The organism is Streptomyces sp. NPDC013317 (assembly GCF_055563155.1).
In genome coordinates this window covers 112,418-168,224 of record NZ_JBVHDX010000008.1, presented here as the reverse complement: position 1 = coordinate 168,224, position 55,807 = coordinate 112,418, and the positions used below count along the sequence as shown (strand labels likewise).

Annotated in this window: 52 protein-coding genes and 1 tRNA gene (2 of these 53 cut by a window edge); 33 read left to right on the top strand and 20 right to left on the bottom strand. The window is 71.6% G+C overall.

Going from position 1 to position 55,807, the window contains the following annotated elements; all coding sequences use genetic code 11:
* On the bottom strand, positions 1-518 hold the 5' portion of the coding sequence (locus ACZ3IJ_RS21760; RefSeq protein ID WP_467470820.1) for an SLATT domain-containing protein. Its footprint begins 220 nt before the window's first position; only the first 518 of its 738 coding nucleotides appear in the window; its start codon is at positions 516-518; the stop codon falls past the left edge of the window.
* 302 nt (positions 519-820) lie between these two features.
* Here ACZ3IJ_RS21760 and ACZ3IJ_RS21755 point away from each other — a divergent pair, with 302 nt between their 5' ends.
* The 7 genes from ACZ3IJ_RS21755 to ACZ3IJ_RS21725 all read left to right on the top strand — a co-directional run bounded on the left by ACZ3IJ_RS21755 (position 821) and on the right by ACZ3IJ_RS21725 (position 7,294).
* Positions 821-1,156, top strand: coding sequence for a YbaB/EbfC family nucleoid-associated protein (locus ACZ3IJ_RS21755; protein ID WP_352190427.1), 336 nt, complete (start codon positions 821-823; stop codon positions 1,154-1,156).
* Between the two features lie 73 nt (positions 1,157-1,229).
* Positions 1,230-1,829: a recombination mediator RecR gene (gene recR / locus ACZ3IJ_RS21750; RefSeq protein WP_352190380.1), complete on the top strand. Its 600-nt coding sequence runs from the start codon at positions 1,230-1,232 to the stop codon at positions 1,827-1,829.
* A 41-nt stretch (positions 1,830-1,870) separates the two neighbouring features.
* Positions 1,871-2,533, top strand: coding sequence for a DUF5063 domain-containing protein (locus ACZ3IJ_RS21745; protein WP_467470534.1), 663 nt, complete (start codon positions 1,871-1,873; stop codon positions 2,531-2,533).
* Positions 2,534-2,765: 232 nt separating this feature from the next.
* Positions 2,766-4,037: an aspartate kinase gene (locus ACZ3IJ_RS21740; protein WP_352190376.1), complete on the top strand. Its 1,272-nt coding sequence runs from the start codon at positions 2,766-2,768 to the stop codon at positions 4,035-4,037.
* Positions 4,034-5,104, top strand: coding sequence for an aspartate-semialdehyde dehydrogenase (locus tag ACZ3IJ_RS21735; RefSeq protein ID WP_467470531.1), 1,071 nt, complete (start codon positions 4,034-4,036; stop codon positions 5,102-5,104). The genes ACZ3IJ_RS21740 and ACZ3IJ_RS21735 overlap by 4 nt, the downstream gene beginning before the upstream one ends.
* A 280-nt stretch (positions 5,105-5,384) precedes the next feature.
* Entirely contained in the window at positions 5,385-6,116 is a 732-nt protein-coding gene (locus ACZ3IJ_RS21730; RefSeq protein ID WP_467470529.1) for a SigE family RNA polymerase sigma factor, read from the top strand.
* A complete protein-coding gene (locus ACZ3IJ_RS21725) occupies positions 6,113-7,294 on the top strand; it encodes a hypothetical protein (protein WP_467470527.1) in 1,182 nt (393 codons plus the stop codon). The genes ACZ3IJ_RS21730 and ACZ3IJ_RS21725 overlap by 4 nt, the downstream gene beginning before the upstream one ends.
* A 57-nt stretch (positions 7,295-7,351) precedes the next feature.
* Here the strand turns inward: ACZ3IJ_RS21725 and ACZ3IJ_RS21720 are convergent, their stop codons facing one another.
* The 6 genes from ACZ3IJ_RS21720 to ACZ3IJ_RS21695 form a co-directional block, all read right to left on the bottom strand.
* Positions 7,352-8,092, bottom strand: coding sequence for an SURF1 family protein (locus ACZ3IJ_RS21720; protein WP_467470525.1), 741 nt, complete (start codon positions 8,090-8,092; stop codon positions 7,352-7,354).
* A gap of 22 nt (positions 8,093-8,114) precedes the next feature.
* Positions 8,115-9,947 carry a S9 family peptidase gene (locus ACZ3IJ_RS21715; RefSeq protein WP_467470817.1) on the bottom strand — a complete coding sequence of 611 codons (1,833 nt, stop codon included), beginning with the start codon at positions 9,945-9,947 and terminating at the stop codon, positions 8,115-8,117.
* 61 nt (positions 9,948-10,008) lie between these two features.
* Complete coding sequence (locus ACZ3IJ_RS21710) at positions 10,009-10,308, bottom strand: DUF6191 domain-containing protein (protein WP_467470523.1); 300 nt, start codon at positions 10,306-10,308, stop codon at positions 10,009-10,011.
* Between the two features lie 426 nt (positions 10,309-10,734).
* Positions 10,735-11,856 carry a serine/threonine-protein kinase gene (locus ACZ3IJ_RS21705; protein WP_467470522.1) on the bottom strand — a complete coding sequence of 374 codons (1,122 nt, stop codon included), beginning with the start codon at positions 11,854-11,856 and terminating at the stop codon, positions 10,735-10,737.
* Between the two features lie 203 nt (positions 11,857-12,059).
* Positions 12,060-12,133: transfer RNA gene (locus tag ACZ3IJ_RS21700), tRNA-Pro, on the bottom strand.
* Between the two features lie 120 nt (positions 12,134-12,253).
* The gene (locus ACZ3IJ_RS21695; protein WP_467470520.1) at positions 12,254-13,192 is read right to left on the bottom strand and encodes a metallophosphoesterase; all 939 of its coding nucleotides are present in this window, start codon (positions 13,190-13,192) and stop codon (positions 12,254-12,256) included.
* A gap of 74 nt (positions 13,193-13,266) precedes the next feature.
* On the opposite strand from ACZ3IJ_RS21695, the gene ACZ3IJ_RS21690 reads away from it, so the two are divergent.
* Positions 13,267-13,731 (top strand): GatB/YqeY domain-containing protein, encoded by a 465-nt coding sequence (locus ACZ3IJ_RS21690; protein ID WP_467470519.1) that lies wholly within the window; start codon positions 13,267-13,269, stop codon positions 13,729-13,731.
* A 98-nt stretch (positions 13,732-13,829) separates the two neighbouring features.
* On the opposite strand, the gene ACZ3IJ_RS21685 is transcribed toward ACZ3IJ_RS21690, so the two are convergent.
* Entirely contained in the window at positions 13,830-16,058 is a 2,229-nt protein-coding gene (locus ACZ3IJ_RS21685; RefSeq protein ID WP_467470517.1) for a transglycosylase domain-containing protein, read from the bottom strand.
* 526 nt (positions 16,059-16,584) lie between these two features.
* Between ACZ3IJ_RS21685 and ACZ3IJ_RS21680 the strand changes: the two genes are divergently transcribed.
* On the top strand, positions 16,585-16,929 hold the full coding sequence (locus ACZ3IJ_RS21680; RefSeq protein ID WP_026058363.1) for a WhiB family transcriptional regulator: 345 nt from the start codon (positions 16,585-16,587) through the stop codon (positions 16,927-16,929).
* A 66-nt stretch (positions 16,930-16,995) separates the two neighbouring features.
* On the opposite strand, the gene bagB is transcribed toward ACZ3IJ_RS21680, so the two are convergent.
* Both bagB and bagA read right to left on the bottom strand, forming a co-directional pair.
* Complete coding sequence (gene bagB / locus ACZ3IJ_RS21675; protein ID WP_467470514.1) at positions 16,996-18,405, bottom strand: ATPase BagB; 1,410 nt, start codon at positions 18,403-18,405, stop codon at positions 16,996-16,998.
* Positions 18,402-19,364, bottom strand: coding sequence for an ATPase BagA (bagA, locus tag ACZ3IJ_RS21670; protein WP_467470512.1), 963 nt, complete (start codon positions 19,362-19,364; stop codon positions 18,402-18,404). The genes bagB and bagA overlap by 4 nt, the downstream gene beginning before the upstream one ends.
* A 72-nt stretch (positions 19,365-19,436) precedes the next feature.
* On the opposite strand from bagA, the gene ACZ3IJ_RS21665 reads away from it, so the two are divergent.
* The 5 genes from ACZ3IJ_RS21665 to ACZ3IJ_RS21645 all read left to right on the top strand — a co-directional run bounded on the left by ACZ3IJ_RS21665 (position 19,437) and on the right by ACZ3IJ_RS21645 (position 23,004).
* Positions 19,437-19,595 (top strand): DUF4177 domain-containing protein, encoded by a 159-nt coding sequence (locus ACZ3IJ_RS21665; RefSeq protein WP_017947820.1) that lies wholly within the window; start codon positions 19,437-19,439, stop codon positions 19,593-19,595.
* Positions 19,595-20,077 (top strand): RidA family protein, encoded by a 483-nt coding sequence (locus ACZ3IJ_RS21660; RefSeq protein ID WP_467470510.1) that lies wholly within the window; start codon positions 19,595-19,597, stop codon positions 20,075-20,077. The genes ACZ3IJ_RS21665 and ACZ3IJ_RS21660 overlap by 1 nt, the downstream gene beginning before the upstream one ends.
* Positions 20,078-20,162: 85 nt before the next feature.
* Positions 20,163-21,206 carry an NUDIX hydrolase gene (locus ACZ3IJ_RS21655; protein ID WP_467470508.1) on the top strand — a complete coding sequence of 348 codons (1,044 nt, stop codon included), beginning with the start codon at positions 20,163-20,165 and terminating at the stop codon, positions 21,204-21,206.
* On the top strand, positions 21,203-22,033 hold the full coding sequence (locus ACZ3IJ_RS21650; protein ID WP_467470506.1) for an MBL fold metallo-hydrolase: 831 nt from the start codon (positions 21,203-21,205) through the stop codon (positions 22,031-22,033). The genes ACZ3IJ_RS21655 and ACZ3IJ_RS21650 overlap by 4 nt, the downstream gene beginning before the upstream one ends.
* A gap of 86 nt (positions 22,034-22,119) precedes the next feature.
* Positions 22,120-23,004: a prohibitin family protein gene (locus ACZ3IJ_RS21645; RefSeq protein WP_467470504.1), complete on the top strand. Its 885-nt coding sequence runs from the start codon at positions 22,120-22,122 to the stop codon at positions 23,002-23,004.
* 75 nt (positions 23,005-23,079) lie between these two features.
* Here the strand turns inward: ACZ3IJ_RS21645 and ACZ3IJ_RS21640 are convergent, their stop codons facing one another.
* Entirely contained in the window at positions 23,080-23,754 is a 675-nt protein-coding gene (locus tag ACZ3IJ_RS21640; protein WP_015034542.1) for a Crp/Fnr family transcriptional regulator, read from the bottom strand.
* 229 nt (positions 23,755-23,983) lie between these two features.
* Here ACZ3IJ_RS21640 and nth point away from each other — a divergent pair, with 229 nt between their 5' ends.
* Genes nth through ACZ3IJ_RS21625 form a run of 3 tightly spaced genes read left to right on the top strand, consistent with a single transcriptional unit; the run spans position 23,984 to position 27,008 of the window.
* Positions 23,984-24,973 carry an endonuclease III gene (gene nth / locus ACZ3IJ_RS21635; protein WP_467470502.1) on the top strand — a complete coding sequence of 330 codons (990 nt, stop codon included), beginning with the start codon at positions 23,984-23,986 and terminating at the stop codon, positions 24,971-24,973.
* A gap of 60 nt (positions 24,974-25,033) precedes the next feature.
* Positions 25,034-25,750, top strand: a complete 717-nt coding sequence (locus tag ACZ3IJ_RS21630; RefSeq protein WP_467470500.1) for an NUDIX hydrolase — start codon at positions 25,034-25,036, stop codon at positions 25,748-25,750.
* A gap of 58 nt (positions 25,751-25,808) precedes the next feature.
* On the top strand, positions 25,809-27,008 hold the full coding sequence (locus ACZ3IJ_RS21625; protein ID WP_467470499.1) for a MarP family serine protease: 1,200 nt from the start codon (positions 25,809-25,811) through the stop codon (positions 27,006-27,008).
* Positions 27,009-27,132: 124 nt separating this feature from the next.
* Here ACZ3IJ_RS21625 and ACZ3IJ_RS21620 read toward each other — a convergent pair whose 3' ends face one another.
* The 6 genes from ACZ3IJ_RS21620 to ACZ3IJ_RS21595 all read right to left on the bottom strand — a co-directional run bounded on the left by ACZ3IJ_RS21620 (position 27,133) and on the right by ACZ3IJ_RS21595 (position 35,389).
* Positions 27,133-27,321 carry a hypothetical protein gene (locus tag ACZ3IJ_RS21620; protein ID WP_352187683.1) on the bottom strand — a complete coding sequence of 63 codons (189 nt, stop codon included), beginning with the start codon at positions 27,319-27,321 and terminating at the stop codon, positions 27,133-27,135.
* A gap of 99 nt (positions 27,322-27,420) precedes the next feature.
* Positions 27,421-28,365, bottom strand: coding sequence for an alpha/beta fold hydrolase (locus ACZ3IJ_RS21615; RefSeq protein ID WP_391801553.1), 945 nt, complete (start codon positions 28,363-28,365; stop codon positions 27,421-27,423).
* The gene (locus ACZ3IJ_RS21610; protein WP_467470498.1) at positions 28,362-28,859 is read right to left on the bottom strand and encodes a phage holin family protein; all 498 of its coding nucleotides are present in this window, start codon (positions 28,857-28,859) and stop codon (positions 28,362-28,364) included. The genes ACZ3IJ_RS21615 and ACZ3IJ_RS21610 overlap by 4 nt, the downstream gene beginning before the upstream one ends.
* A 37-nt stretch (positions 28,860-28,896) precedes the next feature.
* Positions 28,897-30,300: a Na+/H+ antiporter NhaA gene (gene nhaA / locus ACZ3IJ_RS21605; protein WP_467470496.1), complete on the bottom strand. Its 1,404-nt coding sequence runs from the start codon at positions 30,298-30,300 to the stop codon at positions 28,897-28,899.
* Between the two features lie 314 nt (positions 30,301-30,614).
* Positions 30,615-32,570 carry an acetate--CoA ligase gene (gene acs, locus ACZ3IJ_RS21600; protein ID WP_467470494.1) on the bottom strand — a complete coding sequence of 652 codons (1,956 nt, stop codon included), beginning with the start codon at positions 32,568-32,570 and terminating at the stop codon, positions 30,615-30,617.
* Between the two features lie 194 nt (positions 32,571-32,764).
* On the bottom strand, positions 32,765-35,389 hold the full coding sequence (locus ACZ3IJ_RS21595) for a bifunctional SulP family inorganic anion transporter/carbonic anhydrase (RefSeq protein WP_467470492.1): 2,625 nt from the start codon (positions 35,387-35,389) through the stop codon (positions 32,765-32,767).
* Between the two features lie 300 nt (positions 35,390-35,689).
* Here ACZ3IJ_RS21595 and ACZ3IJ_RS21590 point away from each other — a divergent pair, with 300 nt between their 5' ends.
* Complete coding sequence (locus tag ACZ3IJ_RS21590; protein WP_467470490.1) at positions 35,690-36,985, top strand: polysaccharide deacetylase family protein; 1,296 nt, start codon at positions 35,690-35,692, stop codon at positions 36,983-36,985.
* A 53-nt stretch (positions 36,986-37,038) separates the two neighbouring features.
* On the opposite strand, the gene ACZ3IJ_RS21585 is transcribed toward ACZ3IJ_RS21590, so the two are convergent.
* Complete coding sequence (locus ACZ3IJ_RS21585) at positions 37,039-38,025, bottom strand: ATP-binding protein (protein ID WP_467470488.1); 987 nt, start codon at positions 38,023-38,025, stop codon at positions 37,039-37,041.
* A 102-nt stretch (positions 38,026-38,127) separates the two neighbouring features.
* Here ACZ3IJ_RS21585 and ACZ3IJ_RS21580 point away from each other — a divergent pair, with 102 nt between their 5' ends.
* The gene (locus ACZ3IJ_RS21580) at positions 38,128-38,994 is read left to right on the top strand and encodes a Fic family protein (RefSeq protein ID WP_467470486.1); all 867 of its coding nucleotides are present in this window, start codon (positions 38,128-38,130) and stop codon (positions 38,992-38,994) included.
* Positions 38,995-39,320: 326 nt separating this feature from the next.
* Here the strand turns inward: ACZ3IJ_RS21580 and ACZ3IJ_RS21575 are convergent, their stop codons facing one another.
* A complete protein-coding gene (locus ACZ3IJ_RS21575; protein WP_467470484.1) occupies positions 39,321-40,187 on the bottom strand; it encodes an HAD family hydrolase in 867 nt (288 codons plus the stop codon).
* 480 nt (positions 40,188-40,667) lie between these two features.
* Here ACZ3IJ_RS21575 and ssd point away from each other — a divergent pair, with 480 nt between their 5' ends.
* From ssd to ACZ3IJ_RS21540, 7 genes are all read left to right on the top strand, one after another.
* Positions 40,668-41,849 carry a septum site-determining protein Ssd gene (ssd, locus tag ACZ3IJ_RS21570; protein ID WP_467470482.1) on the top strand — a complete coding sequence of 394 codons (1,182 nt, stop codon included), beginning with the start codon at positions 40,668-40,670 and terminating at the stop codon, positions 41,847-41,849.
* Positions 41,846-43,018, top strand: coding sequence for a TadA family conjugal transfer-associated ATPase (locus ACZ3IJ_RS21565; protein ID WP_467470480.1), 1,173 nt, complete (start codon positions 41,846-41,848; stop codon positions 43,016-43,018). The genes ssd and ACZ3IJ_RS21565 overlap by 4 nt, the downstream gene beginning before the upstream one ends.
* Positions 43,015-43,905 (top strand): type II secretion system F family protein, encoded by an 891-nt coding sequence (locus ACZ3IJ_RS21560; RefSeq protein WP_467470478.1) that lies wholly within the window; start codon positions 43,015-43,017, stop codon positions 43,903-43,905. The genes ACZ3IJ_RS21565 and ACZ3IJ_RS21560 overlap by 4 nt, the downstream gene beginning before the upstream one ends.
* A 5-nt stretch (positions 43,906-43,910) precedes the next feature.
* Positions 43,911-44,693 carry a type II secretion system F family protein gene (locus ACZ3IJ_RS21555; protein WP_467470814.1) on the top strand — a complete coding sequence of 261 codons (783 nt, stop codon included), beginning with the start codon at positions 43,911-43,913 and terminating at the stop codon, positions 44,691-44,693.
* Positions 44,694-44,818: 125 nt separating this feature from the next.
* A complete protein-coding gene (locus tag ACZ3IJ_RS21550) occupies positions 44,819-45,013 on the top strand; it encodes a DUF4244 domain-containing protein (protein WP_467470476.1) in 195 nt (64 codons plus the stop codon).
* Positions 45,000-45,359, top strand: coding sequence for a TadE family type IV pilus minor pilin (locus ACZ3IJ_RS21545; protein ID WP_467470475.1), 360 nt, complete (start codon positions 45,000-45,002; stop codon positions 45,357-45,359). The genes ACZ3IJ_RS21550 and ACZ3IJ_RS21545 overlap by 14 nt, the downstream gene beginning before the upstream one ends.
* Positions 45,356-45,778, top strand: a complete 423-nt coding sequence (locus ACZ3IJ_RS21540) for an Rv3654c family TadE-like protein (RefSeq protein WP_467470473.1) — start codon at positions 45,356-45,358, stop codon at positions 45,776-45,778. Before ACZ3IJ_RS21545 ends, ACZ3IJ_RS21540 begins: the two co-directional genes overlap by 4 nt.
* Here ACZ3IJ_RS21540 and ACZ3IJ_RS21535 read toward each other — a convergent pair.
* Positions 45,720-48,197, bottom strand: a complete 2,478-nt coding sequence (locus ACZ3IJ_RS21535; protein ID WP_467470471.1) for a DEAD/DEAH box helicase — start codon at positions 48,195-48,197, stop codon at positions 45,720-45,722. The two genes, ACZ3IJ_RS21540 and ACZ3IJ_RS21535, sit on opposite strands and share 59 nt — an antisense overlap.
* 79 nt (positions 48,198-48,276) lie before the next feature.
* Here ACZ3IJ_RS21535 and ACZ3IJ_RS21530 point away from each other — a divergent pair, with 79 nt between their 5' ends.
* The 7 genes from ACZ3IJ_RS21530 to topA all read left to right on the top strand — a co-directional run.
* On the top strand, positions 48,277-48,630 hold the full coding sequence (locus tag ACZ3IJ_RS21530; RefSeq protein ID WP_137988538.1) for an STAS domain-containing protein: 354 nt from the start codon (positions 48,277-48,279) through the stop codon (positions 48,628-48,630).
* A 91-nt stretch (positions 48,631-48,721) separates the two neighbouring features.
* Positions 48,722-49,180, top strand: a complete 459-nt coding sequence (locus ACZ3IJ_RS21525) for an ATP-binding protein (RefSeq protein ID WP_391801537.1) — start codon at positions 48,722-48,724, stop codon at positions 49,178-49,180.
* Between the two features lie 220 nt (positions 49,181-49,400).
* Positions 49,401-51,821: a sodium-translocating pyrophosphatase gene (locus ACZ3IJ_RS21520; RefSeq protein ID WP_467470468.1), complete on the top strand. Its 2,421-nt coding sequence runs from the start codon at positions 49,401-49,403 to the stop codon at positions 51,819-51,821.
* 188 nt (positions 51,822-52,009) lie between these two features.
* Positions 52,010-52,654 carry a small secreted protein gene (locus ACZ3IJ_RS21515; protein ID WP_467470465.1) on the top strand — a complete coding sequence of 215 codons (645 nt, stop codon included), beginning with the start codon at positions 52,010-52,012 and terminating at the stop codon, positions 52,652-52,654.
* A gap of 291 nt (positions 52,655-52,945) precedes the next feature.
* Positions 52,946-54,517 (top strand): DUF7059 domain-containing protein, encoded by a 1,572-nt coding sequence (locus ACZ3IJ_RS21510; protein ID WP_467470463.1) that lies wholly within the window; start codon positions 52,946-52,948, stop codon positions 54,515-54,517.
* A 289-nt stretch (positions 54,518-54,806) separates the two neighbouring features.
* Positions 54,807-55,004: a hypothetical protein gene (locus tag ACZ3IJ_RS21505; protein WP_467470461.1), complete on the top strand. Its 198-nt coding sequence runs from the start codon at positions 54,807-54,809 to the stop codon at positions 55,002-55,004.
* 238 nt (positions 55,005-55,242) lie between these two features.
* Positions 55,243-55,807 carry the start of a type I DNA topoisomerase gene (topA, locus tag ACZ3IJ_RS21500; RefSeq protein WP_467470458.1) on the top strand. The gene runs 2,282 nt beyond the window's last position, so the window shows 565 of its 2,847 coding nt (coding positions 1-565); its start codon is at positions 55,243-55,245; the stop codon falls past the right edge of the window.

The window sequence follows — 55,807 nt, the reverse complement described above, 5'->3', positions numbered from 1 at the left end:
AGGCACCGCTCGGCCGCCTCGCTCGCGGTCCCCTCGGTGGGCCCGAGGACCTCCCGTACGCTCTCCGACGCCCAGTCGAACTGCAGGGCCTGCAGCCTGCGCTGCACCGCCTGTGCCGTCGCCACGTCCCGCATCCAGCCCGACGTCAGCCCGAAGTACCGGTCGCACGCCAGGCACGCGGCGCCGAGCAGCAGGGACAGGTACCCCCAGCCCACCGCTCCGTCCGCCGCGCCCGTCAGATCGAGCAGCGGCAGCGCGGCGCCGACGACCACGCCGAGCGCCGTACCGAGGCGCAGCGCCCGGGCGCAGCGGCGCTTCCAGACCCGGTCGGAGAGGTACCACTCCGCCGTGTCGAGCGCTTGGGACTCGACCCAGCGGTACAGCTCGTCCAGACGCTCCGCGGGCTCGCCCCAGTCGCCGAGCGGGAACGGTGTCCCGGTCAGATCGCGGCGCGCGGCCGGCCGCCCGGGCTCTCCCGGTCGTCCCGGTTTCCCGGGCTGCGGCTGCGGCGGCTGCATCTCCGGCTGCTGGCTCACCGGGGCACTCCTCTGTTCAGCTCAGCGCTCGTGTCCTTCTGTGACGTGCGGTGCACGTGGTGCCTGCCCTTCCTACCGCCGAATGGTGGGCTGTGGGCCCGGAATCCCGGGATTTCCGCCCGCAAGAGGGTCTTGATCAGGTAGAGGAGCCCGCAGTTTCTCACTCGAAAGAGTTGTGGCGGCAGGCCGGGCATGGACCACGTAGGCTCGGCCGTACCGAACGTCAGTCGTCACATCAGTCGTCCGGTTGTCATCCGTATACCGTCGAAATGCCAGGAGTGACCGTGATTCCCGGTGGTGGCCAGCCCAACATGCAGCAGCTCCTCCAGCAGGCCCAGAAGATGCAGCAGGATCTCGCGCGCGCTCAGGAGGAGCTCGCCGCGACCGAGGTCGAGGGCCAGGCGGGCGGCGGACTGGTGACGGCGACCGTGACCGGCTCCGGTGAGCTGCGCGGTCTGGTGATCGACCCCAAGGCGGTCGACCCGGAGGACACCGAGACGCTGGCCGACCTCGTCGTGGCCGCGGTCAAGGCCGCCAACGACAACGCCCAGCAGCTCCAGCAGGACAAGCTGGGCCCGCTGACGCAGGGCCTGGGCGGCATGCCGGGCCTGGGCTTCTGAGGCGCTCGGGCTTCTAAGGCGCCCCCGCAGCCACTACCGTAAGAAACAAGCACTTCTGAGAAGGGCGCTCGCGTTGTACGAAGGCGTGGTTCAGGACCTCATCGACGAACTGGGCAGGCTGCCCGGCGTCGGTCCCAAGAGCGCCCAGCGGATCGCGTTCCACGTCCTCCAGGCCGAGCCGACCGACGTACGCCGTCTCGCGCACGCCCTCCTGGAGGTCAAGGAGAAGGTCAGGTTCTGCGCGGTCTGCGGCAACGTGGCGCAGCAGGAGCAGTGCAACATCTGCCGCGATCCGCGGCGGGACCTGTCGGTCATCTGCGTGGTCGAGGAGCCGAAGGACGTCGTGGCGATCGAGCGGACGCGTGAGTTCCGCGGTCGCTACCACGTCCTCGGCGGCGCGATCAGCCCGATCGAGGGCGTCGGCCCGGACGACCTGCGCATCCGTGAGCTGCTCGCTCGGCTCGCGGACGGGACGGTCACCGAGCTGATCCTGGCGACCGACCCGAACCTCGAGGGCGAGGCCACCGCGACGTACCTGGCGCGGATGATCAAGCCCATGGGCCTCAAGGTCACGCGTCTGGCGAGCGGCCTGCCGGTCGGCGGCGATCTGGAGTACGCCGACGAGGTCACGCTGGGGCGTGCCTTCGAGGGGCGGCGACTGCTAGATGTATGACGACAGGGTCTGCGCGTCCGCGCCCGAAGGAGGCACCCGCGATGTCTGATGCCACACTGCACGCGATCACGCAGGACCCGGACGACTTCGCGGTCCAGATCGCCGACTCGATCGAGTCCTTCATCGTGGCGACCACGGAAGTGGCCAAGGGCGACGAGCCCGACAGCGCGGTGCCCTTCCTGCTCCTGGAGATCTCCCAGCTGCTGCTCGCCGGCGGCCGTCTGGGCGCGCACGAGGACATCCTCCCGGACGAGCGGTACGAACCCGACACGGGTCCGGAGCCGGACGTGGACGACCTGCGCGAGCGGTTCGCGACGATGCTCGACCCGGTGGACGTCTTCTCCGAGGTCTTCGACCCGTACGAGCCGCGCAAGGCGCCCGTGCCGGCCCGGATCTCCGACAACCTCGCCGACATCGTCACCGACCTGCGGCACGGACTGGCCCACTACCGTGCGGGGCGCACCAGCGAGGCCCTGTGGTGGTGGCAGTTCTCGTACTTCTCCAACTGGGGGCCGACCGCCTCGGCGACCCTGCGTGCGCTGCAGTCCCTCGTCGCCCATGTCCGGCTCGACCAGCCCCTCGCGGCCCTGGACGGCCTCGACACGGACGAGGACCTGACCGAGGACGACCTCGCCGAGGAGGCGGGGCGCGTCATGGCGGAGGAGATCGCCGGCCCGCTGGGTCTGGGCGCGCTGAAGAAGTAGCGACCACACACCGTGCGGCGGGATGTGAGCCCGCGCACATCTCGGCCCGTCCCCGCGTACCCCCGGTTCTCCCGGGCAGGCAGACCCACCGGGCGGTCCGGTAGGCCCAGGGCGTGATCACTGACTGAGCGGGACATCTCAGGATGCGATATCACGTCGGCGATTCCGGGCCGCTCGTTAAACTGAGCCGACCGCAGTAATGACTGCGGCAGAGACTGACCGAGGAGCGCACGTGGGCCTTGTCGTGCAGAAGTACGGAGGCTCCTCCGTTGCCGATGCCGAGGGCATCAAGCGGGTCGCCAAGCGGATCGTGGACGCCAAGAAGAACGGCCACCAGGTGGTCGTCGTGGTTTCCGCGATGGGCGACACGACGGACGAGTTGATCGATCTCGCCGAGCAGGTATCCCCGATCCCTGCTGGGCGTGAGTTCGACATGCTGCTGACCGCCGGAGAGCGGATCTCCATGGCCCTGCTGGCCATGGCGATCAAAAACCTGGGCCACGAGGCCCAGTCGTTCACGGGCAGCCAGGCCGGTGTCATCACCGACTCGGTCCACAACAAAGCGCGCATCATCGATGTCACGCCGGGCCGGATCCGCACCGCCCTCGACGAGGGCAACATCGCCATCGTCGCCGGCTTCCAGGGTGTGTCCCAGGACAAGAAGGACATCACCACGCTCGGCCGGGGCGGCTCGGACACGACCGCCGTCGCCCTCGCCGCCGCGCTCGACGCCGAGGTCTGTGAGATCTACACCGACGTCGACGGCGTCTTCACCGCCGACCCGCGTGTGGTGAAGAAGGCGAAGAAGATCGACTGGATCTCCTTCGAGGACATGCTGGAGCTCGCCGCCTCCGGCTCCAAGGTGCTGCTGCACCGGTGCGTTGAGTACGCACGCCGTTACAACATCCCGATCCACGTCCGCTCGTCCTTCTCGGGGCTGCAGGGCACCTGGGTCAGCAACGAGCCGCAAGGGGACCGCAAGGTGGAGCAGGCCATCATCTCGGGCGTCGCCCACGACACCTCCGAGGCGAAGATCACCGTCGTCGGCGTGCCGGACAAGCCGGGCGAGGCCGCGGCCATCTTCCGGGCCGTCGCGGACGCCGAGATCAACATCGACATGATCGTGCAGAACGTGTCCGCGGCCTCCACGGGCCTGACGGACATCTCCTTCACGCTTCCCAAGGCCGAGGGCCGCAGGGCCATCGACGCCCTGGAGAAGGCGAAGGGCGCGATCGGCTTCGACTCGCTGCGCTACGACGACCAGATCGGCAAGATCTCCCTGGTCGGCGCCGGTATGAAGACGAACCCCGGCGTCACCGCCGACTTCTTCCGGGCGCTCTCCGACGCGGGCGTGAACATCGAGCTGATCTCCACCTCCGAGATCCGCATCTCGGTCGTCACCCGCGCCGACGACGTCAACGAGGCCGTGCGCGCCGTGCACAGCGCCTTCGGTCTCGACAGCGACTCCGACGAGGCGGTCGTCTACGGAGGCACCGGGCGATGACCCCCAAGCCGACGCTCGCGGTCGTCGGTGCGACCGGAGCCGTCGGTGCGGTCATGCTCCAGATGCTCACGCAGCACGCGGACGTCTGGGGCGAGATCCGACTCGTCGCCTCGCCGCGTTCGGCCGGCCGCAAGCTGGCCGTGCGCGGTGAGGAGACCGAGGTCCTCGCCCTGAGCGAGGAGGTACTCGAGGGGGTCGACCTCGCCCTCTTCCTGGTGCCCGAGGACATCGCGGCGCGCTGGGCGCCCATCGCCGCGGCCAAGGGCGCGGTGGTCGTGGACACCTCCGCGGCCTTCCGGGCCGACCCGGACGTGCCGCTGGTCGTCCCCGAGATCAATCCGCACGCCGTACGGGTACGGCCCCGGGGCATCGTCGCGAGCCCCGGCTGCTCCACGCTGGCGCTGATCGTGGCCGTGGGCGCGCTGCACGCCGAGTTCGGGGTCGTCGAACTGGTGGTCACCGCCCAGCAGGCCGCGAGCGGAGGCGGGCAGGCGGGTGTCGCCGCCCTGCGCGAGCAGCTGTCGATGGTGGCCGGGACCGAGCTGGGCACGCACCCCGGTGACGTACGGCGGGCCGTCGGCGACGACACCGGACCCTTTCCCGGGCCGGTCGCGCTCAACGTGCTGCCCTGGTCGGGGGAGCTGCGGGAGGACGGCTGGTCCTCCGAGGAGGTGCGGCTGCGCGAGGAGACCCGCAAGGTCCTCGACCTCCCCGGGCTGCATGTCGCGGCCACCTGTGTGCGCGTCCCGGTGGTGACCGCGCACTCGGTCTCCGTACACGCGCGTTTCGAGCGGCCGGTGAGCGTCGGGCGGGCGCACGAGATCCTGGCCACCTCGCCCGGTGTGGTGCTCTTCGACGATCCGGCCTCGGGCGACTTCCCCACGCCCGCCGACGTCGTGGGCACGGACCCCGTCTGGGTGGGGCGCGTGCGCAGGTCGATGGACGACGAGCGGACCCTCGAGTTCTTCGTCTGCGGCGACAACCTCCGCAAGGGCGCCGCGCTGAACGCGGTGCAGATCGCGGAGTCGATCATTCGCCCCGAGCGTCCGGAAATCGACCACGGCTGATCGTTCGACTTTGTAGGATCTGTGGACGACCTGTGAGCAAATCGGCGTCAGATGCCCCTTGAACTGGGGTGACGGCATGTCCGACGATGCTTTTCACCCCTTACCGCAACCGGTAGTTGGGTGGGATGCGTCTCTTGGCGCACCCATGTGGTGTGTCGGAAAACGCGCTGTGAAAACGGGGCATTGGGGAAGAGCGGGTACGCATGAGGGTTTTTGGTGCACCGTCAAAAACGGTGGCGTACTCGTACAACCCTGACGGGGGGAAGCGTGTCCAACAGGCGTGGCAGAGGTACTCGACATCGCAGCCGTCGTCCCGCTCCGCGGCACGACAGTGGTCCCCGCGCGAGGGACGCTCACCGTTCCCGCACGCGGCACCGCGGGCTCCGTGGTGCGCCCGCTCAGGCGCCCGCGTCCGGCCGGCGGGATGCCGGTGATCGCCCCCGTGCCCGCAGAGACCCGGACGACCGGCGTGTACGGCATCCCCTCGCCCCGCGAGAGCACTGAAGGCGCTGTGTCCGCGGGCACCTCCGTAGACCATCTGACCGAGACCTACCGGGCGCACTACCGCTCGCTGCTCGGTCTCGCCGCGCTGCTCCTCGACGACACCGCCTCCTGCGAGGACGTGGTCCAGGAGGCGTTCATCCGCGTCCACTCCGCGCGCAAACGGGTGCGGGACCCGGAGAAGACGCTGGCCTACCTGCGCCAGACCGTCGTCAACCTCTCGCGCTCCGCGCTGCGCCGCCGCATCCTCGGCCTCAAGCTGCTGTCGAAGCCGATGCCGGACATGGCCAGCGCGGAGGAGGGCGCGTACGACCAGCTGGAGCGGGACGCGCTCATCAAGGCGATGCGCGGGCTGCAGCGGCGTCAGCGCGAGGTGCTGGTCCTGCGGTACTTCGCGGACATGACGGAGGCCCAGGTGGCCGAGACGCTCGGCATATCCCTGGGTTCGGTGAAGGCGTACGGCTCGCGTGGCATCGCGGCGCTGCGCGTCGCTATGGAGGCGACGGCATGAGCACCGACGACACGAGGCCCGGCGGTACGGGTTCCGGCGAGGCGAACAGCGGCGGTACGAGTGGGCTGCCCGACGGCGACCGCGACGACATGGGACACGGGATTGTGAACGACGGGCCGGACAACGAGCGGGCCGACGGCCACGACGACCTCTTCGGCGGCGACGAACTGGCGCTGAGGCGCCTGCTCCACGGCGCGGTGGCGGACCTGGAGCCCACCGACGGGGCTCTCGACCACCTGCGCCGCGCCGTACCCGCACGGCGTACCCGCAAGCGTCAGGCCGTCGTCGGCTTCGCCGCGGCCGCCGTGCTGCTCGGCACCGCGGTGCCCGCCTTCGTGCACGTCGCCGGCTCCGGTGGCATCACCGCCGACCAGGCCGTCAACGCCGGTCACGGCGAGCAGGCGCAGGGCGGCACGGGCTCCGAGACCGGCGTCGAGACCGGCGGGAACGGCGGCGGCACGCCGACCGGCACCACCCCGCCGAGCCAGGGCGCCGAGGGCGGGACCTCCGAGGACGGCGCGAACGAGAGCGCCGGCAGCGGCTCGAAGTCCCCCTCCGGGTCCTCGCCCGTGTGCGACGCGACGCAGCTGGCCGTCAGCTCGGCGCAGGCGGGCGGCCCGGACGCCGAGGGGAAGGTCTACGGCACGTTCCGCGTGTCCAACGTCTCCGGCAAGGAGTGCGTGGTCAGCGGCGACGGCAGCGTCGGCTTCCAGGCCCTCGGGGCGGCGGACCCGGCCCGGATCTCGGTCGTGGCGCACACCGCCGGGGACGCGGCGAGCGGACTGCCCGACCCCTCGCAGACGTCGTCCACGCTGCTCCTGAAGCCGGACGGCGCGTACGAGGTGAAGTTCGCCTGGGTCCCCGCGGAGACGTGCCCGGCCACCGGTACGCCCCCGGACCCCGAGCCGACCCCGGACCCCGAGCCGAGCCCGACCGTGGACCCGACCCCGAGTCCGACGAAGGACGGCGAAGGCCAGACGTCGGGATCCTCGGGCTCGACCGGCAACGGTGACTCCGTCGACGGCGCGGCCCCGCAGTTCCGCGTGGACGGGACGCCCGCCGACGGCAGCGTCGCGATCAGCCACACCGCCGAGCCCGGCAGCCCCCAGGCGGCCACCACGATCCCCAACGCGTGCGCGGGCACCATCTACCGCACGGGCGTGCTGGACGCGTCGTAGCGCCCCTTCGGGGGCTCGGGCGGCCTGCCTGCCCGTGGCCCCCGGGCACCCGCGTGTCTACAGGCCCAGGGCCGCGTCGCGGTGGGCCTCCGCCTCGCGGCGCAGGAGGCGGAACCACATGAAGACGACGAAGCCCGCGAAGACGAACCACTCGGCGGTGTAGCCGAGGTTCTGGAACGCCTTCAGGTCGAGCGACGTGCCCGCCGCGGCCGCCGCCGGGACCGGGGTCAGCCCGGCGGGGGAGTCCGTGAGCGTGATCCACGCGTCGTAGACCTCGTCGGGGACCAGGTTGACCAGCGACCCCGCGCTGATCATGCCGAGCTGGCCGTCCGGGAGACCGCCCGCCGCGTGGACGCCCCTCGTCCCCGTGTTCTCGGACGCCTGCAGGGCGCCCACCACGGTGACCTGGCCCGACGGCGCGGCAGGTGCCTTCGCGCCGGCCGGCAGCCAGCCCCGTACGACCGGGAGCGACTTGCCCTCGTCCGTCTTCAGCAGGGTCAGGACGTACGCGCCCGCACGGCCCTCCAGCTCACGGCCCGGCACCAGGAACTGCTCCCCGTACCGCCCGCTCGCCTGCGCGTGGCGGCCCGAGGTCTCCTTGTCCACCGGCAGCAGCGCGCTCAGCGGCTCCGTCCTCAGCGTGCCCGGATCCGGTGCCTGCTCCGCCTCCCGGTGGGAGTCGACGCGGTCCTCGAACTTGCCCATCTGCCAGGTGCCCATGAAGAGGCAGAACGGGATCGCCAACAGGACGAAGACGTTGATCCCCCACCAGCGGGGCGTTTTCAGGAACCGGTACACCCCTCCACGGTACGCAGCGGCCTCACCCCTCGACCGGCCGGGTCCCCAGGTGACGCGCGGCGAAGGCGAGCTCCAGACGGACCTGCTTGATCCGCTCCTCCACCACCAGGGAGCCGTGCCCCGCGTCGTACCGGTACACCTCGTGGACGGCGCCCCGGGCGCGCAGCCGGTCCACGTAGTTGTCGATCTGGCGGATCGGGCAGCGCGGGTCGTTGACGCCCGCCGAGATGTACACCGGGGCCGTGACCCGGTCGACGTACGTCAGCGGGGACGAGGCCTCGAACCGGTCCGGCACCTCCTCGGGGGAGCCGCCGAAGAGCGTCCGGTCGAGCGCCTTCAGGGCCTCCATCTCGTCCTCGTACGCCGTCACGTAGTCCGCGACGGGGACGGCGGCGAGCCCGAGCGACCAGGCGTCGGGCTGCGTGCCGAGCCCGAGCAGCGTCAGATATCCGCCCCACGAGCCCCCGGACAGGACGAGCCTGGCGGGGTCGGCGAGCCCCGACGTGACCGCCCACGCGCGGACCGCGGCGACGTCCTCCAGCTCGATCAGACCGACCCGGTGCTTGAGCGCGTCCGTCCACTCCCGGCCGTATCCGGTCGAACCCCGGTAGTTGACCCGGACCACCGCGTAGCCGTGGTCCAGCCAGGCCGCAGGGCCCGAGGCGAAGGCATCGCTGTCGTGCCAGGCCGGCCCGCCGTGCACCTCGAAGATCGTCGGGAACGGGCCGTCGCCCTCCGCCGGCCGCTGGACCAGGGCGTGGATCCGGCCGCCGGGGCCCTCCACCCAGACGTCCTCCACCGGCACCGACCCGGGCGCCCGCAGGCCGGGCGGGTCGAGGACGACCCCGCCGTCCGTCGAGCGCACCTGCGGCGGCTCGGCGGCGGAGGACCACAGGAACTCCACGCTGCCGTCGGGGCGGGTCGTGGCCTCCGACACCGACCCGGCGGGGGTCTCGACCCGCACCAGCGCGCCCGTCGCGATGTCGTACCGCCACAGCTCGCTGCGCGCCTCGAAGCTGTGCACGATCAGCAGCCCGGTGCCGTCCGCGTACCACTCCGCCGAGACGTCTCCCGGCAGCTCGAGCCGGAGATCGGTCTCCCGGCCCGTCGCCACGTCCCACAGCAACGGCTCCCAGCGGCCCCGCCGCTGGTGCCCGACGAGCAGCCGGGTGTCCCCGTCCAACGGGGCGAAGCCGAGGACCGCGAGGCCCAGCTCCTCCGTGCCGCCCTTGGAGTCGTCCAGCTCGGCCACCAGGGAGGCGTCCTCGGCGCGCAGGACCCGCAGGGCCGAGTGCATGGCGTCGCCGTGCTCGGTGTGCTCGATCGCGATCAGCGAACCGTCGTGCGAGAGGTCCCCCACCCCGGCGGACTCCCGGTGCCGGTAGATCTCGACGGGCTCCGCCCCGTCCCGTACGAGATGGATCGTCGAACCCTCCTCGTCCGTGGAGCGGCCGACGACCACCGTGCCCTCACGGCCGATCGCGAGCCCCGCCGGATACGAGGGCGCGAGGCCGGGCACGGCGGGCTCGTCCGGGCCGCCGGCGAAGGGCTGGCGCATCCAGACCCCGAACTCGTCCCCGTCCTTGTCCGAGAACCACCAGATCGACCGGCCGTCCGGCGACAGCGTGCCGTCCGTCGTCCCGTTCGGCCGGTCCGTGACCTGCCGCTGCGCGCCCGTCTCCCGGTCCCAGGCGTACAGCTCGTACGTCCCCGTCGCGTTGGACACGAACAGCGACCGGTCGGGCGCCTCCTCGGCCCACTCGGGAAGGGACACGCGCGCGGCCCTGAACCGCTGCTCCCAGGCGGGGACGTCGGAGGTGCCGGTGATCTCGTTGCTCTCGGTCATGGCCCCCATCATGCTCCGATCCGCCGACAATCCGTTCGCCTCGTCCGCAGCCTGTGGATAACTCCGGGCGCTATCGGCCGCGGACCCCGTCGATCCGGATCACCGCACAGCCGCCCGCCAGATCCACCGTCGAGCGGTGCGGAGGCGCGCCGTCCTCCTCGTCGTCCCGCAGCACGAGGGCGCTCTGCCGCTCCTTGAGCTCGTTCTGCTTGCCCCGCGAGAACGTGGCGTGCAGCTGCTCGAAACCGGTCGACGACACCTGACCCCTGCGTCGGCCGCGCCCGGTCAGCCGCAGGATCTGGTCGGCGAAGGCGACGACGGTCAGCAGGATGACCAGCCCGGGCAGCGTCACGAACACGGCGAACTCCATACCGGCATTGTCCGCGCTCCCCCGCGGAACAGCGGCCCTCGTGCGTCGACGACGTGACCGCGGTCCACAACTCCCTTATCGACCGCTCGCCTCTGACGCCCCGTCGAACCGGTGGTCAGCCTCCGGAGCCGGCCGACGCCGCCCCCGTCCGGGGCGCCCGTCCGGGCGCCGGGCGCCGAGTGTCTTCGACAGCCGGCCGCGGACGACGGCGGTGATCACGGCGCCCGCTACGGCGGCGGCGCCGAGGCCCAGGGCCAGCGCGGACGGGCCGGAGTCGGAGACGACTTCGGGAGGAACGGTTGCGGCCGCCTCGGCGACTGTCCGAAGGGGGTGCATGTCACCAGGGGACCGGACCGCCGGGCACAGGGCCACTCGGCGGACCCCGTTCGGGTCACGGGGCGTCCGTGGAGGCTCCGAGGCCGGGGCCTACGACAGCCAGGCCATCCCGATCAGCATGAAGACGACGAAGGCTATGCCGCCGGCGACGGCGGCGGTCTTCCTGGGGCGTCGCCGGGAGAGGGCCGCGAGCCCGCTCTCACCCCGGCGCGCCTGCCGCCGGGGCGGGGCGGCGGCTGCCCGCGACTGCGTTCGGGGCTGGGGCCGGGGCTGGGGCCGGGACTGCGACCGAGGCTGCGACCTGGTCTGGGACCTGGTCTGCGACCTGGACTGGGACCTCGGCTGGGACCGGGACGGGGCCGCAGCGTGCGGTACGGGCCGGTGCGGGGGCTGCGGGTGCTCGCGCCACGCCCCCGAGGTGAACCAGTCCGAGATCGCCTGGGCCGGAGGTCTCTGCTCCGGCTCCTTCGCCAGCAGCGTGAGCAGGTACGCCTCGAACGCGGCGGGCAGCCCCACCCCGAGCTGCCGGGGTGGCGCGGGCGGGGTGTCGATGTGCTGGTACAGCAGGGAGGTGGCGGTGTCGCCCTGGAACGGGGGCCGTCCGGTGAGGAGTTGGTACAGCACACAGCCGAGCGAGTACACGTCGGACGCGGGCGACGCGGTCCGTCCGAGGGCCCGCTCGGGGGCGAGATAGAGGCCGGTGCCGACGATCTGGCCGGTGGTCGTGAGCGCGGCGGAGGGGTCGTCGACGAACCGGGCGATCCCGAAGTCCGCGAGCTTCACGGTCCCGTCGTCGTCGACCAGCAGGTTCCCGGGCTTGATGTCCCGGTGCACCACGCCCTCCCGGTGCGCGGCGGCGAGCCCGGCGGCGGCATGGGCGGCCACGACGGCCACCCGCTCCGCCGGCAGCACCAGGGGCGGCCCGCCGGGCTCGGAGGCGAGGCTCGATCCCTCGACCAACTCCATGACGAGGAACAGCTTTCCGTCCCACGTACCGAAGTCGAAGACCCCGACGACATGCGGATGGCTCAGCCGTGCGGCGGTCTGCGCCTCCAGCCTGAACCGCTCGGCGGCGGAGGGATCGGTCTCGTGGCCCAGCATCAACTTGACCGCGACGGACCGCCCGAGCACCTCGTCGGTGGCCTGCCACACCTCGCCCATGCCGCCACGGCCGACACACATGTGGAGCCGATATCGGTCCGCGACCAGCACCTGAGACCCAGCCTTTCGACGGTCGACAACCTGAGAGGAAGCACGCGTCGCCGACTCCGCCGTCCGGCACCGATGCGGGTATCAGGGTAGAGCCGCTTGATCCACTTCCCACACGCGCCCCGGCCCCCACAGACGCCCCCGGAAACCACTCAGGGGCCTGACCCGCTCTCGCGGATCAGGCCCCTGACCTGGTGTTTCAGCTGTCGGGGTGGCGGGATTTGAACCCACGACCTCTTCGTCCCGAACGAAGCGCGCTGCCAAGCTGCGCTACACCCCGATGTCACTGCTCTGTTCTTCACGTCGCGGCGACATCGATTACTTTAGCCCACCCGCGCCCTGAGACGAAATCCGGTTTTCGCGGGCCCCCGCCGCAGGTCGGGCGGGGTGCCCGGGGACGTCAGGCGCGGGCGGTCAGCGTCAGCAGGGTCGCCTCCGGGGGGCAGGCGAAGCGGACCGGGGTGAACCGGTTCGTGCCGCAGCCCGCCGAGACGTGCAGGAACGAGGTCCGGCCGTCCACCGTGTGGGTGGAGAGGCCCTTCACCCGGTCCGTGTCCAGGTCGCAGTTGGTCACCAGCGCGCCGTAGAAGGGGACGCACAGCTGGCCGCCGTGCGTGTGGCCTGCCAGGATCAGCCCGTAGTCGTCGGCCGTGAACGCGTCGAGCGTCCGCAGGTACGGGGCGTGCACCACGGCCATCGAGAAGTCCGCCGACAGGTCCGGGCCGCCGGCCACCCGCTCGTACCGGTCCCGCTTGATGTGCGGGTCGTCCAGGCCGGTGAAGGCCAGGTCCAGGCCGGGCAGCTTCAGTCGGCCGCGGGTGTTGGTCAGGTTCACCCAGCCCGCCTCGTCGAAGGCGTCACGCAGCCCTTCCCACGGGTTGTGCACCGCGCCCACCACCGGCTTGTTGCCGTTGAGGCCGTGGCGGCCCTGGGCCTTCTCCAGCAGGTAGCGCGCGGGGTTGCGCAGCCGCGGGCCGTAGTAGTCGTTGGAGCCGAAGACGTACACGCCCGGGAAGTCCATCAGCGGCCCGAGCGCGTCCAGGACCTCCGGGACCGCCTCCGTGTCCGAGAGGTTGTCGCCGGTGTTCACGACGAAGTCCGGGCGGAGACCCGCGAGCGACTGCAGCCACTTCCGCTTCTTGTGCTGCCCGCACACCATGTGGATGTCGGAGACCTGAAGGACCCGCAGGTCCCGCATCCCGCGCGGAAGCACCGGGATGGTCACCCGGCGCAGTCGGAACGAGCGGGCTTCGAAGCCCGCCGCGTAGACGAGTCCGGCCGCGGCCGTCGCCGTGAGGCCTGCCGTGATCTTCAGGGGGATCCCGTAGCGTGCGCGCATCCCCCCATCGTCGCAGACCCGATGGGCGGAAATGCGCGGGCGGTCGGGCCATGGCACCTGACACACTTGGGGACATGACCACGCTCAAGGCCAAGCTTCAGGACGACCTCAACGCCGCCATCAAGGAGCGCGACGAGCTGCGCTCCTCGACGCTGCGCCTCACCCTCACCGCGATCACCAAGGAGGAGGTCTCGGGCACGACCAAGCGCGAGCTCTCCGACGACGAGGTGCAGAAGGTGATCGCCAAGGAGGCGAAGAAGCGCCGCGAGGCCGCCGACGCCTTCGCCCAGGGCGGTCGCGCCGAGTCGGCCGAGCGCGAGAAGGCGGAGGGCGTGATCCTCGACGCGTACCTGCCGAAGCAGCTCGGTGACGACGAGCTGGAGCAGATCGTCGCCGCGGCGGTCGCCGAGGCCGCGGGCGCCGGAGCCGAAGGCCCGCGCGCCATGGGCGCCGTCATGAAGATCGTGAACCCGAAGGTCGCGGGCAGGGCCGAGGGCGGGCGTGTCGCCGCCGTCGTGAAGAAGCTGCTCGCGGGCTGACCGTCCGCCCGGACGGCCGACGACGAACGACCGAGGGCGCCTCCCCCGTGCGGGGAGGCGCCCTCGGTCATGTTCCGCCGGCTGTCCCGGTGGCCGTCCTAGCGGCCGTTGCCACCGCCGCCACCGCGGCCGTTCCCGCCGCCGATCAGGTCCGGCGGAAGGGTGATCTCCGGGAAGTCGGGCTTGTCGCGCCCGGGCTTCTCGTCCTCGTCCGGCCTGGGCTTGTCCCTGCCCTTCTCCTTGTCCTCGGGCTTCTCGCCGCGCGGTACGGAGATGGGGGCGAAGGACGGCGTCTCGGAGGCGTTCAGCGCCCCGGTCATCGCGATCTTCCAGATCGGGCCCGGGAGGCAGCCACCGCAGACCTTGTCGTAGTACTGGCCGCCGATGGTGATGTCGTACATCGACTGCTTCTCGCCGACGTCGTCACCGACCCACACCGCGGTGGACAGGTTCGGGGTGTACCCGACGAACCAGGCGTCCTTGCGGTCGTTCGTCGTACCCGTCTTGCCGGCGTTGTCGCGGTCGCTCAGACCCGCCTTCGTACCGGTGCCGTCCTCGACGACGCCCTTCAGCATCTGGTTGACCGTGTCGGCCGTGCGCTCGCTCATCGCCCGCGAGCACTCGGTCTGAGGCACCTTCAGCTTCTCGCCGTTGGCGGTCCTGATCGACTCGATGGCGATCGGGGTGCAGTAGGTGCCGCGGTTGGCGAAGGTCGCGTAGGCGGCCGCCATGTCGAGCGGGGTGGCCTCGATCGCGCCGAGCGTGATCGAGGGGTTCTCCTTGACCTGCTTGCCCAGCTCCCGCTCGTACCCGACCTTCCTCGCCATCGTGACCGTCTCGCAGAGGCCGGCCATCTGCTCCAGCTTGGCGAAGTACGTGTTGATGGACTTGCCGAGCGCGCTGGTCATGTCCCAGGTGCCGGTCTCGGACTTGAGCTCGTTGCCGACCTTCCACTGGGCGTAGCCCGCGGGCTTGCCGTCGCAGCGCGTGAAGGAGTTCTCCGGCACCTGGATCTCGTAGCCGGTGGAGAAGCTCTGCGCCGGGCTGAGCCCCTTCTCCAGGGCCGCCGCCGCTGTGATCGGCTTGAACGTCGAGCCGACCTGGAAGCCGTAGGTCGTGCCGCCCATCCTGCTGCCGACGGCCAGGTTGAGCGTGGTCTGGTGCTGCTTCTGGTCCAGGCCGTACGGACGCGATTGACCCATCGAGAGGATCTTGCCGCTGCCGGGCTGGACCTGGACGACCGAGGCGGCGACCTTGTCGTCCTCGTTGATCTTCGCGACGGCCGCCTCGTTGGCCGCCTCCTGCGCGCGCGGGTCGAGCGTGGTCCGGATGGTCAGACCGCCCAGGTTCCACAGCTTCTGCCGCTCCTCGACCGTCTTGCCGAAGACCGGGTCGTTGAGGATCGTCTTGCGCACGTAGTCGCAGAAGAAGCCGGCGCCGTCCACGGCGGTGATGCAGCCGTTCTTCGGGGTCTTCACCTTGAGCTTGACCGGCGTGGCCTTGGCCCGGTCCGCCTCCGCCTGGCTGATGTCCTTCACGTCGGCCATCCGCTGCAGCACCACGTTGCGGCGCTTGGTGGCTTCCTGGAGGTCGTTGACCGGGTCGTAGCGGCTCGGCGACTGGACGAGGCCCGCCATCATCGCGGCCTCCTCCACCTTGAGGTCGGCGGCGGGCTTGGAGAAGTAGCGCTGGGACGCCGCCTCGATGCCGTAGGCCTGCTGACCGAAGAAGGTGATGTTGAGGTAGTTCTCGAGGATCTTCTTCTTCCCCAGCTCCTCCTCGACCTGGATCGCGTACTTCAGTTCGCGCACCTTGCGGCCGATGGTCTGCTGGGTGGCCTGGGCGACCTTCTCGGGATCGTCACCGGCCTCCTCGACGAAGACGTTCTTCACGTACTGCTGGGTGAGCGTGGACGCGCCCTGGGACACACCGCCCGACTGGGCGTTGCGGTTGATCGCGCGCAGCACGCCCTTGAGGTCGATCGCCCCGTGCTCGTAGAAGCGCGAGTCCTCGATCGCGACGATCGCCTTCTGCATGTACGGGGAGATCTTCTCCAGCGGCACGACCTTCCGGTCGCGCGAGTACACGGTGGCGAGGGTGCCGCCCTCGGAGTCGAGGATGGTGGTGCGCTGACTGAGCGGTGGTGTCTTCAGGTTGGACGGGATCTCGTCGAACCCCTCGACCGTGCCCTTCGCCGCGAGCCCCAGTGCACCGGCCGCGGGCAGGGCGATGCCCGCCAGCACGGCTCCGGAGAGCACACTGACACCGAGGAACTTGGCGGCCTGCTGGGTCCCGGTCAGACCTCCGCCCGAGCGCTTCTTTGCCATGGGGGGCAGCCTAATCCGTGGGGACCGGCGTTCCGCAGGAGCGGGGGCCTCTCGGAGCGTTCGCGTACCAGACCGTGACATCCGGGCAGCCCGCGGACGACATCCCGGCAGCCCGGGGACCTACGCCTCCATTCGCCGGACACGCGTACAGGCCTTGGCCTAAGCTGCTCCCAACTGTCACAGCGGTGTGGTTCAGCATCAAGCCCGGGCGTGACATCGGCAGGAACTCCCCAGGACCCGAACCTGGGGACGGCATGCCCGATTCCGCCCCGTGCGTCACTCGACGCCCCATGTGGCTCCGTCACAGCCGGGCGAACTGTACCGGTTCGCCGGTTTGGACACGCATGTCCATCGGTCACTCCCCTGGGTGATCTGCCGCGTACGCATAGTCCGTTCGGGCCATTCAAGATTGGGCCCGAAGGGGGTGTTGCGCTGTGCCCACCTTCCGTAACGTCACCAACTGGCAGCGGTGAATATGCCGCTACCGCCGTGGGGGAGCCTCGATTCGGGAGAGGACGGCGCCGGTATGGGCTGGGTAGCTGACTGGAGTGCGCAGGCGGCCTGCCGCACTACCGATCCGGATGAACTTTTCGTGCAGGGAGCGGCGCAGAACAGGGCGAAGGCGGTGTGCACCGGCTGTCCGGTGCGGACCGAGTGCCTGGCCGACGCGCTCGACAACCGCGTGGAGTTCGGCGTGTGGGGCGGCATGACGGAGCGCGAGCGCCGTGCCCTGCTGCGCCGGCGGCCGACCGTCACCTCGTGGCGGCGACTGCTGGAGACCGCGCGCACGGAGTACGAGCGGGGAGCGGGCCTGCTGCCCGTGGCCATGGAGGACGACGCGACGTACGAGGCGTACGCGGCGGTGGGATGACCGGGCGCGGGTGAACCGCCTCCGGTGTGGGTGTTCCGCCGACGGTCAGGCGGCATCCGCCTCCGGTCAGGCCGACGGCATACGGCCGGCCGTGAGCCGGTCTCCGATGGCTCGAAGCCCTGCCAGATCGTGTACGTCACCGGGCAGGGCGGCCACTTCGGCGACAGCCACCTCGGGGTGGAGCGCCGTGAACCGGTCGCGCGTGCGCTGCTCGCGCGCGAGCACCTGCATCCGCTCGGCATGGAGACGGAGCAGGCCGGCGGTCAGCTGCTGGATGTCGCGTGCGTCGTCTGGTGCGTCGTCGTCGGCTGTGGGGGCAGCCTCGGCGTGCGAAGAAGGTGCGGCGGCAGTGCTCGGGGTCGTGCTCGGGCCGACGGTGGTGCTCGTCGTCGTGCTGGTGGTTCCGGCGGCGGTCGTGGTGTCTGACGGCTCGGTGTCTGACGACTCGGGTGTGGTGGCCCGGGAGCCACGCACTCCAGTCTTCCCGGGCCCCTGATCCACAATGCGCCCCTCGTCAAGATTTTCCGCCGCGGCTCGCGCGCGCTCGGCCGAGAGCCGGGCGGCACCACTGCCGTGGACGCGGTTGAGGACGAGCCCGGCCAGCGGCATCCCCTCCGCGGCCAGCCGCTCCACGAAGTACGCCGCCTCCCGCAGCGCGTCCCGCTCCGGCGTCGCGACCACGAGGAACGCCGTGCCCGGGGCCTGGAGCAGCTTGTACGTCGCGTCCGCCCGGGTCCGGAAGCCGCCGAACATGGTGTCCATGGCGGCCACGAAGGTCTGCACGTCCTTCAGGAACTGACCCCCGAGCAGCTTCCCCAGCGTCCCGGTCATCATCGACATGCCGACGTTGAGGAACTTCATCCCCGCCCGGCCGCCCATCTTCGCCGGGGCCATCAACAGCTTGATGAACTTCCCGTCCAGGAAGGACCCGAGCCGCTTCGGCGCGTCGAGGAAGTCGAGCGCCGAACGCGACGGCGGAGTGTCGACCACGATGAGGTCCCACTCGTCCCGGGCCCGCAGCTGCCCGAGCTTCTCCATCGCCATGTACTCCTGCGTACCGGCGAAACCGGCCGAAAGGGACTGGTAGAAGGGGTTCTCCAGAATCGCCCGGGCCCGCTCGGCGTCCGCGTGCGCCTCGACGATCTCGTCGAAGGTCCGCTTCATGTCGAGCATCATGGCGTGCAGCTGCCCGGCGCCGGACCCCTTGATCCCGTCCACCTCGCGCGGCACGTTGTCCAGCGAGTCGATCCCCATCGACTGCGCGAGCCGCCGCGCCGGGTCGATCGTCAGGACGACGACCCTGCGGCCCCGCTCCGCCGCCCGTACGCCGAGCGCCGCCGCCGTCGTCGTCTTGCCGACCCCGCCCGCGCCGCAGCAGACGATGATCCGCGTGCCCAGGTCGTCGATGAGCGGATCCAGGTGCAGGACGGGGACGGAGTCCAGACCGTTCGCCGCTGCGTTCACCGAACCCGTCACACGCCCACCCCTTGCTTCCGCAGGTCCTTCGCCAGCCGGTACAGGCCCGCGATGTCCGCCCCGTCCCCCAGGAACGGCAGCTCGTACGCCGGTACGCCCAGCTCCATGAGCACCGCCCGCTGCTCGCGCTCCAGCTCGACGCGCTGCGCGTGCTCGGCCGCCTGCTCCAGGAGCGGTTCGACCAGCTTCGTCCCTCCGCGGATGCCGGCCGCGGCGAGGGTCCGCGCCACCGCGTCCCGGTGGTCGCCGGAGGCTGCCCGCACCGCCGCCTCGTCGAGGACGTGCGGCCGGACCATGTTCACGATGACGCCGCCCACCGGCAGTTCGGCGGCGCGCAGCTCCGCGATGCCGTCCGCGGTCTCCTGGACCGGCATCTCCTCCAGCAGGGTCACCAGATGCACGGCCGTCTCCGGGGACTTCAGCACCCGCATCACCGCCTGCGCCTGATTGTGTATCGGGCCGATCCGCGCCAGGCCCGCCACTTCGTCGTTCACGTTGAGGAAGCGGGTGATCCGGCCGGTCGGAGGCGCGTCCATGACCACGTGGTCGTAGGTGTAGCCGCCGTGCTTCTCGCGCCGGCGGACCGCCTCGCAGGCCTTGCCCGTCAGCAGCACGTCCCGGACCCCGGGGGCGATCGTCGTCGCGAAGTCGATCGCGCCGAGCTTCTTCAGGGCCCGGCCCGCGCTTCCGAGCTTGTAGAACATCTGGAGGTAGTCGAGCAGGGCGCGCTCGGCGTCGATGGCCAGCGCGAAGACCTCGCCGCCGCCCGGGGCGACGGCGATCTTGCGCTCCTCGTACGGAAGCGCCTCCGTCTCGAAGAGCTGCGCGATGCCCTGTCTGCCTTCGACCTCGACGAGGAGGGTCCGCTTGCCCTCCGTGGCGAGGGCGAGCGCGAGGGCGGCGGCGACCGTCGTCTTACCGGTACCGCCCTTGCCGCTGACGACCTGGAGCCTGCTCACGTCTTCGAGCCTAACCACTGGAGCGGCCGCCTAAGCAGGAGGCTGCCTGTGGCAGCGGATACAGTCGGCTCCATGACCAAGTGGGAATACGCGACCGTGCCCCTTCTCGTGCACGCGACGAAGCAGATTCTGGACACCTGGGGCGAGGACGGGTGGGAGCTCGTCCAGGTCGTCCCCGGGCCGAACAACCCCGAGCAGCTCGTGGCCTACCTGAAGCGGGAGAAGTCCTGATGAGCGGGGCCGCGAAGGGCGCCGTCGAGGCCAAGCTCGCCGAGCTGGGCCTGACCCTGCCGGAGGTCGTGCCGCCGCTGGCCGCCTACCAGCCGGCCGTCCAGTCCGGCGTGTACGTCTACACCTCGGGCCAGCTCCCGATCGTGCAGGGCAAGCTCCTGGCGGCCGGCAAGGTCGGCGCCGAGGTCACCGCCGAGGAGGCCAAGGAGCTCGCCGCCACCTGCGCGCTGAACGCGCTCGCGGCCGTGAAGTCGGTCGCCGGTGACCTGGACCGGATCAAGCGGGTCGTGAAGGTCGTCGGCTTCGTCGCCTCGGCCGCCGACTTCACCGGCCAGCCCGGTGTCGTCAACGGCGCCAGCGAGCTGCTCGGCGCGGTCCTCGGCGACAAGGGCGTGCACGCGCGCAGCGCCGTGGGCGTGGCCGTGCTCCCGCTCGACGCCCCGGTCGAGGTCGAGGTCCAGGTGGAGCTCGTCCAGGACTGACCGTCCGCTCTCACACGGAGCCGGTTCTCCCGTCCCGGGGGAATCGGCTCTCGTGCATCCGGGTAGTTGCGCATACCATCCGGCCATGTCGAATGGTCAGTGGTACCCACGGGAATGGCCCGGCCTCATCCGCGCGCTCGCCGCGGGCGAGCTCACCCCCGCGACTCCCAGGCGGGCGGCCACCGTCCTGTTGCTGCGCGACGGCACGGAGGGGCCGAGCGTCCACATGCTGCGCCGTCGGGCCTCCATGGCCTTCGCGGGCGGCGCGTACGCCTATCCGGGCGGCGGTGTCGATCCACGCGACGAACACCTGGTGCGCTGGGCCGGGCCCTCCCTGGAGACCTGGGCCGAGCGTCTGGGCGTCACGGGTACGGCGGAGGCCCAGGCGATCGTCTGCGCCGCCGTGCGCGAGACGTACGAGGAGGCGGGCGTGCTGCTCGCCGGGGAGACCGCCGACTCCGTGGTCGGGGACACCACGGGCGAGGACTGGGAGAAGGACCGGGAGGCGCTGGTCGCCCGCGAGCTGTCCTTCGCCGACTTCCTCGACCGGCGCGGCCTCGTGCTGCGCTCGGACCTGCTCGGCGCGTGGGCGCGCTGGATCACGCCGGAGTTCGAGCCCCGGCGGTACGACACCTGGTTCTTCGTGGCCGCGCTGCCGGCCGGCCAGCGCACCCGCAACGCCTCGACGGAGGCGGACCGCACGGTCTGGATCCGCCCCGTGGAGGCCGCGTCCGGTTACGACCGGGGCGAGCTGATGATGATGCCGCCGACCATCTCGACCCTGCGCGCGCTCACGCGCTTCGGCTCGGCCGCCGAGGCGCTGGCCGCGGCGGCGGGCCAGGACCTCACTCCCGTACTGGCGCAGGCGCGCCTGGAGGGGGACGAGCTGATCCTGAGCTGGCCGGGCCACGACGAGTTCACCAAGCACATCCCGACGGGTGGGACGGGGGACGCCGCGCCGGGAGCGGCCTCGGAGACTCCGGGCGCGGGGTCGGCTGCGGGGCGGGCCGATGGTCCGGCCGCGGGACACGCTCCCGGTCCGGCCGATGGCCCGGCCGCGGGGCGGGCTGATGGTACGGACGCAGGGCGGGCTGATGGTCCGGACGCGGGACCGGGGGGTGCGCGATGAGCGACGCGGCCGCGCTGCCCGGACAGCCCCGTGGCGGCGTCCTCTCCGGGCCCGCGACCGTCCGCGCCGTCAACGTCCTCGCGCCGAACCCGTCCGCGATGACCCTGGACGGCACCAACACCTGGATCGTCTCCGAGCCGGACTCCGACCTGGCCGTCGTCATCGACCCCGGCCCGCTCGACGACGGCCATCTGACGCATGTCGTCGAGACCGCGGCCCGGCTCGGCAAGCGGGTCGCGCTCACCCTGCTGACACACGGCCACCCGGACCACGCCGAGGGCGCCGCCCGGTTCGCCGAGCTGACCGGCACTCATGTGCGGGCCCTGGACCCGGCGCTGCGGCTGGGCGACGAGGGGCTGGCCGCCGGGGACGTCGTCACGGTCGGCGGTCTGGAGCTGCGGGTCGTACCGACGCCGGGCCACACCTCCGACTCGCTCTCCTTCCATCTCCCCGCCGACCGCGCCGTCCTGACGGGCGACACGATCCTGGGGCGCGGCACGACGATCGTGGCCCATCCCGACGGGCGCCTCGGCGACTACCTGGACTCGCTGCGCCGACTGCGCTCGCTCACGGTCGACGACGGCGTCCACACCGTGCTGCCGGGCCACGGTCCGGTCCTGGAGGACGCCCAGGGGGCGGTGGAGTTCTATCTCGCACACCGGGCAGGCCGGCTCGCGCAGGTCGAGACGGCCGTCGAGAACGGCCATCGGACCCCCTCGGAGGTCGTCGCCCATGTCTACGCGGATGTAGACCGCTCGCTGTGGCCCGCCGCCGAACTCTCCGTACGGGCCCAGCTGCAGTACCTCCGGGAGCACGGACTGATCTGACCCCCACCGTCGAGGGCGCGCGGGATCGTGTCTTACGCTCCGCTTACTTCGCCTACTGAAGACCGTCGCCCTCGGGGGGAACACCCATGTTCGTCATAGCCATCCTGCTGCTCATCGCGGCAGTGGTGCTCTTCTTCGTCGCCCGCTCCAACGATTCCAAGGGGCTGAAGCTCGGTGCGCTCGGCGCCGTCATCGCCGGTGCCTTCTCGCTGGTCGTCAGCATGACGTACGTGGTCAGCGCGTACGAGGTCGGTGTCCCGGTCGCGTTCGGCAAGGTGGGCTCGCCGATGACCTCCGGCATGCACGTCAAGTCGCCGTTCACCGACGTCACGACCTTCTCCACCCGCCCCGTCGACCTCAACCTCTCCGACAAGGACGTGGTCGAGGTCCGCTCCTCGCAGGGCGGCGTGATGGAGGTCGAGGTGACCGTGAAGTGGGCGGTCAAGCCGACCAAGGCGGTCGAGCTGTACCGGCTCGCGGGCAGCGAGGAGTCCATCCAGCAGCGCCTGGTCTACCCGGACAGCCGGGAGATCGTCCGTAACGTCTTCGCCCGCTACACGAGCGAGCAGGGCTACGCGACCGACCGCGAGAAGATCAACGCCGAGATCGGCACGCTCATCAAGGAGCGTCTCGCGCCCCGCGGGATCGACGTCACGGCCGTCAACCTGCGCAACGTGAAGCCCTCGAAGGCCCTGCAGGACCAGATCGACCGCAAGATCCAGCAGCAGCAGGCGACCGAGCGCGCCACCGAGGCGGCCCGCACGGCCAAGGCCGAGGCGGACCGGCGCCGTATCGAGGCCGAGGGCATCGCCCGCGCCAACAGGATCCTCAACGACTCGCTGACCGACAAGGTCCTGATGAACCAGTGCATCGACGCGTACAAGGAGGCCGCGGCGAAGAACCCGGTGTACGCGGTTCCGTGCGGCTCCGGCAGCGGCAACCCGCTGATCGTGGACGGTACGAAGCGGTAGTCGTCACCGTACGTACGAGAGAGGCCGCCCGGTCCATGACCGGGCGGCCTCTCTCGTACGTACGGCCGGGGGCGCCTAGCGCGAACGCTTCGCGAGGCGCTCGACGTCCAGCAGGATCACGGCGCGGGCCTCCAGCCGGAGCCAGCCGCGCTGGGCGAAGTCCGCGAGGGCCTTGTTGACCGTCTCGCGGGAGGCGCCGACCAGCTGGGCCAGCTCCTCCTGCGTGAGGTCGTGGACGACGTGGATGCCTTCCTCGGACTGCACACCGAAGCGGCGCGACAGGTCGAGGAGCGCGCGGGCGACACGGCCCGGCACGTCGGAGAAGACCAGGTCGGACATCTGGTCGTTGGTCTTGCGGAGCCGGCGGGCGACCGCGCGCAGCAGAGCGGTGGCCACCTCGGGGCGGGCGTTCAGCCAGGGCTGGAGGTCGCCGTGGCCGAGGCCGAGGAGCTTGACCTCGGTCAGTGCGGTCGCGGTGGCGGTGCGCGGGCCCGGGTCGAAGAGGGACAGCTCGCCGATCAGCTCGCCGGGGCCGAGGACGGCGAGCATGTTCTCGCGGCCGTCGGGGGACGTGCGGTGGAGCTTCACCTTGCCCTCGGTGACCACGTACAGGCGGTCGCCGGGGTCCCCCTCGTGGAAGAGCGCGTCGCCACGGGCGAGCGTCGCTTCACTCATCGAGGCGCGCAGCTCCGCGGCCTGCTCGTCATCGAGCGCCGCGAAGAGCGGGGCGCGCCGCAGAACGTCGTCCACGAGTTCTCTCCTATGTCGACCTGCTCAGGGGACCTTGATCCCATGATGCCGGACGCACAAAACAGTGCGATCAATCACAACAAGTTTGACGTACCGAACCGCCCGTCCGTACGTCAGGGGCCCGATTGGGTCGTGATCGGCCATGCCCAGGGCGGATGTCGGTGGTGGCGCTTAGGCTGGCCGGGTGTCCAACTCGCCGGTGAGAGCGCAGGCCAAGGGGGCTGGAAGAGTGTCGGCCAAGGGTAATTCCGCTGTGGGCGAACAGGGTGCGCCGAAGCGGACAAATGCCACGAAAGACCCTGTGAAGGCCGTCAAGAAGCCCGCAAAGCGGCCCGCGAAACCGGCCGCGAAACCGGCCGCGAAACCGTCCGCGGCGCAGGCCGCGAAGAGCGGGAAGACCGCTGAGCCGTCCGCGGCCAAGACCGGGAAGACCGCGAAGCCGGAGTCCCGGCTCGCGATGGTCCGCCGTGCCCGGAAGATCAACCGCGAGCTGGCCGAGGTCTTTCCGTACGCCCATCCCGAACTGGACTTCCGGAACCCCTTCGAGCTCCTCGTCGCCACGGTCCTCTCCGCCCAGACGACCGACCTGCGGGTCAACCAGACCACCCCGGCGCTCTTCGCGAAGTACCCGACGCCCGAGGACCTGGCCGCCGCCGTCCCCGAGGAGGTCGAGGAGCTGATCAGGCCCACCGGCTTCTTCCGCGCCAAAACCAAGTCGATCATGGGTCTCGCCGCGGCCCTCAGGGACGACTTCGGCGGCGAGGTCCCAGGCCGTCTCGACGACCTGGTCACACTGCCGGGGGTGGGCCGGAAGACCGCCTTCGTCGTCCTCGGCAACGCCTACGGCGTGCCCGGCATCACCGTCGACACCCACTTCATGCGCCTCGCCCGCCGCTGGAAGTGGACCGAGAGCGACGACCCGGTGAAGATCGAGGCCGAGGTCGCCGAGATCTTCCCGAAGAGCGAGTGGACGATGCTCTCGCACCGCGTGATCTTCCACGGCCGCCGGATCTGCCACGCCCGCAAGCCCGCCTGCGGTGCCTGCCCGATCGCCCCGCTCTGTCCCGCGTACGGCGAGGGCGAGACCGACCCGGAGAAGGCCGCGAAGCTGCTGAAGTACGAGAAGGGCGGCTTCCCGGGCCAGCGGCTCAACCCGCCCCCGGACTACCCGGGCCGCCCGGCCGCCCCCGCTCCCGGTGTGGCCCCGGGGGCCGAATGAGGCAGAGCCCGAGGGAACGAACCCACGCACGGATCGCGTTGTGAATCATCGGGGGTGCCTATGACGCGCACGGAAGAAGAGGCCGCGGAGACGATCCACGGCGTGGGGACCGGCGGCCTGCTCAGACGGGACGGCCTGCCCGACTGGCTCGCACCCGTCGACCGGGCGGCGCGTACGGTCGCGCCCGAGCAGCTCAGCCGATTCCTGCCGCCCGCGAACGGCGCCGGTCGCCAGTCCGCCGTCCTCATTCTCTTCGGCGAGGGCGAGCGCGGCCCCGAGCTGCTCCTCATGGAGCGCTCCGGTTCGCTGCGCTCCCATGCCGGCCAGCCCTCGTTCCCCGGCGGCGCCCTGGACCCGGAGGACGGCGATCCGGCCGACGGCGGCCTGCTGCGCGCCGCCCTGCGCGAGGCCGAGGAGGAGACCGGACTCGATCCCTCCGGCGTCCAGCTCTTCGGCGTCCTGCCCCAGCTCTACATCCCGGTCAGCAGCTTCGTCGTCACCCCCGTCCTCGGCTGGTGGCGCACCCCCAGCCCGGTCGGGGTCGTCGACCCCGCCGAGACCGCCCGGGTCTTCACCGTCCCCGTGGCGGATCTCACGGACCCCGCCAACCGCGCGACCACCGTCCACCCCAGCGGCCACAAGGGCCCCGGGTTCCTCGTCGCATCCGCTCTGGTCTGGGGTTTTACGGCCGGAGTGATCGACCGGCTCCTCCACTACGCCGGCTGGGAGCAGCCGTGGGACCGGTCCAAGCAGGTCCCGCTCGACTGGCGCTCATGACAGGCTGAACCCCCCGGAGCCCGGGGCGACCGAAGACGAATTAGCGAGGCTATTGACGGTGAACGTGCTGGACATCCTGTTGCTGCTCGCCGCCGTGTGGTTCGCGATCATCGGTTACCGCCAGGGCTTCGTGGTCGGCATCCTGTCGGTCATCGGCTTCCTGGGCGGCGGCCTCGTCGCCGTCCTCCTGCTCCCGGTCGTCTGGGATTGGCTGACGAACCACTCCGAGGTCTCCACCACGGCGACGGTCGTCTTCGTGGTCGTCGTGATCGTCTGCGCCTCCGTCGGTCAGGCCTTCACCACCCACCTCGGGAACAAGCTGCGCCGGCACATCACCTGGTCACCGGCGCGCGCCCTGGACGCCACCGGAGGCGCGCTGGTCAACGTGGTCGCGATGCTTCTCGTGGCCTGGCTGCTCGGCTCGGCCCTCGCCGGAACCTCGATGCCCACCCTCGGCAAGGAGGTCCGCAGCTCCAAGGTGCTGCTCGGTGTCGAGCAGGTGATGCCCGATCAGGCATCCACCTGGTTCACGAACTTCACCTCGACGCTGGCGCAGAACGGCTTCCCCCAGGTCTTCAGCCCGTTCGCCAACGAGCCCATCACCGAAGTCAGGCCGCCGGACCCGGCGCTCGCCGGCAGCCCGGTCGCCGCCAGGGCACAGCGTTCGATCGTCAAGGTCGTCGGTACGGCCCCGAGTTGCGGCAAGGTGCTCGAAGGCACCGGCTTCGTCTTCGACGACCGCCGGGTCATGACCAACGCCCATGTCGTCGGCGGCGTCGACGAGCCGACCGTCCAGATCGGCGGCGAGGGCAAGCTGTACGACGCGAAGGTCGTCCTCTACGACTGGCAGCGCGACATCGCCGTGCTGGACGTGCCCGATCTGGACGTCCAGCCGCTGCAGTTCACCGAGGAGGACGCCCGCAGCGGCGACAGCGCGATCGTCGCGGGGTTCCCCGAGAACGGCTCGTACGACGTCCGCTCGGCGCGCGTCCGGGGCCGTATCAGCGCCAACGGCCCTGACATCTACCACCGCGGCGAGGTGCGCAGGGACGTCTACTCGCTGTACGCGACGGTCCGTCAGGGAAACTCCGGCGGCCCGCTGCTCACCGAGGACGGCAAGGTGTCCGGCGTGATCTTCGCCCGCTCGCTCGACGACAGGAACACCGGCTACGCGCTGACCGTCGACGAGATCCGGCAGGACATCGTCCAGGGCCGCGCGGCGACACAGCAGGTCGACAGCCAGGGTTGTGCGCTGTAGGCGGCTGAGCCGCTGTGCGCCGCGGCGGATGGACGTCCATGTCCGGCCCGGGGTGAGATCGACTCCAGGGTGTGATCGATCCCGGAGGGTGATCGGTCCCGTCGTGCGACGGGACCGGGGGCGATCAGTCCCGGGTGTGCCTGAGCCGGGCCGAGACCCAGCGGGCCCGGCGGCGCAGGATGCGCGGAATTCCGATGTCCTGCCCCGGATGCGAGCGACCCTGTTCCTGCGGGCCGCTCCTCTCGTGTGAGCCCGGCCCAGCGGCCGAGCGTCGGTTGCGTGCCGTGTCACCGTAGTCGTGCGTCCAGCCCATACCCCGACGTCTGCCCGGGGCCCAAGGTCGGTAACCGCCCGGGGGCCCGCCAATTGGAGTATGCGCCGGGCACATGGCCGTTCTTGGAACGGCCGTTCGTCACCGGTCCGGCTCGGGGTCCTTCAACCAGTTGATGAGCTCCGTGGAGAACGCCTTCGGGTCCTCCTCGTGGGGGAAGTGCCCCAGGCCGTCGAAGAGCCGCCAGCGGTACGGCGCCTCCACGTACTCGCCCGAACCGGCCGCGCTCCGCGTCCGCATCGCCGGGTCCAGCGAACCGTGCAGGTGCAGTGTCGGTACCCGCACAGGGCGCTTCATACGCCGGTTGAACTGGATGCCGTCGGGCCGCGCCAGGGACCGCACCATCCAGCGGTACGGCTCGATCGAGCAGTGTGCCGTCGACGGGATGCACATCGCCCGCCGGTACACGGCGAGCGCCTCCTCGTCCGCCGGCCCCGGGCCCGACCAGTCCTCGATCAGCCGGCCGACCAGGGCCGCCTCGTCCGCGACGAGTTGACGCTCCGGCAGCCAGGGGCGCTGGAACCCCCATACGAACGATCCGGCGCGCGACTGGGAGAAGTCGGAGAGCATCGCCGAGCGCCAGCGGCGCGGGTGCGGCATCGAGGAGACCGCGAGGCGGCGCACCAGCTTCGGCCGCATGACGGCCGCGGTCCAGGCGAGGTAGCCGCCCAGTCCGTGGCCGACGAGCGCCGCGTCCGGTTCGCCCAGGGAGCGGACGACGCCGGTGATGTCGAGCGCCAGGTTGGCGGGGTCGTAGCCCCGGGGCGTACGGTCGCTGCCGCCCACGCCCCGCAGGTCCATCGCCACGGCCCGGAAGCCGGCGTCGGCGAGAGCAGGCAGCTGGTGGCGCCAGGTCCACCAGAACTGCGGAAAGCCGTGCAGCAGCAGGACGAGCGGCCCGTCGCCCATCTCCGCGATGTGGAAGCGCGCGCCGTTGGCGGCCACATCGCGGTGGGTCCAGGGGCCGTCGATCCGTACGGGGCTGCCGACGGGGCCGCTGCCGTTGCTGCTCTCAGGGACGGTCATGTGGACGAGCGTCCCACAGCGGCGACCTTCTCCTGGACCGTGGCCGGCAGCGCCGCCCTTTCGGGGCGGGGATGCGGCTTGGCGTTCTGCAGGATCGCGGCCGTCTGCTTGGCCGAGTTGATGGACTTCTCCGGCGGCTTGACCTTCTTGAACTTGGCGTAGGCCACCAGCCCGAGCAGCCCCGCGAGCAGCACGTTCGCCGCGAAGGAGAGCAGGAAGCACCAGGCGAGGTTCCAGCCGCCCTCGCCGTTGTGACCGCCGGTCCAGGTGTTGATGCCGTAGGCCAGCGCGAAGCTCAGCATGGGCAGCGAGAAGAGGAGCACCGTCGCGGCGGCCGTGCCGGCCGCACTGCCGATGGCGCCCCGCTTGACGTCCTGGCGGATCTCGGCCTTGGCCAGGGCGATCTCGTCGTGCACCAGCGCGGACATCTCGGCGGTCGCCGAGGCGACCAGCTGACCGAGGCTGCGCTCGGCTCCGTTGACCGGGTCGCTCATCGCTGCTCCCTCTTCTCTTCTACGGTCCGACCTCAGATCATGCCGGACTGTCGCCGTCATCGCTCGATGCCCCCGCCAGTTGGGCGCGCTGGCGGTGCTCGGCGGCCTTCTTCTCGTAGATCTCGGCCATCCTCAGGTGGTACGCCGGATCGTCCTCCTCGTAGATGTCGGGGATGCCGTCCTGGTCCTCGTCGCGCTCCTCGTCCGCCAGCAGCGCCTCGTACTTCCGTACCCGCAACTTGAGGAGGAATGTCGCGAGGACGGCCGCCATCAGCGAGCCGATGAGGACGGCCGCCTTGACCTGGGTGGTCAGCTCGGCGTCGCCCTCGAAGGCGAGCTCGCCGATGAGGAGGGAGACGGTGAAGCCGATGCCGGCGAGGGAGGCGACGGCGAAGACGTCCGGCCAGGCCAGGTCGCTGTTGAGCTCCGCCTTGGTGAAGCGCGCTGCGAGCCAGGTGCCGCCGAAGATGCCGACGGCCTTGCCGACGACGAGGCCGAGGACCACACCGAGGGTGACCGGGTTGGTGAAGACGTCCGCGAAGGACTTCCCGCTGATGTTCACGCCCGCCGAGAACAGCGCGAACAGGGGCACGGCCAGACCGGCGGAGAGCGGCCTGACCAGGTGCTCGATGTGCTCGCCCGGGGACTGTTCCTCGCCCTCCCGCCTGGTGCAGCGCAGCATCAGGCCCATGGCGACACCGGCGATCGTGGCGTGCACGCCGCTGTTGTACATCAGGCCCCAGACGACCAGGGCGAGCGGGACGTAGACGTACCAGCCCCGCACCTCCTTGCGGAGCAGCAGCCAGAAGACGGCGAGGCCGGCGAAGGCGCCGCCGAGGGCGGCGAAGTTCAGGTCGCTGGTGAAGAAGACCGCGATGATCAGGATCGCGAAGAGGTCGTCGACGACGGCGAGCGTGAGCAGGAACGCGCGGAGCGCGGACGGCAGCGAGGTGCCGATGACGGCGAGGACCGCGAGCGCGAAGGCGATGTCCGTGGCGGTGGGCACGGCCCAGCCGTCCATGGAACCGCCGCCGACGAGGTTGGTCAGGGCGTAGACGAGGGCGGGTACGGCCATGCCGCAGAGAGCCGCGACGACGGGGAGCGCGGCGGCCCTGGGGTCGCGCAGCTCGCCCGCGACCAGCTCACGCTTGAGCTCGATGCCCGCGACGAAGAAGAAGATCGCGAGGAGTCCGTCGGCCGCCCAGTGCTGGATCGAGAGGTCCAGGCCGAGTGCCGCGGGACCGATGTGGAAGTCGGACACCGTCTCGTAGCTCGCACTGACGGGGGAGTTCGCCCAGATCAGCGCGGTGACCGCGGCCAGCAGGAGGAGCACGCCACCGACGGTCTCGGCGCGCAGAGCGTCTGCGACGTACCGCCGCTCGGGCCAGGAGAGGCGGCCGAGGAACTTACGGTCGGTGCGGGTGGGTGCGGGCGCGGGCACGGGCGGCGACCTCCGGTCGGTTGGGCAGCACAGAGCACATGCCGACCAGACTTCCCGGCGCACCTAGGTATTTCTGTCGCGTCTCTGACGCGTTCTTTACTTTACCTAACGAGCGAGGGTTGTGTCCGGCGATCTTCACTTTAGGGACAGAACCGCGCTCCGGCCCGTTGTGGAGACCGGCCCCGGGCCCCGCGGGGCGCACAAGCGGCCGCCCGCCCCGGGGAACCCGGGACGGGCGGTGTGCGGCGGGCGGCCTGGGCTGCGGCGCCTGGCGCCCGCGGCGGCCCGGGGCCTGTGGCAGCCCGGGCCGTCGCTCAGTCCTCGCTGGACGCGCTCGGGAGCTTCGTCTGGATGAGGTCCATGACGGAGGAGTCGGTCAGCGTCGTCACGTCGCCGAGCTCCCGGTTCTCCGCCACGTCGCGCAGCAGCCGGCGCATGATCTTGCCGGAACGGGTCTTCGGCAGCTCCGCCACCGGCAGGATCCGCTTCGGCTTGGCGATCGGGCCGAGCGTCGTGCCGACGTGGTTGCGCAGCTCCGTGACGAGCCCCTCGTCCTCGCTGGCCGAACCGCGCAGGATCACGAACGCGACGATCGCCTGGCCGGTCGTCTCGTCGGCGGCGCCGACCACCGCCGCCTCGGCGACGGACGGGTGCGAGACGAGCGCCGACTCGACCTCGGTGGTCGAGATGTTGTGGCCAGAGACGAGCATGACGTCGTCGACCCGGCCGAGCAGCCAGATGTCGCCGTCCTCGTCCTTCTTCGCGCCGTCGCCGGCGAAGTACTTGCCCTCGAAGCGGGACCAGTACGTGTCGAGGAAGCGCTGGTCGTCACCCCAGATGGTGCGCAGCATCGACGGCCACGGCTCGGTGAGGACCAGGTAGCCGCCGCCTCCGTTCGGGACCTCGTTCGCGTCGTCGTCGACGACGGTGGCGGAGATTCCGGGCAGCGGGCGCTGGGCCGAGCCCGGCTTGGTCTCGGTGACGCCCGGCAGCGGGGAGATCATCATCGCGCCGGTCTCGGTCTGCCACCAGGTGTCCACGATCGGGGTCTTCCCGGCGCCGATGTGCTCGCGGTACCAGACCCACGCCTCGGGGTTGATGGGCTCGCCGACCGAGCCGAGCACGCGCAGGCTCGACAGGTCGAACTTCGCGGGGATGTCGTCGCCCCACTTCATGAACGTGCGGATCGCGGTGGGCGCCGTGTAGAGGATCGTGACGCCGTACTTCTGGATGATCTCCCAGAAGCGGCCCTGGTGCGGGGTGTCCGGGGTGCCCTCGTACATGACCTGCGTCGCGCCGTTGGCCAGCGGACCGTACGTGATGTACGAGTGCCCGGTCACCCAGCCGATGTCGGCGGTGCACCAGTAGACGTCGGTCTCCGGCTTGAGGTCGAAGACGGCGTGGTGGGTGTACGCCGCCTGGGTGAGGTAGCCGCCGGAGGTGTGCAGGATGCCCTTGGGCTTACCCGTCGTACCGGAGGTGTAGAGGATGAAGAGCGGGTGCTCGGCCTCGAACGCCTCGGGGGTGTGGTCGGCGGACTGGCGGGCGACGACGTCGTGCCACCAGACGTCCCGGCCCTCGGTCCACGCCACGTCCTGGCCGGTGCGGCGGACGACGAGGACGTTGCCCACCTTGTCGGTGCGGGTGAGGGCCTCGTCCACGGCGGGCTTGAGGGCGCTCGGCTTGCCGCGGCGGTAGCCGCCGTCGGCGGTGATGACGAGCTTGGCGTCGGCGTCCTCGACGCGGGTGGCGATGGCGTCGGCGGAGAAGCCGCCGAAGACCACGGAGTGCGCGGCGCCGATGCGGGCACAGGCCAGCATCGAGACGACGGCCTCGGGGATCATCGGGAGGTAGATCGCGACCCGGTCGCCCTTGGTGACGCCCAGCTCGGTCAGGGCGTTGGCGGCCTTGGAGACCTCGTCCTTGAGCTCGGCGTAGGTGATGGCCCGGCTGTCGCCCGGCTCGCCCTCGAAGTGGATGGCGACCCGGTCGCCGTTGCCCGCCTCGACATGGCGGTCGACGCAGTTGTACGCCACGTTGAGCGTGCCGTCGGCGAACCACTTGGCGAACGGCGGGTTCGACCAGTCGAGGGTCTCCGTCGGCTCGGTGGCCCAGGTGAGCCGCTTCGCCTGCTCGGCCCAGAAGCCAAGCCTGTCCTCCGCGGCCTGCTCGTACGCCTCCGCCGTCACGTTGGCGTGCGCGGCCAGCTCGGCCGGCGGCGCGAACCGCCGCTCTTCCTTCAAGAGGTTGGCCAGGCTTTCGTTGCTCACGACATCTCCCTTTCCCAGGGCGTCCTATGTGCCTATGTGTCCCGCGTCATAGCTCATCAGTCAGATGCCCGGGTGACAAGAGTCTCCAGGAAATTGGTTTAGACCTATGGGGTGGCGGGCGTGCGGTGGCCCCTCCTTCCCGAGCGGTGGGAAGAAGGGGCCACTTGGTCTCACGGACGTGAGGGAGGGAAGGTTCAGGACGCGCGGGCCCGCGTCCGATTCTTGATCATGGTCGCGGCGAGCCGCTCCCCGGCCGCCGCGGTCCGGCTGCCGCCCTCCGCGGGCGCGTCGGCCGACGTGCCGCCCAGAGCGTCGGAGCGCGAACCCGAGCACGAGCCCGAGCCCGAGAGCGCGCCGGAGAGGACGTCGGCGGGTGTGCCCGACAGCGTGCCGGCCGGTGCTCCGGAGAGTACGTCGGCCGGTGTGCCGGACAGAGCGTCGGTGGACGCGCCGGTCCGTGCGCCGGTCGGCCCGTCGCGGCTCTCGGCCGCGTCGACCCGGTCGTCGGCCGACGCGATGGACGGCGGGACCAGGTCGAAGACGTCGTCGTAGCGATGCTGCTCGTCCGGGCCTGCCAGCAGATAAGCCTGCGCCTCGCCGACGTGGAAGTACATCCCGTGGAGCGTCAGCGTGCCCTCGGCGAGCCGTCGGGCCACCGACTCGTACGCCCGTAGGTGCTCCAACTGCTGGACCACGTTGGTCAGGCAGAGCTGCTCGACCGCGTCGGCCGGCAGCCGGCCCGAGATCCGGGCCCAGGCGTGTCGGCGACTGCCCATCCGCTCCAGGCTGGGCCGGCCGTGACGCAGCCAGCGCCGCAGCGGGCTCTGGGGGGCGTCCGGTCCGGGTGTGCTGTTCAGCAGGGCCTGCATCGCACCGCAGCCGGAGTGTCCGCAGACGGTGATCGACTGGACCTGCAGGACCTCCACGGCGTACTCGATCGCCGCGGCCACCGAGTCGTCACCGCTCTCGTCGCCGGGCAGCGGCACGAGATTGCCCACGTTCCGTACGGTGAAGAGGTCGCCCGGCCCGCTGGAGGTGATCATGCTCGTGACCAGTCGGGAGTCGGCGCAGGTGAGGAAGAGCTGCGAGGGGCGCTGGCCCTCGCGGGCGAGGCGGGCGAGCTCGTCCCGTACGAGAGGCGCCGTGTTGCGCTGGAACTTGCCGATGCCGCTCGCCAGTTGGTGCCCGGTCGTCCGCGGGGTCTCGTCGCTGACATGGGGCTCGCCGCAGTGGTGGTTGCGCCAGGGGGTCCAGGGGCGGCAGCAGGCGTGGGAGGCGGAGTCCGGTTCGGTGATCCGGGCGCCGGCGGGACCGGTGATCTCCACCTCGCCGCCGTGCCGGACGCAGCTTGCCTGCCAGTCGCGCAACGTCTCGTACGCTGCGTGGTCCATGAAGGACCCGTCCAACTCGACGACCACATGGGCTCCTGGGGGAAGTTGGTGCAGGGCCCGGCTGAGCCGGGGTACGGCGAGGAAGGTCAGCTGTCCGCGGACGCGCACCAGGTGGCGGCCGTCGCGCTCCTCACGGGTGATGCGGGTCTTGGCGAGGCGGTGCATCGCGACGCCGACGGCCACCGCGATCCCGAGCGCGACGCCCTCCAGGATGCCGACCAGCACGACACCGCTCAGCGTCACCGCGTAGACGAGGATCTCGCGGTGGCGTGTGACGGTGCGGATGTGCGTGATGCTCACCATCTGGATGCCGACCACCATCACGAGCGCGGCCAGCGCGGGCAGCGGGATCAGGTCGAGGACCGGGACGAAGAGCAGCGCGGCCAGCACGATCCACAGCCCGTGGAGCATCGTGGAGTTGCGGCTCACGGCGCCCGCGGAGACGTTGGCGACGCTGCGCACCGCGACACCGGCCACCGGCAGTCCGCCGAGCGCGCCGGAGACGACGTTCGCCGCGCCCTGACCCGCGAGTTCGCGGTCGAGACGTGAGCGGGGCACGCCGTGGCCCCGGTCGGGCCGGGCGGCGATCAGCTTGTCCACGGCGACCGCGGAGAGGAGCGACTGCACGCTGGTCACCAGGGTGATGGTGAGGACGCCCGCCGCGACGCCGAGGACAGGGCCCTCGGGCAGGCCGGGCAGAGCGTGGCTGCTCCACGAGGGCAGGTCGACGCGGGGGACGGCCAGTCCGGCGAGCGTGGCGGCGGCCGTCGCGGTGGCCACGGCGGCCAGGGCGGCTGGGATCCTGCGGAGCAGCGCTCCGGCCTTGCCGGGCAGGCGCGGCCACAGCAGGAGCAGGCCGACGGTGAGGGCGCTGATGACCAGCGCCGCCGGATGGGCGTGGGCCAACTGGGCCGGAAGGCCCAGGACGTTGTCCACGGCGGAGCTCTGGGGGTTGCCGCCGAGCACGATGTGCATCTGCGCGAGTGCGATGGTCACGCCGATGCCGCCGAGCATGCCGTGGACGATCGCGGGGGAGACCGCGAGTGCGGAGCGGGCCACCCGCAGAGCGGCGAGGCCGAGCTGGGCGAGGCCGGCGAGGACGGTGATGGCGCAGGTGGTGCGCCAGCCGTAGAGCTGGATCAGTTCCGCCGTGACCACCGTGAGGCCCGCGGCGGGGCCGCTGACCTGCAGCGGCGACCCGCCGAACCGGCCGGCGACGATCCCGCCGACGGCGGCGGCCACGAGGCCGGCCTGGAGGGGCGCTCCGGTGGCGAGCGCGATGCCGAGGGAGAGCGGCAAGGCGATCAGGAAGACGGCGATCGAGGCGGAGACGTCGGCGCCCGCGATGCGGAAGCGTCGCGCCGGGCCGTCGGGCGGGCTGTGCGGACGCTGGTCGTGGGTGCGGCGGATGGGTGGGCTGAGGGTCATGTGTTCCCGTCTCCTCCGGGGGCGGCGCGGTCGCGGCTCGTGCGGGACGAACTGGGGGTCGCGGGCGCGGCTGGGTCACGGCGTGCAGTGGCGGGATGGCCGAGCGAACATCAACGCTCGGTAAATGGATCGTAATGGAGAGTAAAGACTGCGGCATTATTTTCGGGGCAAACAGGGCAATGTTTCACCGGTTGGGGTGACAGGGGCGGCTCATTCCGCTTGTCGTTTCATCATTCCGGCGTCCGTGGTGCGAGGTTGACGCCGCTCGCAGCCGTACGGAATCCGAGGAGAGGTGGGCGCATGTCAGCCGCCGGGAGAAGGACCACTGTCCGCAGAAGGGCACTCGCCGCCGGTGCCCTCGCCGTCGCCCTGGTCGCCGGGCTCGCAGGGTGCTCGGAGTCCGGGAAGCCGGCCAAGCCCCAGGACGCCGAGGGGGCGAAGAAGCCCGTCGCGGCCCCGCCCAACGCGGTGCGCCTGATCGGCGACGGCTCCACCGCCTTCACCGGCGCCCAGCCCCGCCAGCCCGTCTGGCAGAAGCTGAAGCCGGGTGAGAAGCCCCCGCAGTTCGTGGTGTTCTCCTGGGACGGAGCGGGGGAGGACAGCCAGAAGCTCTTCTCCCACTTCCGCAAGGTGGGCCAGAAGTACGACGCGACGATGACGTACTTCCTCAGCGGCGTGTACCTGCTGCCCGAGGAGAAGCGGAAGCTCTACGACCCGCCGCAGCACAACGCCGGCAGCTCGGAGATCGGCTTCAACGACACCGAGGGCATCCGTGCCACCGTCCGCGAGCTGCGCGGCGCCTGGCAGGAGGGCAACGAGGTCGGCACGCACTTCAACGGCCACTTCTGCGGGCCGGAGAACGGTGTCGGCACGTGGTCGGTCGAGGACTGGAAGAGCGAGATCCGCCAGGCCAAGTCCTTCGTGAAGAACTGGAAGACGAACGCCGGTCTCGCCGCCGAGGAGCCGCTGCCCTTCGACTACGACAAGGAGCTGGTCGGCGCCCGCACGCCGTGCCTGGAGGGTCGCGAGAACTTCGTGAAGGCCGCCTCCGAGCTGGGCTTCCGTTATGACACCAGCGGCGTCAACGACCAGATCTGGCCCGAGAAGGACCACGGTCTGTGGGACCTGTCGATGCACCTGGTGCCGGTGCCCGGCCGCCAGTTCCAGACGCTCTCCATGGACTACAACTTCATGGTCAACCAGTCGGGCGGCAAGACGCAGGGCGACCCGAACATGCACGAGTACTGGGGCAACCAGATGCGTGACGGCCTGGTGCAGTCCTTCAACCGCTCGTACCACGGCAACCGGGCGCCGGTGATCATCGGGAACCACTTCGAGTCCTGGAACGGCGGCACGTACATGCGCGCCGTCGAGGAGACCATCGCCACCGTCTGCGTGCAGAAGGACGTGAAGTGCGTGTCCTTCCGGCAGCTCGCGGACTGGCTGGACGCCCAGGACCCGACGGTGATCGCGAAGATGCGGACCCTGAAGGTCGGCGAGGCCCCGAAGGGCGGCTGGACGACCTTCCTGGCCGCCCCGCAGCCCCTCACGCAGCCCAAGCCGGACGTGAAGCAGCCCGCCGCCGCGCGGGACTGACGGACGGACGCGTCGGGCGGGGTGGTGTCCCGCCGCCCGCCGGGCCGTCGTCGTCAGCTGGGCTGGGGTACCGGCAGGGCCTCGCCGAGGACGAAGCCGGGGTCGATCTGCGCCGCCAGGTCGACCCCGGTCTTGGCGTTGCCCCAGCTCTCCGCGTTCCTCAGGTGGAAGTGGACCATCTGGCGCGTGTACCGGTCCCAGTCGCGGTGCGCGTACGAGTCGTCCGCCGCGTTCTGGAGCGCCTGGAGCGCCATCCGGTTGTCCACCTCGAGCAGTTCGAAGCGGGCCGGACGGCCCTTCTCCATGCCCCGGACCCAGTCCGAATGGCCCACCGTCACGAGCAGGTCGTCGCCCACCTCGTCGGTCAGGAAGTCCATGTCGTCCTGGCCCTGCACCTTGTTGCCGATGACCTTGAGGACGACTCCGAAGTCTCGCGCGTACTCCTTGTACTGGCGGTAGACCGAGACCCCCTTACGGGTGGGCTCGGCGACCAGGAACGTCACGTCGAAGCGGGTGAACATCCCCGAGGCGAAGGAGTCCGAGCCCGCCGTCATGTCGACGACCACGTACTCGTCCGCCCCGTCGACCAGGTGGTTCAGGCACAGCTCCACGGCCCCCACCTTGGAGTGGTAGCAGGCAACCCCGAGGTCCGACTCCGTGAACGGGCCCGTCGCCATCAGCCGGATGTCGCCGTCGTCGAGGCGCACGGTCCGTGCGCACGCCTCGTAGACCGGGTTGTCCTCGCGGACCCGCAGCAGCTGCGAACCCTCCCCGGGCGGGGTCGTCTTGATCATCGAGTCGGCGGAGGCGATCCGCGGGTTCGAGCCGCGCAGATACTCCTTGATCAGCGGCAGGTGCGCGCCCATGGCGGGCAGTCTCGCCGCCTCGATCTCGTCGAGCCCGAGCGCGGTCCCGAGGTGCTGGTTGATGTCGGCGTCCACCGCGAGGACGGGGGCTTCGTTGGCGGCGAGATGGCGGATGAAGAGCGAGGACAGCGTGGTCTTCCCGCTGCCGCCCTTCCCTACGAAAGCGATCTTCATGTTCACGAAGCGTAGCGTCACGATCGCGCCCAGTGGTCGAGGTCCGTGAAGAAGACCACTCCAACGTGGGGTGGGCGCCGTGGGCGCGTAGCCTCGCTACTTATGAGTACGAACGCCTCTGACCCCCTGGCCGCCCTCGGCTCCCTGCCGGGCGTCGCCGACTCGGTGGACTCCGTACGCAAGGCCGTCGACCGGGTCTACGGCCACCGCGTGATGCGGCGCCGCAGCAACGAGATCACCTCCGAGGCCGCCCTGCGCGGGGCGCGCGGCTCGGCCGCCCTCTCCGGCGCCGACTGGGCGCTGGAGGAGGTCCGCCGCCGCACCGACTTCGGCGGCGACGCCGAGGCGCGGACCGTGGGCGCGGCCCTGCGGCTGGGCGCCGAGTCCGGCCAGCTGCTCTCCATCTGGCGCCAGTCGCCGCTGCGGGTGCTCGCCCGGCTGCACCTGGTTGCGGTCGGCGACGCGGCGCTCGCCGCGGCGCGGAGTGAGGCGCGTGGCGAGGCGGGCGAGGCCGGCGACTCGGTCGGCAGGCCCCGGCAGGTCGGCGAGCCGGTCGACGAGCCGCTCATCGAGGCGTCGCTGCCCGATCCGGCGGAGGTCGCGGGACGGCTCGAGGGGCTCTCGGAGCTGGTCATCGCGGGCGGTTCGGCCCCCGCGCTCGTGACGGCCGCCGTGGTGCACGGCGAACTGCTGGCGCTGCGTCCGTTCACCTCGTACAACGGGCTGATCGCCCGGGCCGCCGAGCGGATCGTGCTGATCGGCAGCGGTCTGGACCCCAAGTCGATCTGCCCGGCCGAGGTCGGCCACGCGGAGCAGGGCCGGGCGGCGTACGTCGCCGCCTTCGAGGGTTATCTGTCGGGGACTCCGGACGGCATGGCCGCGTGGATCGCCCACTGCGGCCGGGCCGTGGAGCTGGGTGTGCGCGAGTCGACCGCCGTCTGTGAGGCGCTGCAGCGCGGCGCGGCCTGAGGGAGGGGCGCCCGGGGCGGGCGTGAAGGCCCTGGAACAGGGTTGCGGCGGTACCAGTCCTGGTACCGCCGCTGGCACGTCCGCCGAGTTACCAAGCGTCCTCGATATGTGCCCATCAAGCGGGGAACTTTGCCCATCGCCTGGTGCGGCTGGCCCGTAATCGACGGGTCGACGTCGCGTGGGTGCTCAGTTTCTGTGCATGGTCCGTGGGGCCTTCTTGCTCAACAGGTGATCCTCTCGGATGTCCTAGGTCTCGCGGGCCTGATTCCTTTCTACTCCTGTCGGATGGGAAGCGAAAGTCCTGGCTCCACTTCTTTGCTTTCTCCTCAAATCCGGGCAAAGCGATCGGCAAGAGCCGAGTTGCGCCGACGGTTGGCGTACCAGACCAGTCCGGCGGTCGCGGCCGCCGCGCCCACCGCGGCGGCGGCCAGGAGCGCGGGTCGCGGCGGCATCCGGAACCCGGGCAGTCGCTGCTTGAGGCGGACCGGCTTCTCGAAGAGCAGGATCGGCCAGTCCCGGGCGGTGGCCTCGCGGCGCAGCGCGCGGTCGGGGTTGACCGCGTAGGGGTGGCCGACGGACTCCAGCATCGGCACGTCCGTCGCCGAGTCGCTGTACGCGTAACAGCGTGAGAGGTCGTAGCCCTCCGACTCCGCGAGCTCCCGGACGGCCTCCGCCTTGGTGGGCCCGTAGGCGTAGTACTCCACCTCGCCGGTGAAGCAGCCGTCGTCGCCGACGACCATCCGGGTCCCGACGACCCGGTCGGCACCGAGCATCTCGCCGATCGGCTCCACGACCTCGGCGCCCGACGTCGAGACGATCACGACGTCACGGCCGGCGGCGTGGTGCTCCTCGATGAGGGAGGCGGCCTCGTCGTAGATGATCGGGTCGATCAGCTCGTGCAGGGTCTCGGCGACCAACTCCTTGACCTGCGAGACGTTCCATCCTTTGCAGAGCGCGGAAAGGTATTCGCGCATGCGCTCCATCTGATCGTGGTCGGCACCGCCCACGAGGAACACGAACTGGATGTACGCCGTCCGCAGGACGGCGCGGCGGTTGATCAGTCCGCCTTGGTAGAAGGACTTGCTGAAGGTCAGGGTCGAGGACTTCGCAATGACCGTCTTGTCCAGGTCAAAGAAGGCGGCTGTGCGCGGCATCGAGTGGTTTTCCACGAGCCGAGCATAGGTGCCCGCCATTCGGCGTACGCTGGGGCGTGTGGGTTTGCCTGAGAAGGCTCTCGGGTACACCATGGAAGTCACGGATCGTTCGCGACCGTGCTAACCCGGTCCGGCTCCTCCCCCCCCGAGTCGGCCGGAGAGACGACCCCCGCTCTCCCCCCCGGCGGGGGTCGTCGCATGTCCGGACGCGTTTTCGTCCCTCGGACCCTCATGTCTCCCCCTCTCGTCGGCCGTTCGGCCGCGACGGCGGGCTGCCCTCGTTTCGTCACTCAGAGTAGCTGGCGGGATGCTCTCCGGGTATCGCTGGTATGGGGCACGGGGATATTCACAACGGCCGAGTTATCCACAGTTTTCGAGCAAGATCCACGAGATTTCCGGGATGGCGCCACGGTGATTCCCACCGCGAACTCCGCGGATGGAAGGAATCGGTGATCTCGGCCGCGCGACCGGCGTGGACGGGGATCGCCCGGACAGGGGGCGTGCGCTGTGGCGGGAACCATGACATTCGGAACGGCGAGGGCTTCGCGGGCGGCGCGGACCGCCCGCTCCTCCCCGGCGGGAGACGAGCGGGGAGGAGCCGGAAGCGGAGCGGTCCGCGCGAGCGGGCCGCTGATCGTGACCGAGGACCTCGCGCTCCTCGACGACCTGCTGCGGCTCTGCGCCGCCGCGGGGGCGGAGCCCGAGGTGCACCACACCGTCCCGGAGCACCGCGCGAGCTGGGCCGAGGCACCGCTCGTCCTGGTCGGCTACGACGCCGCCGCCCGCTGCCGGGGTGCGGCGCGCAGGCCGGGGGTGATCCTCGTCGGGCGGGATCACGGCGGGCTCACCGATCCCCTCGCCGGCCCCGATCCGGACGTGTGGCGGCGCGCCGTCGACATCGGCGCCGACTGCGTCCTGCGGCTGCCCGACGCCGAGAGCTGGCTCGTCGACCGGATCGCCGACGCCGCCGAAGGCGCGGGACGGCAGGCGCTGACCGTCGGCGTCATCGGCGGCCGCGGCGGCGCCGGAGCGTCGACCCTGGCCTGTGCTCTCGCCCTGGCAGGAGCCAGGATCGGACGGCGCACGCTGCTCGTGGACGGCGACCCGCTCGGCGGCGGGCTCGACGTCCTGCTCGGCGGGGAGCGCGCCGAAGGCAGGCGGTGGCCCGACTTCGTCGCCTCCAAGGGGCGGGTCGGAGGCGGCGCCCTGGAGGAGTCACTGCCGTCTGTACGCGGGCTGCGCGTGCTGAGCTGGGACCGGGGGGACTCGGTCCTCGTGCCGGCCGAGGCCATGCGCTCCGTGCTCGCGGCGGCGCGCAGGCGAGGGGGCATCGTCGTCGTGGACCTGCCCCGCCGGGTCGACGCGGCGGTGAGCGAGGCCCTGGCCCAGCTGGATCTGGGACTCCTCGTCGTGCCCGGCGAACTGCGGGCCGTCGCGGCCGCCCAGCGGGTCGCCACGCTCGCGGGCGCGGTGCTGCGCGACCTGCGGGCCGTGGTGCGCGGGCCTTACGCGCCGGGTCTCGACGACCGATGGATCGCGGACGCCCTCGGCCTGCCGCTCGCCGGAGAACTCCCGCACGATCCCGAGGTGGCGGCCGCGCTCGACAGCGGGGCGCCGCCGGGCGGCGAGGCGCGCGGACCGCTCGGCCGGTTCTGCGCCTCGTTCTGGGAGCGGGCCCTGGCCACGGAGGGTGCCTCGTGACCACGGCCGGGACGACCGCCGGCGGCGCGGCCCTCCTGGAGGCGGTACGGCAGCGGCTCGCCGAAAGCGGGGCTGAGCCCACGCCCGCGCGGGTCGCGGCGGCACTGCGGGCCCAGGGGCGGCTGCTGGGCGACACGGAAGTACTGGGCGCGGCCGAGGCGCTGCGGTGCGAACTGATCGGCAGCGGCCCGCTGGAGCCGCTGCTCGCCGACCCCGCCGTCACCGATGTGCTGGTCTCGGCCCCCGACCGGGTCTGGGTCGACCGAGGTTCCGGTCTCGAACTGACCCCGGTCCGCTTCGCGGACGCTCCGGCCGTGCGCCGGCTGGCGCAGCGGCTCGCCGCGGTCGCCGGCCGCCGTCTGGACGACGCCCGGCCCTGGGTGGACGCCCGCCTCCCGGACGGGACCCGGATGCACGCAGTCCTGCCCCCGGTCGCGGTCGGGTCGACCTGCCTGTCGCTGCGGGTCGTGCGTCCGCGGGCTTTCTCCGTGGGCGAGTTGACCGAGGCGGGCACCGTCCCGCCGGGCGGGGAGCGGATCCTGCGCGCCCTGATCGAGGCCCGGGTCTCGTATCTGATCTCCGGTGGCACGGGCTCCGGAAAGACGACGCTCCTGTCCACGCTGCTCGGTCTCGTCGGTGAGCGCGAGCGGATCGTCCTCGCCGAGGACTCGGCCGAGCTGCGGCCCGACCATCCGCACGTGGTGCGCCTGGAGGCCCGGCCGGCGAACCAGGAGGGTGCGGGTCTGGTCACCTTGCGGGACCTGGTCCGTCAGGCCCTGCGGATGCGGCCCGACCGGCTGGTGGTCGGCGAGGTGCGGGGCGGGGAGGCCGTCGATCTCCTGGCGGCCCTCAACACGGGTCACGAAGGGGGCTCGGGAACGGTCCATGCCAACACGGCCGCGGACGTCCCGGCCCGCCTCGAAGCCCTCGGGACGGCTGCCGGGCTCGACCGGGCCGCGCTGCACAGCCAGTTGGGGGCCGGTCTCTCGGCCGTACTGCATCTCTCCAGGGATCGGACCGGCCGCAGGCGGATCGCCGAGATCCACGTCCTGGAGCGGAACCGGGAGGGGTTGGTGGCGACCGTGCCCGCGCTGCGCTGGGGGGCGGCGGGGTTCGAGCGCGAGCGCGGCTGGGAGCGGCTGCGGTCGCTGATCGGGGGCGTGTCATGAGGGGCGGACAGTGGGCGCTGGCCCAGGGGGCGTCGGTGCTCTGCGCGGGGGCCGCGGTCTGGCGGGTGGCCGAGCGGGAGCGCGGCCTTCGCCGTGCGCGGCTGGTTCTCGCGGGAGTCGGCGCGCTGGGTCGCGCGGGGGTTCCGGGACGGGCGGGTCCGTCGTGGCGGGCGGTCTGCGAGCGCTGGTCGGGTGTCGTCCGGGGGCGGCGGGCCTGGCTCTGCCTGCCGGTGGCGGCGGTGCTCGCCGTCCTCGCGCAGTCGCCGCTGCCGCTGGTGGCGGGGGCGCTCGCGGTGCCCCTGACGGGGCGGCGACTGCGGGCGAGAGCTCTTCGCAGGGAGCGGGAGGCGCGGTCGGACGCGGTGGTGGCCCTCTGCGGCGCGGTCGCGGCCGAGTTGAGAGCCGGCCGACAGCCCGCGCGGGCACTGCTCTTCGGGATCGGAGCGACGCAGGCGCTCGGGCCGGAGGAGGAGGCCGAGGTGGTCGCCGCCGCCCGGTTCGGCGGAGATGTGGCGCAGGCGCTGCGGAGCGCGGCGCGACAGGACGGCGCAGACGGGCTGGCCGGTCTCGCGGCTTGCTGGCAGGTCGCGGTCGACGGCGGAGCGGGCCTGGCCGCGGGCCTCGACCGGCTGGAGGCGGCGCTGCGGGAGCACCGCGACCAGCGGGAGCGGCTGCGGGCCCAACTGGCGGGAGCCTGGGCGACGGTGGCCGTCCTGGCGGTGTTGCCCGCGGTGGGGATCGTGCTCGGTACGGCGCTGGGCGCCCGTCCGCTGTACGTGCTGTTCCACACGCCGGTGGGGCTCGGGTGTCTGGCCGTCGGCACGGCGCTGGAGGCGGCGGGGCTGTGGTGGGCCGCGCACATCGTCCGGGGAGGGGAGCGGGAGTGACCGGAGTGACCGGTCTCCCGGGGGAGTTCGTCCACAGGCTGGGGGTGGCGGTCGCGGCGGTCGCCCTCGCCGCCTGGGCGGTCCGGACCGTTACCGACCGGCGGCATGAGCGGCGGGCCCGGAAGCGGCTCCTGGATCTGGTGGGCACCCGGGCGACACGCGAGGGGCGGCGGGGGCACGGCGTTCCCGCCCGGCTCCGGACATGGGCCGTGCCTCTTGCGGCGGCTGCCGGAGGCTGGGCGCTGATCGGAGGGCCTGCCGGAGTCCTCGCGGGCATCCTGGCGGGCTGGGGCGCCTGGCGGTGGACCACGCGGCGGGCTTCGGCGGGCGCGGCCGGGGACGAGGACGAGGTGGCACGCCAACTGCCTCTCGCGGCGGATCTGCTGGCGGCCTGCGCGTCCGCCGGTGCCGGGCCCGGTGAGGCCGCCGAGGCGGTCGGGCGGTCGTTGGGCGGACCGGTCGGCGATCAGCTGGCCCGGACGGCTGCCGAGCTGCGCCTGGGCGGCGAACCGGCGGACGTGTGGCGGAGGTTCGGCGCGATACCGGGCGCGGAGGGGCTGGCCCGCTGTCTTGAGCGGGCGGGTTCCTCCGGGGCGCCCGCCGCCGAGGCCGTCACCAGGCACGCGGCCGACCTGCGGGCGGACCGCGCCAGGAAGGCGTCGGCCCGCGCGCAGCGGGCCCAGGTGCTGATCACAGCCCCGGTAGGGCTCTGCTTCCTGCCCGCCTTCCTGGCGGTGGGAGTGGCCCCGGTGGTGATCGGCCTGGCGACCGGGCTGCTGCGCACCTGACCGACGAGCGAGGACGCGGACGAACACGAACCGCGAACGCACACGAACCACGAACGCACACGAACCGCGAACGCACACGCACGAACGAATCAGAACGAACACGGCGACGACGCATGGGGGTTGGCATGAAAACGATGAGCGCGTGGTGGCGGGCCCGACGGGCGGCCCGGAGCGATGCGGGGATGACCACGTCGGAGTACGCGATGGGCACCATCGCGGCGGCTGGTTTCGCGACCGTGCTGTACAAGATCGTGACCAGCGGATCGGTCTCCGGTGCGCTGGAGTCCGTGATCGGCAAGGCGCTCGATGCGCCGTTCTGACGACCGGGGCGCCGTGACCGTGGAGGCCGCGATGGCCCTCCCCACCCTGGTGGTGTTCACCATGGCCCTGGTCTGGGCGCTCGGCGCCGCGGCGGCGCAGATCCAGTGCGTGGACGCGGCGCGGGCCGGCGCGCGGGCGGTGGCGAGAGCGGAGCCGGTGTCCGGCGCCGAGGCCGCCGCCAGGGCCGCCGCGCCCGAGGGGGCCAGCGTTTCCGTCACCCGGTCGGGCGAGCTGTGGCGGGTGAATGTGGAGGCGCCGGCCCCCGGGCCCGGCGGGATGGGGCTCACGCTGCGCGCAGGGGCGGCGGCGCTCGCCGAGGACACGGCGGGGGTGACGCCGCCGTGAGCCGGGCGAGGGCAGGCCGACAGGCGGCCTCGGCGCGGGACGAGCGGGGGGTGGGCGCCGCGCGGGACGACCGGGGGATGGCGACGGTCTGGACGGCCTTCGCGGCCTGCGTCCTGTGCGTGGTGTTCGGGGCCGTCCTGGCGCTGGGACAGGCCGTGGCGGCCCGGCACCGGGCGGGAGGGGCCGCGGACCTGGCGGCGCTCGCCGCCGCCGACCGGGCCCTGTGGGGGGAGGAGGCCGCGTGCGCGGCGGCGGTCCGGGTGGCCGGGGCACAGGGCGCCTCGGTGGTGCGCTGCTCGGTGCGGGGCGACGTCGCGGACGTGACGGCGGCGGTGCGCCTCGGGCCCTACGCACCGGCGGTCAGGGCGCGGGCGGGGCCGGCTCAGGCGCTGCCGGGGCTTCCCGCAGCAGTTCCGTGAGCAGGCGTACGGCGCCGCGCTTGTGAAGCGGGTCGTTGCCGTTGCCGCACTTGGGGGACTGGATGCAGGACGGGCAGCCCGCCTCGCACTCGCAGGAGGCGATCGCCTCGCGGGTCGCCGTCAACCAGGCGCGGGCGGTGTGGAAGGCCCGCTCGGCGAAGCCCGCGCCACCCGGATGGCCGTCGTAGACGAAGACGGTGGGCAGCAGGGTGTCCGGATGGAGCGGTACGGACACGCCGCCGATGTCCCAGCGGTCGCAGGTGGCGAAGAGCGGCAGCATGCCGATGGAGGCGTGTTCGGCGGCGTGCAGGGCCCCGCCGAGGATCTCCGGGTTGATCCGGGCGGCGTCCAGCTGGTCCTCGGTGACCGTCCACCACACGGCCCGGGTGCGCAGCGTGCGGGGCGGCAGGTCGAGCTTGGTCTCACCGAGCACCTCGCCGCTGATCAGGCGGCGGCGCAGGAACGAGACGACCTGGTTGGTGACCTCGACGGAGCCGTAGCAGAGGCGGCCGGCGCCCCAGGGGATCTCGGTGTCGGTTTCGAGGACGGAGATGGAGGTGGTGTCCCGGGCGGTGGTGGAGTACGGCGGGGCGGCCTCCTCGACCAGGGCCACCGAGTCCTTCAGGTCAAGGGTCTTCACCAGGTAGGTACGGCCCTGGTGGAGGTGGACGGCGCCCTCGTGGACGGCGGTGTGCGAGGCCGCCTCGTCGACCGTGCCGAGGAGGCGGCCGGTGGCGGCCTCCACGATCTGGACGGGGCTTCCGCCCCCGCCCCGGATGTCGGTCAGGTCGGCGGCCCGCTCGCGCCGGGTCCAGTACCAGCCGGTGGAGCGCTTCCGGAGCAGTCCGGCGTCCTCCAGCTGGGGCAACAGGCCGGGGACGGCCGGGCCGAAGAGGGCCAGGTCGGCGTCGGTCAGGGGCAGCTCGGCCGCCGCGGCGCACAGATGGGGGGCGAGGACGTAGGGGTTGTCGGGGTCCAGGACCGTCGACTCGACCGGCTGCCGGAACAGCGCCTCGGGGTGGTGGACGAGGAAGGTGTCCAGCGGGTCGTCGCGGGCGACCAGGATCGCCAGGGCGCCCTCGCCCGAACGTCCGGCGCGGCCCGCCTGCTGCCACAGGGAGGCTCGGGTGCCCGGGTACCCGGCGATCACCACGGCGTCCAGTCCGGAGACGTCCACGCCCAGCTCCAGGGCCGTGGTGGCGGCAAGGCCGAGGAGCTCGCCCGAGTGCAGGGCTCGCTCCAGGGCCCGGCGTTCCTCGGGCAGGTAGCCGCCCCGGTAGGCGGCGACCCGGCGGGCCAGGGAGCGGTCGACCTCGGCCAGCCGCTCCTGGGCGATGACCGAGATCAGCTCGGCGCCGCGCCGGGAGCGGACGAAGGCGACCGAGCGGACGCCCTGGACGGTCAGGTCCGTCAGCAGGTCGGCGGTCTCGGCGGTGGCCGTGCGGCGCACCGGAGCGCCCTGCTCGCCGTGGAGCTCGGTGAGCGGCGGCTCCCAGAGGGCGAAGACCAGCTCGCCGCGCGGCGAGGCGTCGTCGGAGACCTCCGAGACCGGCAGACCGGTCAGCCGGCCGGCGGCCAGTGCGGGCTCGGCGGAGGTGGCGGAGGCGAGCAGGAAGACGGGGTCCGCGCCGTACCGGGCGCAGACACGCCGAAGCCGTCGCAGCACTTGGGCGACATGCGAGCCGAAGACTCCCCGGTAGGTGTGGCACTCGTCGATCACGACGTAGCGCAGGGAGCGCAGGAAGGAGGACCACCTGGGGTGGGACGGGAGGATGCCCCGGTGCAGCATGTCGGGGTTGGTCAGCACGTAGTTCGCGTACTGGCGGACCCACTCGCGCTCCTCGACCGGCGTGTCGCCGTCGTAGACGGCCGGCCGGATCCGGTTGCCGAGCGGGGCCGCGAGCTCACGGACCGCACGGCGCTGGTCGGCCGCCAGGGCCTTCGTGGGTGCCAGGTACAGCGCGGTGGCCCCCCGGCCGTTCGCGGCCTCGGAGCCGTCCAGGAGCGTGGTCAGGACCGGGGCGAGATAGGCCAGCGACTTGCCCGAGGCGGTGCCCGTGGCGATCACCACGGATTCGCCGTCCAGGGCGCGCTCGGCGGCCTCCGCCTGGTGGGCCCAGGGGTGCTCGATGCCCGCCTCCTGGATCGCTCTGATCACTTCCGTTCGGATGCGATGCGGCCAGACTGCATGCCGGCCCTCCCGGGCGGGCAAGTGCTCCGTATGAGTGATGCGCGCGGCCCGGCTCTCGCCCGAGGAGAGCCGGTCGAGGACCATGCCGGGAGAGGGGCGGTTGCCCGTCTCCCCGGCTGGACGACTGGGGCGGTGATTCTTGGCCATCGGCACCGAGTGTGTCACTGGCGTGACGGACAATGCTCCCAAGCCGTCGTGCATGGCTGCTGGTAAGTGATTGAATGCCATCGCGGCTGGCGATCCGTCCCCCGACTCCGCCGGGGAGACTTGAGGGGCGACCGCTCGATAGCAAGGTGCTGGAGGATCCGTGGACCTGTCCCTGTCGACTCGCAATGTGTCCGGCCCGAGTGGCGACCGTACGGTCGTCGAGGTCGGTGGCGAGATTGATGTGTATACCGCGCCCAAGCTGCGCGAGCAGTTGGTCGAGTTGGTGAACGACGGCAGCTACCACCTGGTTGTCGACATGGAGGGCGTGGACTTCCTCGACTCGACCGGCCTCGGCGTGCTGGTGGGCGGCCTGAAGCGCGTGCGCGCGCACGAGGGCTCGTTGCGCCTGGTCTGCAACCAGGAGCGCATTCTCAAGATCTTCCGGATCACTGGTCTGACCAAGGTGTTCCCCATCCACACCACGGTCGACGAGGCCGTCAACGCCACCGACTGACGTCCGGCCGGCGTCGGAAGATGCAGGGGAGAACCGGGCGGACACGCCCGGTCCTCCGAGTTGCCCGCCCAGATGTTCCTAGGGGGACCGCATGGCCACCGTTGAACTCCGCTTCAGCGCCCAGCCCGAGCACGTCCGCACGGCCCGCCTCGTGGCGGCCGCGGTGGCGCGCCGGGCCGGGGTCGACGAGGCGGTCCTCGACGAGGTCAGACTCGCCGTCGGCGAGGCGTGTTCCCGTGCCGTCGGACTCCACCGGAGCAACGGGGTCACCACTCCCGTGAAGGTGGTGCTGACCGAGGAGGAGAAGACGTTCTCCATCGAGGTCGGCGACGAGGTCCCGGGCGCGGGCGTGGCGGCGGCCGATGCCGCCGGTGTGCCCGGTGCGCGGGACGAGGCTCCCGTCGAGGAGTTCGACGACGCCGACGGCGAGGACGAGATGGGCCTCGCCGTGATCCGCGGGCTCGTGGACGACGTCGAGGTGCGGGCGGGCGAGGAGGGCGGGGTCCTCAGGATGAGCTGGCCGACGACACCGGCGGTCGCGCTCCCCTGACCGAATCCGATCATCCGAGATCATGAGAAGAGGCCCTGCCGAGCAGGGCCTCTTCTCATTTCTCCAGATCATCGATCATGCGTAAATGCTTTGGGCCCATTACCGCTTTCGGTGGGAAGATCAAGGCAATGGGGAATTCCGATTGCGGCGCCCTGTTTTGATCAGGTTCCGCTCCCTACAATCCGTCCACATCTTGAGCTCGCAACGTCAAGGAGGACGAATGGCGGGGCTCTTCAACCCAGAACTGACCGGACACCCCACTTCTCTCGCCGCGGCGGTACTCACGGACGAGAACCGTACGATCGTGATCGTCATCGCGGCCGTCGCGCTCGCGGCCCTGCTCGTCGCCCAGCTGCTGGTACGCCAGGTGCTCGCAGCCGGTGAGGGCACCGACTCGATGAAGAAGATCGCAGCCGCCGTGCAGGAAGGCGCCAACGCCTATCTCGCACGCCAGCTGCGCACCCTCGGGATCTTCGCCGTCGTCGTGTTCTTCCTGTTGTTGTTGCTGCCCGCCGACAACTGGTCGCAGCGCGCCGGCCGCTCCCTGTTCTTCCTGGTCGGTGCGCTTTTCTCGGCGGCGACCGGATACATCGGCATGCGGCTCGCCGTACGAGCGAATGTACGAGTCGCGGCGGCCGCCCGAGAAGCGACCCCGGCGCCGGGAGAACCGGAAAAGGATCTGACGGCCGTCGCCCACAAGGCGATGAAGATCGCTTTCCGTACGGGCGGAGTGGTCGGCATGTTCACCGTGGGCCTCGGCCTGCTCGGTGCCGCCTGCGTCGTCCTCGTCTACGCGGCCGACGCGCCCAAGGTTCTGGAGGGCTTCGGCCTCGGAGCCGCGCTCATCGCCATGTTCATGCGTGTCGGCGGCGGAATCTTCACCAAGGCGGCCGACGTGGGCGCCGACCTCGTCGGCAAGGTCGAGCAGGGCATCCCCGAGGACGACCCGCGCAACGCCGCGACCATCGCCGACAACGTGGGCGACAACGTCGGCGACTGTGCCGGCATGGCCGCCGACCTCTTCGAGTCGTACGCCGTCACGCTCGTCGCCGCGCTCATCCTGGGCAAGGCGGCTTTCGGCGACCTCGGGCTCGCGTTTCCCCTGATCGTCCCGGCGATCGGCGTGGTCACCGCGATGATCGGCATCTTCGCGGTCGCCCCGCGGCGCGCCGACCGCAGCGGAATGTCCGCCATCAACCGCGGCTTCTTCATCTCCGCGGTGATCTCCCTGGTCCTGGTCGCCATCGCCGTCTTCGTCTACCTGCCGTCCTCCTACGCCGACCTCGAGGGCGTGACCGAGCCGGGGATCCACGACCACCCCGGGGACCCGCGGATCCTCGCCCTGGTGGCCGTCGCCATCGGCATCGTCCTGGCCGCACTGATCCAGCAGCTCACCGGCTACTTCACCGAGACGACCCGGCGCCCGGTCAAGGACATCGGCAAGTCCTCCCTCACCGGCCCCGCCACCGTCGTCCTCGCCGGCATCTCCATCGGCCTGGAGTCCGCCGTCTACACCGCCCTGCTCATCGGCCTCTCCGTCTACGGGGCGTTCCTGCTCGGCGGCACGTCGATCATGCTGGCGCTCTTCGCGGTCGCCCTGGCCGGCACCGGACTGCTCACCACCGTCGGTGTCATCGTCGCCATGGACACCTTCGGACCGGTCTCCGACAACGCCCAGGGCATCGCCGAGATGTCCGGGGACGTCCAGGGCGCGGGCGCGCAGGTCCTCACCGACCTCGACGCCGTCGGGAACACCACCAAGGCCATCACGAAGGGCATCGCCATCGCGACCGCCGTCCTGGCGGCCGCGGCGCTCTTCGGCTCGTACCGCGACGCGATCGCCACCGCGGTCGCCGACGTCGGGGCCAAGGCCACCGGGATGACCCTCTCCATGGACATCTCGCAGCCCAACAACCTCTTCGGGATGGTCCTCGGCGCGGCGGTCGTCTTCCTCTTCTCGGGTCTCGCGATCAACGCCGTGTCGCGTTCGGCCGGGGCCGTGGTCTACGAGGTGCGGCGCCAGTTCCGCGAGCACCCCGGGATCATGACCTACACCGAGAAGCCCGAGTACGGGCGCGTGGTCGACATCTGCACCAAGGACGCGCTGCGCGAACTCGCCACGCCCGGGCTGCTCGCCGTCATGGCCCCCATCGCGGTCGGTTTCGCCCTCGGTGTCGGCGCGCTCGGCTCGTACCTCGCCGGCGCCATCGCCACCGGCACGCTGATGGCGGTCTTCCTCGCCAACTCCGGAGGCGCCTGGGACAACGCCAAGAAGCTCGTCGAGGACGGCCATCACGGCGGCAAGGGCAGCGAGGCGCATGCCGCGACCGTCATCGGCGACACCGTCGGCGACCCGTTCAAGGACACCGCGGGTCCGGCCATCAACCCGCTGCTCAAGGTGATGAACCTGGTCGCCCTGCTGATCGCGCCCGCCGTGGTGCAGTTCAGCTACGGCGACGACGCGAGCGGCGGGCTGCGGACGCTGGTCGCGATCCTCGCGATCCTCGTCATCGTCGGCGCCGTCTACGTCTCCAAGCGACGCTCCGTGGTCGTCGGGGACGACACGAGCGACGACACGGGTGACGAAGGCAACGCCGCCCGTCGGACGGCCGCCTCGCCGGACGCGCCGGTGATTTCGTAACACCAGATCAGAGGGCGGGTGGGCAGCGTGTGTTGACGTGCTGCCCACTCGCTGTTCGTGGCGGCGTGAGGCGTGTCTCGCTTGGTGCAATCGGCTTCAATCAGGGACGAATCCGTCGCACGAAAGGTGGATGTAGCCCGTTCGGCGTGTATGTTCCGGGGCCGAGAGTCTTGGAAGGGACCGAACCGGTGAACAAGAAGCTTGCTGTCGCGCTGTCCGGCGCCGCTGTCCTGGTGCTCACGCTGTCCGGCTGCAGCGACGACGGCGACAAGGTGAACGACTGGGCCAAGACGGTCTGCGACCAGGCACAGCCCCAGATCCAGAAGCGGGCCAACGCTCAGCAGCTCATCATCTCGACGGCTGCGGACGGCAAGCCGGCCGACATCCAGGCCGCGGACTCCAAGGCCTTCCAGGACATCGCCGACGCGGACCGGGCGCTCGCCAAGTCCGTGCAGGACGCCGGGGCGCCGCCCGTCGACAACGGTGAGACGCTCCAGCAGGACGCGGTCAAGGAGCTCAACGCCACGGCGGTGGCCTACGAGGGGCTGAAGAAGCAGGTCGACGCGCTCGACCCGAGCAACCAGCAGAAGTTCGCCGACGGTCTCCAGGACGTCGCCGACGGCCTGAAGAAGATCGAGAAGATGGACCAGGACGCGCTGGCCAAGCTGCAGTCCGGCGAGCTGGGCACGGCGATGGCGAAGCAGCCGGGCTGCCAGCGCGCGACCCCGTCGGCCGCCCCGAGCGGCACGGCCTCCCCGCAGGCGGGCTCCACGCCGTCGGGCAAGGCGACGGCCAAGCCGTCGAGTTCCGCCAGCAAGAGCAGCGGGGAGTAACACCCCCGGCAGGCACGAGCCGTACGAAGGGCCCCGGGCGCGCACGACCGCCCCGGGGCCCTCCGCGTGCCCGGCCCCTTCGCGTGCCCCGGCCCCTTCGCGTGCCCCGGCCCCTTCGCGTGCCCTGGCCTCTCGCCTGCCCCGGCCTTCGCGTGGCCTGGCCCGTCGTCTACGCGTGCGCCGGACCGGGCTCCACGTGCGCCACGCCGGTCCCTACGTGTGTCCACGCGCCGTTGCCGGCCGGGGACTTCGGCCCCGAGGGCGGGCGGTACGGGCGGGGCTGACGAGGCAATGTCCGTGGCGGCCCGCCACAATGGTGGCGTGAGTACGACCAGCCTGACCTCCCGCCTCCCCGCGCCCGCGCACGCCGCCCGGCTCCGCGAAGCCCTGCTCGCCGCCGACTTCACCGCCGACGGCCTGCTCGAACTGCTCGGCGCCCCCGCCTACGCGGCGCTCGCCCGCAGCGAGACCGTGCCCGCGCTGCGGGCCACCCGGGGGGACTCCCCGCTGGAGACCCTCGTACGGCTCTTCCTGCTCCAGCACCCCGTCTCCCGAGCCCGGGCAGCCGCCGCGCTGCCGCTGGAGGAGTGCCTGGAGGACGGCTGGCTGGTCCGGCCGGGCGAAGGCGGCGACGAGGAGGTCGGCGCCTCCGTCGACATCAGGCCGTACGGCGGCCCCGACGGGCAGGACTGGTTCATCGTCTCGGACCTGGGCTGCGCGGTCGGCGGAGCCGGTGGCATCGGCAGCAAGGAGGAGGGGGTCGTCCTGGGCGTCGGCGGCGCCTCCACCACGCTGGCCGGCATCACCGTCCGTACGCCGGTGGCCTCCGCGCTCGACCTCGGCACCGGCTCCGGCATCCAGGCCCTGCACGCCGCGCAGCACGCCACGCTGGTCACCGCCACCGACCTGAACCCGCGCGCCCTGGACTTCACCCGGCTCACCCTCGCGCTCTCCGGGGCCCGCGAGGCCGAGCTGCTCCAGGGCTCGCTCTTCGAGCCGGTCGACGGTGACACGTACGACCTGATCGTCTCCAACCCGCCGTTCGTCATCTCCCCGGGCGCCCGCCTCACCTACCGCGACGGCGGGATGGGCGGCGACGACCTGTGCCGCACGCTCGTACGGGAGGCCGGGGAGCGGCTCAACGACGGCGGGTACGCCCAGTTCCTCGCCAACTGGCAGCACGTCGAGGGCGAGGAGTGGCAGGACCGGCTGCGCTCCTGGGTGCCGCGCGGCTGCGACGCGTGGATCGTGCAGCGCGAGGTCCAGGACGTCACCCAGTACGCCGAGCTGTGGCTCCGGGACAGCGGCGACCACCGCGCGGACCCGGAGGCGTACACGGAGCGGTACGAGGCGTGGCTGGACGAGTTCGAGGCCCGTAAGACCAAGGCGGTCGGCTTCGGCTGGATCACCCTGCGCAGGAGCGCCGCCGTGGCCTCCGGCACGGTCGAGCCGTCGATCGTGATCGAGGAGTGGCCGCACCCGGTCGAGCAGCCGCTCGGCGACACGGTGCGCGCCCACTTCGAGCGTCAGGACTATCTGCGGACGCGCGACGACGCGGCCCTGCTCGCCGACCACTTCGCGCTCGCCCCCGAGGTCGTGCAGGAGCAGGTCGGGCTGCCGGGCGCCGAGGACCCGGAGCACGTGGTGCTGCGGCAGAACCGCGGCATGCGTCGCGCCACGAAGGTGGATCATGTGGGAGCCGGCTTCGCGGGCGTCTGCGACGGGACGCTCAGCGCGGGACGGATCCTGGACGCGATCGGTCAGCTGATGGGCGAGGACCCCGTGCTGCTGCGGGACCGCACCCCGCAGGCCATCCGGCTGCTCGTCGAGGAGGGCTTCCTGCTCCCGTCGTCCCCGATGTGACCGGCGCCCCGATGTGACCGACGCCCCGACGCCCCGACGCCCCGACGCCCCGGCGCCCGGCGCCCGGCGCCCCGGCGCCCCGTGTGGCCGACGCCCCGATGTGACCGACATCCCTCCTCGTGACCTGGCGAACGCGCCGTGTCACAGGGAGGGCACTACCGGCCATATTCGTGAACCCGTGCGGGACCGTCCGCGTCGTTCACCGGGAATTCGTACCCGCGACGCCGGGAGGTGCCAGCCTCGGCTTCCAGGGACCACGGGGGCCCCTGGAAGAGAACGGGGTACGGGCATGGAGAGCGGGCCTGCGATCTTCGCCGGAACGGCGTTCGCGCTGTTCGGAGCCGCGCTGCTGCTGTGGACGGGGATGCGCGTGGCGCACGGCGAACCGGTCGCGCAGGGGGTCGGGACCAGGACCGCCGCCACCCTGACGACGATCTTCGGACTGGTCTTCCTGCTGCTCGGGGTGTGGTGCTTCGGGCGCGTGTGACGACGAGGTTCCGCTTGAGCCCGCGCCACCGGACCGGGAGTCCGGGCGGCAGGAATGCCAGGAGTCGGGTTACCGTTCGAGTGGCCGTTGCGGGCTTTTGCCGTTTGACACGGGGGCGGGTTGTACCGTCACACTCCGCAGCGGCGGCAGCGTCACCGTGCGTGCCGCCGCCGTGCGTGCCATGCGGAGTGCCAGCGCCGTACGTGCCACCGAGCGTCGACCGGAGAGAAGAGCGAAGTTGTCCCCGACCAGCGAGACCGCACAGGGCGGCCGCCGACTCGTCATCGTCGAGTCGCCTGCCAAGGCGAAGACGATCAAGGGCTACCTCGGCCCCGGCTACGTCGTCGAGGCGAGCGTCGGGCACATCCGAGACCTCCCCAGCGGCGCCGCCGAGGTGCCGGAGAAGTACACCGGCGAGGTGCGCCGCCTCGGTGTCGACGTCGAGCACGACTTCCAGCCCATCTACGTCGTCAACGCCGACAAGAAGGCGCAGGTCAGGAAGCTCAAGGAGCAGCTGGCCGGGGTCGACGAACTCTTCCTCGCCACCGATGAGGACCGCGAGGGCGAAGCCATCGCGTGGCACCTTCTGGAAGTCCTGAAGCCCAAGGTCCCGGTCCACCGGATGGTCTTCCACGAGATCACCAAGGACGCGATCCAGGAGGCCGTGCGCAACCCGCGCGAGCTGAACAAGCGCATGGTGGACGCCCAGGAGACCCGTCGCATCCTCGACCGCCTCTACGGCTACGAGGTCTCGCCGGTCCTGTGGAAGAAGGTCATGCGCGGCCTGTCCGCGGGCCGCGTCC

Excerpts from the sequence above, each read along its gene's own strand:
- ACZ3IJ_RS21745 (WP_467470534.1), top strand. The coding sequence starts at position 1,871 with ATGTCTGATGCCACACTGCACGCGATCACGCAGGACCCGGACGACTTC.
- ACZ3IJ_RS21735 (WP_467470531.1), top strand. The coding sequence starts at position 4,034 with ATGACCCCCAAGCCGACGCTCGCGGTCGTCGGTGCGACCGGAGCCGTC.
- ACZ3IJ_RS21725 (WP_467470527.1), top strand. The coding sequence starts at position 6,113 with ATGAGCACCGACGACACGAGGCCCGGCGGTACGGGTTCCGGCGAGGCG.
- ACZ3IJ_RS21715 (WP_467470817.1), bottom strand. The coding sequence starts at position 9,947 with ATGGGGGCCATGACCGAGAGCAACGAGATCACCGGCACCTCCGACGTC.
- ACZ3IJ_RS21710 (WP_467470523.1), bottom strand. The coding sequence starts at position 10,308 with ATGGAGTTCGCCGTGTTCGTGACGCTGCCCGGGCTGGTCATCCTGCTG.
- ACZ3IJ_RS21695 (WP_467470520.1), bottom strand. The coding sequence starts at position 13,192 with ATGCGCGCACGCTACGGGATCCCCCTGAAGATCACGGCAGGCCTCACG.
- ACZ3IJ_RS21690 (WP_467470519.1), top strand. The coding sequence starts at position 13,267 with ATGACCACGCTCAAGGCCAAGCTTCAGGACGACCTCAACGCCGCCATC.
- ACZ3IJ_RS21685 (WP_467470517.1), bottom strand. The coding sequence starts at position 16,058 with ATGGCAAAGAAGCGCTCGGGCGGAGGTCTGACCGGGACCCAGCAGGCC.
- ACZ3IJ_RS21680 (WP_026058363.1), top strand. The coding sequence starts at position 16,585 with ATGGGCTGGGTAGCTGACTGGAGTGCGCAGGCGGCCTGCCGCACTACC.
- ACZ3IJ_RS21665 (WP_017947820.1), top strand. The coding sequence starts at position 19,437 with ATGACCAAGTGGGAATACGCGACCGTGCCCCTTCTCGTGCACGCGACG.
- ACZ3IJ_RS21660 (WP_467470510.1), top strand. The coding sequence starts at position 19,595 with ATGAGCGGGGCCGCGAAGGGCGCCGTCGAGGCCAAGCTCGCCGAGCTG.
- ACZ3IJ_RS21655 (WP_467470508.1), top strand. The coding sequence starts at position 20,163 with ATGTCGAATGGTCAGTGGTACCCACGGGAATGGCCCGGCCTCATCCGC.
- ACZ3IJ_RS21650 (WP_467470506.1), top strand. The coding sequence starts at position 21,203 with ATGAGCGACGCGGCCGCGCTGCCCGGACAGCCCCGTGGCGGCGTCCTC.
- ACZ3IJ_RS21645 (WP_467470504.1), top strand. The coding sequence starts at position 22,120 with ATGTTCGTCATAGCCATCCTGCTGCTCATCGCGGCAGTGGTGCTCTTC.
- ACZ3IJ_RS21630 (WP_467470500.1), top strand. The coding sequence starts at position 25,034 with ATGACGCGCACGGAAGAAGAGGCCGCGGAGACGATCCACGGCGTGGGG.
- ACZ3IJ_RS21620 (WP_352187683.1), bottom strand. The coding sequence starts at position 27,321 with ATGGGCTGGACGCACGACTACGGTGACACGGCACGCAACCGACGCTCG.
- ACZ3IJ_RS21615 (WP_391801553.1), bottom strand. The coding sequence starts at position 28,365 with ATGACCGTCCCTGAGAGCAGCAACGGCAGCGGCCCCGTCGGCAGCCCC.
- ACZ3IJ_RS21610 (WP_467470498.1), bottom strand. The coding sequence starts at position 28,859 with ATGAGCGACCCGGTCAACGGAGCCGAGCGCAGCCTCGGTCAGCTGGTC.
- ACZ3IJ_RS21595 (WP_467470492.1), bottom strand. The coding sequence starts at position 35,389 with ATGACCCTCAGCCCACCCATCCGCCGCACCCACGACCAGCGTCCGCAC.
- ACZ3IJ_RS21590 (WP_467470490.1), top strand. The coding sequence starts at position 35,690 with ATGTCAGCCGCCGGGAGAAGGACCACTGTCCGCAGAAGGGCACTCGCC.
- ACZ3IJ_RS21585 (WP_467470488.1), bottom strand. The coding sequence starts at position 38,025 with ATGAAGATCGCTTTCGTAGGGAAGGGCGGCAGCGGGAAGACCACGCTG.
- ACZ3IJ_RS21580 (WP_467470486.1), top strand. The coding sequence starts at position 38,128 with ATGAGTACGAACGCCTCTGACCCCCTGGCCGCCCTCGGCTCCCTGCCG.
- ACZ3IJ_RS21575 (WP_467470484.1), bottom strand. The coding sequence starts at position 40,187 with ATGGCGGGCACCTATGCTCGGCTCGTGGAAAACCACTCGATGCCGCGC.
- ssd (WP_467470482.1), top strand. The coding sequence starts at position 40,668 with ATGACATTCGGAACGGCGAGGGCTTCGCGGGCGGCGCGGACCGCCCGC.
- ACZ3IJ_RS21560 (WP_467470478.1), top strand. The coding sequence starts at position 43,015 with ATGAGGGGCGGACAGTGGGCGCTGGCCCAGGGGGCGTCGGTGCTCTGC.
- ACZ3IJ_RS21550 (WP_467470476.1), top strand. The coding sequence starts at position 44,819 with ATGAAAACGATGAGCGCGTGGTGGCGGGCCCGACGGGCGGCCCGGAGC.
- ACZ3IJ_RS21545 (WP_467470475.1), top strand. The coding sequence starts at position 45,000 with ATGCGCCGTTCTGACGACCGGGGCGCCGTGACCGTGGAGGCCGCGATG.
- ACZ3IJ_RS21535 (WP_467470471.1), bottom strand. The coding sequence starts at position 48,197 with ATGGCATTCAATCACTTACCAGCAGCCATGCACGACGGCTTGGGAGCA.
- ACZ3IJ_RS21525 (WP_391801537.1), top strand. The coding sequence starts at position 48,722 with ATGGCCACCGTTGAACTCCGCTTCAGCGCCCAGCCCGAGCACGTCCGC.
- ACZ3IJ_RS21520 (WP_467470468.1), top strand. The coding sequence starts at position 49,401 with ATGGCGGGGCTCTTCAACCCAGAACTGACCGGACACCCCACTTCTCTC.
- ACZ3IJ_RS21510 (WP_467470463.1), top strand. The coding sequence starts at position 52,946 with ATGTCCGTGGCGGCCCGCCACAATGGTGGCGTGAGTACGACCAGCCTG.
- ACZ3IJ_RS21505 (WP_467470461.1), top strand. The coding sequence starts at position 54,807 with ATGGAGAGCGGGCCTGCGATCTTCGCCGGAACGGCGTTCGCGCTGTTC.